Raw genomic sequence first — 57,671 nt, 5'->3', positions numbered from 1 at the left:
CATGCAGATATTCCGGAACAGGTAAGGAATGAACTGGGGGTATGTAACCGCCTCCTCCGCTTTTCAGTCGGAATCGAGTCGGCTGAAGATTTAATCGGGGATTTAGACCAGGCCTTTAAAGCTGTTCGATCAAAGGAGGACTGTTGATGCTAACAGAAAAAGAGGAACTGAGTTTACAGACAAGACTGCTCCACCACAAATATAAAAGTGATTCACAGACAGGTGCGGTAAGTGTTCCGATACAGCATGCCTCAACGTTTCATCAGGAAACCCTGGACTCGTTCGGAAAGTATGATTACGCACGGTCCGGCAATCCAACAAGAGAAGCCCTCGAGGAGATCATTGCAGGCCTTGAAAACGGTACGAAAGGATTTGCCTTTGCTTCAGGAATGGCTGCTATTTCAACCACGTTTATGCTTTTGTCTGCCGGGGATCATCTTGTGATCACAGAAGACGTGTATGGCGGCAGTTACAGAATGACAACAGAAGTGCTCACCCGCATGGGTATTGAACACACTTTTGTTGATATGACGAATGTAGAAAGTGTGGAAAGAGCGATTCGTCCAAATACCCGGATGATATACATGGAAACACCATCAAACCCGACGATGAAAATAACACCGGTAAAAGAGATTACCGGTCTTGCCAGGAAAAATGACTGTATCAGTGTTGTTGACAATACGTTTTTAACCCCTGTCCTTCAGCGCCCTCTTGACCTCGGGGCAGATATTGTCGTCCATAGTGCGACTAAATTTATCGGGGGCCACAGCGATGTAGTGGCGGGGCTTGCTGTAGTAAAGGGCCCGGTCATTGCCGAAAAGATCGGATTTTTACAAAACAGCTTTGGGGCCATTCTCGGCCCTCAGGATGCATGGCTGATTATGCGGGGCATTAAAACGATGCATACAAGAATGGAAGCGTCGGAAAAGTCTGCTTTGAAAATCGCCCGCAGGCTCAGTGAACATCCGGCCGTCAACCGTGTTTATTACCCGGGCCTTGAAACTCACTCGGGCTATGACCAGAATAAGCTGCAGTCAGAAGGTTCCGGTGCTGTTTTATCTTTTGAGTTAAGAGATAGAAGTCACGTAAAAAAAGTAGTGGAATCTGTACAGCTGCCTGTATTTGCCGTGAGTCTCGGGGCTGTTGAATCCATTCTTTCCTATCCGGCGCAGATGTCCCATGCGGCAATGCCCCAGGCAGAAAGGGAGAAGAGAGGGATCACCGACGGCCTTCTCAGATTATCCGTCGGTCTGGAAAAAGCAGAAGACATCATAACAGATTTAGAACGAGCATTATAGCCGGAAAGGAGCATGAGAGTGAATTTCAATGAACGTATAAAAGAAGGATTATTAGTAGGAGACGGAGCGATGGGGACGCTGCTTTACCAGGAAGGGTATGACGGCTGTTTTGAGAAATTAAACGTCACCTCCCCTGAAAAGGTCCGTGCAATCCATCAGCAATACCTTGAAGCCGGTGCCGACGTGATTCAGACGAATACGTATGCGGCAAACAGTTTGAAGCTTTCCCGGTATAATCTTGAAAACCGGGTTGATGATATAAATGAAAAGGCGGTTTTGATCGCAAAGGAAGCTGCGAATGGTGAAGCCTATGTGTTTGGCACTATTGGAGGAATCGGCTATATTCACCCTCAGGAATACGATACCGAAGACATTACTAAAAGTCTGGAAGAGCAGGCACTGGTACTTCTTCAAAGCGAAGTTGATGGTTTTTTACTGGAAACCTTTTATCACTTTGAAGAGCTGCGCTCATTAGTCAGGTTTATCCGAAAGCGAACAGACAGGCCCATCGTTGCGCAGGTGACACTTGGTGATATTGGTGTGCTGCAGGGAGGGATCCCATTAAGAGAGGCTCTCGTTCAGCTTGAGAATGAAGGAGTGGATGTAGCAGGCCTGAATTGCAGGATGGGCCCTTATCATATGCTCAGGTCGCTGGAAGAAGTTCCGGTTCCTGAAAAAGCTGCTCTATGTGCCTACCCGAATGCCAGCCTGCCGAATGTTCGTGATGGAAAGTATTTTTATCAGTCCAATCCATCCTATTTCGGCGACATGACAGAAACACTCATCGAACAAGGGGTCCGGCTGATCGGAGGCTGCTGCGGTACGACACCCGATCATGTGAGACAAATACGACAGGCCATTGATGAAAAACAGCTCAGACCTGTTACGGAAAAATTCGTAAAGGGGAGGGAAGCGTCCATCGTTTCTGTTGTCTCTCCATCAGCGGAGGAAAGCCTGCCGGATCTATCGAAGAAAAGAAAAAGCATCATCGTTGAGCTGGATCCGCCAAAAGCCTTGTCTCAGGCTGATGAGTTCATGAAAGGGGCAACAGCTTTAACAGAAGCAGGGGTCGATGCAGTAACACTGGCAGACAATTCTCTTGCTTCGTCCCGTATCGATAACCTTGCATTAGGCTCTCTCATTAAGCAGAAAACGAAAGGAAACCCTTTGCTTCATGTTGCCTGCCGCGACAGAAACATGATCGGTTTGCAATCTCATTTACTCGGACTTCATACTTTGGGTATCAATGACGTTCTGGCCATTACGGGGGATCCCGCAAAAGTCGGTGACTTTCCAGGGGCAACATCCGTCTATGATATGGCTTCAATGGACCTGATCAGGCTGATGAAACAATTAAACGAAGGTATCTCTTTTTCAGGTAAAGATCTTGGTGCCAAAACATCGTTTACGGTAGCAGCTGCTTTTAATGCAAACGCGAGACATCTGGACCGGGAAGTGAAACGGCTGGAGAAGAAGATTGAAGCAGGTGCAGATTACTTCATGAGTCAGCCCGTATACAGTATTGAGCAGTTTGAGCAGGTTTATGAAGCTACGAAACATTTACCTGTTCCGGTCTATATCGGGATCATGCCTCTGGTGAGCAGCAGAAACGCTGAATTTTTGCACCACGAAGTTCCGGGGATCACTCTCTCGGATGAAGTACGGAGCCATATGGCGAAGTTCTCCTCCGATCCGGAAGCGAGTCAGAAGGAAGGGCTCCGGATTGCCGAGTCGTTAATTGATGCAGCAACCGAATACTTCTCCGGTATTTACCTCATTACACCGTTTTTACGGTACAATATGACCGTTCAGCTTACAAAACACATTAAAGAGAAAGAAGCACTCACATTGGAGTCTCTCCGGTAACATTGACTGAAAGGACGATCTACTATGACTAAGACGACATTTGAACAGGCACTGGAAAACCGCATTCTCGTCCTCGATGGTGCTATGGGAACCATGCTTCAGAATGCCGCACTGACGGCAGATGACTTTGGCGGCGAACCGTACGATGGGTGCAATGAGTATTTAAACATTACTGCGCCTGACGTCATTCGAACCATTTACCGCACTTACCTTGAAGCCGGTGCGGATATTATAGAAACGAACACATTTGGAGCCACTGATCTTGTTCTGGCCGATTATGACCTGGGCCACCTTGCCTATGAAGTCAATAAACAGGCAGCGATTCTGGCAAAGGAAGAAGCACGGACTTTTTCCACTCCCGAAGAAGAACGGTTTGTTGCAGGGGCAATGGGTCCGACAACCAAATCTCTTTCCGTTACCGGGGGAACGACTTTTGAAGAACTCATTGAATCATACAAAGAGCAAGTGGAAGGTCTCCTCGATGGCGGCGTTGATCTCCTGCTCCTGGAAACGAGCCAGGATATGAGGAATGTAAAGGCAGCATATCTTGCAATTGAAAAAGTATTTTCAGAGAGAGAAACAAAAATCCCCCTGATGGTTTCCGGAACGATAGAACCGATGGGAACCACCCTTGCCGGGCAGAATATTGAGGCTTTCTACATTTCTCTTGAACATATGAATCCTACGGTTGTTGGATTAAACTGCGCGACAGGGCCTGAATTTATGCAGGACCACCTTCGTTCATTATCAGATCTGGCCACATCCTACGTGCACTGTTACCCGAACGCAGGGCTTCCGGATGAAGAGGGCCATTATCATGAATCACCTCAGTCTCTGGCTAAAAAGCTGGAAGGATTTGCGGAAAAAGGCTGGCTGAACATTGCCGGGGGCTGCTGCGGAACAACCCCAGAACATATCACCGCGATCAAGGAAGCTGTTTCATCCTACAAACCGCGGAAACGGACCGAATCCCATCCCCATGTGGTTTCGGGGATTGAGCCTCTCGTCTACGACGATTCCATGCGCCCTCTTATGGTAGGAGAGCGGACGAATGTGATCGGGTCAAAGAAATTCAAATCTCTTATTTCCGAAGGGAAATACGAAGAAGCTTCTGAAGTTGCCCGGGCTCAAGTAAAGAGGGGAGCTCATGTGATTGATGTCTGTCTGGCTGATCCTGACCGGGATGAGCTTGAAGATATGAAGAAGTTCCTGGAGCACGTGATCAATAAAGTAAAGGTTCCGCTAATGATTGACTCTACTGACGAAAAAGTCATTGAAAAAGCGCTCACCTACTCCCAGGGTAAAGCGATTATTAACTCGATTAATCTGGAAGACGGGGAAGAGCGTTTTGAAGCGGTGGCTCCCCTGGTGAAACGTTTTGGCGCTGCAGTCGTTGTAGGAACGATTGACGAAGAGGGGATGGGAGTCTCAGCTGAAAGAAAGCTGGAAATTGCAAGACGATCCTACGACCTCCTCGTCCATAAATACAATATTCCGCCTCAGGACCTTATTTTTGACCCCCTTGTATTTCCCGTCGGAACAGGGGATGAGCAGTATATCGGCTCTGCAGCAGCAACGGTCGAAGGGATAAAGCTGATCAAGGAAGAATTTCCTGAGTGTTTAACCATCCTCGGTGTGAGTAATGTGTCGTTCGGCCTTCCGCCTTTAGGCCGGGAAGTATTAAATGCGGCTTATGTATATCACTGTACAAAAGCCGGGCTTGATTATGCGATTGTAAATACAGAAAAACTCGAACGCTACGCTTCAATTTCCAAAGAGGAAAAACAGCTTGCAGACGAACTGTTATTTAATACAAATGACGAAACGCTGGCGACATTTACGGCATTCTACCGGAAAAAAAAGGTGGAAAAGAAAGTTGAGGTTTCAACATTAACACTGGAAGAGCGGCTTGCAAGCTATATTGTGGAAGGAACGAAGGAAGGCTTGTTTAAAGACCTGGACGAGGCACTTGCCAAATATGACACCCCTCTTGATATCATAAATGGTCCATTGATGAATGGTATGGATGAAGTCGGACGTCTCTTTAACGATAATGAACTGATTGTTGCAGAAGTTCTCCAATCAGCTGAAGCCATGAAGGCTGCGGTTGCCCACCTTGAGCCGTTTATGGAGAAAAAGAAAGATGACCGCGGAAAAGGGAAGATTCTCCTTGCTACAGTAAAGGGTGACGTTCACGACATCGGCAAGAACCTTGTTGAAATTATCCTGAAAAATAATGGATTCCAGATTGTAAACCTCGGCATTAAGGTAACAGCGAACGAATTGATTGAGGCTGTTGAGCGGGAGGATCCTGATGCGATCGGGCTGTCAGGCCTTCTTGTTAAATCAACACAGCAGATGGTTCTCACAGCCAATGACCTTAGGGAAAGAGGAATTTCCATTCCTATTCTCGTAGGGGGAGCTGCTCTTACACGCCGTTTTACAGAGAACAAGATTTCCAAAGAGTACGAGGGTCTCGTGTTATATGCGAAAGACGCAATGAACGGTCTGGATCTTGCAAATAAGCTTGCCAAGCCCGACGAGAGGGAGTATTTACTCATTTCTCACAGGGAGAAACAGGCCCGTATTGCAGAAGCTGAAAATGAGAGTGACAAGACGCAGCAGACAGCAACAGCCACCCTTGAGCGTCCCGTATCCGAGGTATCTAAAACTGCTCCTTTATACAAACCTGAAGACTATAAAAAGCATATTTTAAGAGATTACAGCTTATCTCATCTGTATCCTTATATAAATATGCAGACATTAATCGGACATCATCTTGGTGTAAAAGGAAAAATCGAACGAAACCTTGAACGGGGCGATAAAAAAACAGAACAACTTCTGGAGAGAGTTCACGAGTTGCTTGCGAAAGCAAACGATGACGGAAGTCTCAACGTCAACGGAATGTATCAGTTTTTCCCGGCTCAGTCCGATGGAAACGACGTCATTGTCTACGACCCTGAGGATCACAGCCGTGTTCTTGAACGGTTTTCGTTTCCACGTCAAAAGAAGAAGCCTTACCTTTGTCTGGCCGACTTCCTGCGTTCCGTTGAAAGTGGTGAAATGGATCATGTGGGGTTTTTAACCGTCACTGCCGGCCGTGGTGTAAGAAAGCTCGCAGAAGAAGCGAAGGAGGCGGGGGATTACCTGGAAAGCCACTTGATTCAGGCGACTGCTTTGGAGCTTGCAGAGGGCTTTGCAGAAAGGATTCACCAGCTCATGCGGGATAAATGGGGCTTCCCTGACAGTGTGGACTTCACGATGAAGGACCGTTTTGCCGCTAAATACCAGGGTGTGAGAGTATCGTTCGGTTATCCTGCCTGTCCGAATCTCGATGACCAGGGGAAGCTGTTTAAATTGTTAAACCCTGAGCAAATCGGCGTGCAGTTAACAGATGAGTTCATGATGGAGCCGGAAGCGAGTGTATCCGCTATGGTTTTCGCTCACCCGGAAGGCAGATATTTCGCTGTGTAAATAAAAGTGATGGATCAGGCTTCGGGCCTTTTCCATCACTTTTTTTGAGACCAGCGTCGGCAATTGTCAGTAAAGGAACAAGGGCCCGGTGTAATGTGTGTCCAAAAGGATATACCCCAAAATCACAAGCAGGATAAAAAGAACCAAAATCAGGATTAACTGTTCACTCTTCATCGTGGGATCCCTCCGCGTTCTTATAATTACAGCCTATGTTTTCAGGAAGGGGATGTGCCCAACTTTTTTTATTGAGTGTTTTAAAAAAGTAGAATGAGTTCATAAGTCCTGAAAGGACGGGGAAGCAAATGAAGGTTGTCGGAGTTGATTTAGCGGGACCCAGTAATCATAGAGACACTGTAATGGCGGTTTTTCAGCACACAGGCGGAAAATTGGAACTGAGGAATCTTGAAAGCGGTGTGAGTGACTTATCCTTCTTAAACGCAGTAGAAGAATTGTCCGAGTCTGATCACGTTGTCATCGGTATTGATGCGCCGTTATCCTATGCTGATGGGGGAGGAGACCGGGCTGGGGATAAGGAATTGCGAAAGTACATTGTGTCTCTTGGAATGCGATCAGGATCTATTATGTCACCTACCTATTCAAGAATGGCGTATTTAACATTGCGGGGGATCAGGCTCACAAGGGAGCTCGAGCGCCTGCCTCATGCTGACCGTATTTCAATTGTGGAAGTACATCCTGGAGCAGCCATTAGTTCCAGGATAGACGCCGGTAAGTTTTTTCATGTATTGGAGTATAAAAAAGGGCGATCTTCAAGGGAATTTATGCTCGGGTGGTTTAAAGAACAGCAATTGAAGGGGATACCGGAGGGTTGTAAAGAAGAAAGTCACCTGATTGACGCATGTGCAGCAGCTTTAAGTGCCTGGCACTGGGCAGATCCAGAGTTAAAGTCGAGATGGCTTTATCCTGCTGATCCTCCCCTGAATCCTTATGATTATTGTTGCTGATATAAGCCGAAGTGCTATTATTAGCGATTGCGAACGTATGTTTGCATAATGGATTTAGAGCATTTTTCATAACGTCAGTCATCCACTTCCAGGGTAAGGGGTTGGATTTGGTGAGCGTAAAAAGATGTAAGCTGAGTGATCATGAAATCGTGAAGATGTATGAAGAAGGGATGAGGACGGTGGATATCGCTGTCCTCGCAGGTGTGTCTCAGAAAACCGTTAATGTTGTTTTGAGACGAAATGATGTGAAAAGGCGGGCGAGAGGGAGCTGGAAACGAAAATATCAGGTGAACGAGGATTATTTTAAAACGTGGTCACCGACTATGGCCTATGTTCTTGGGTTTTTCGCAGCAGACGGTTGTATTTCCGGGCAGACACAGACAGTTTCGTTTGCACAAAATGAGATTGAAATTCTGGAGGATATCCGGGATGAACTGGGTTCAAATCATCGTATTGTAAAGAACGATGAAACCGGTGTGTACATTCTGAATATACACAGTAAAATCATGAAGGATGATTTAATGAATATTCACGGGATGTTTCCGGCTAAATCAAATACATTTAACTTTCCAGACGTGCCAGATGAGTATTTGAGTCATTTTATAAGAGGCTATTATGATGGGGATGGTTCACTGTATAAAAAAACGTTTTATATTGTGTTTGTAGGTGGTTCAGAAGTATTTATGGATAGGCTGAGACAAATAATTAACAGTCATATTGGTGACTGCAGGTTTATGAGTGACAAAACCAATTACAGAATCCATATAAGCGGGAAAAAAACAATCAAATCCTTTCTGGATTGGATTTATAAGAATAAAAACATATTCCTTAAGAGAAAGTTTGAACGATTCATAGATCTATACAAAAATTTACCTGAAGAAAGCTTGGAAAACAGAAAATTAAAGCGAACAAATGATTCAGTAATTTATAGAAAAGAGGTTTTTCTTCGCAAGTACAGGCACTGCTTTGATATACAGAAATCCTGTAATGAAGCAAAAATTAATTATTCAACCTACGTAACCTGGGTTAAAAATGATTTGGATTTCAAAGCTGAGATCGAAACAATTAATTCAAAATAATTACTAAAGAAGGGCTTCCAAGAGAGGAGGCTCTTAATTATGATTTTTCACAGTAGACATAATATCTATTATCGTACTCAATGTAGAAATCAAAAGATGGTGTATCATATCCTAAGTAAACTCAATGTTTTGAGACAAAACAAAAAAACAGCAATTATTAATGTCATAAATCATCGGATTTAATTACGGTTTGATTTAATCGATTATTTTATTATTTGATTTAAAGTTCATTTAAACTAAATCAATTCCTTGGATATGTATCTTAAGAAAACTATTGTGTTTTATTTAATAATTATATTGGAATGTTCTTCTTTGCTTACTTAGTATGCGGCAGTCTTCCAGCTTAACGTATATGAATTATTTTTTGTTTACATAATCATATTATGGTTAATTCTATCGTGTATAAAAAAATTCCCGACTGTTTTGAGTCAGGAATTAATATCTTTTCTTATTCATTACGAAGATCTTTTACAAAATACATAAGCAGCTGATCATCTACCGTCACCTTTGTGCCGGGTTCAACAGGCTCATTATCATACGTTATACCTTGCAGATCCGGCAGGTACCCCCGTTTCAGATAAATGTGCATTGCCGTACTGTAATCCTTGTATAAACCGACGCCCAGCCCTACATTGTTATGATGCTTTAATGCTATTCGTTCAAGTTCATCCATCATTACCGTTGCAATGCCACTACGCCGGAATTCCGGAAATACAATCAAATCACCGATCTCAGGAATATGCTTTTCTTTAAAATAGGAATATTCCGAATGACATTTCATCTGGCAGCAGCCCGCAAGAGTATTATTATAAAAAGCCAGCAGGGTAATTCTTTCATTATACTTGTTTTCTTCAAGGCAGCGTTCAAAATATTCTTTATCACGATCAAGACCGCGTGTAATAAACGCTGCTTTGAGCATCGATAAATCTTCTGGTTCGATGGTACGAATAATTGTCCGGTGCATATTACCCCTCAAATTCTTCCGAATAATTGTTTTCTTACACAAATGTACCATATCTTAAACCTTAAGTATTAGTTGTCATCACTCTGTAATTAAGTTGTAAACAATCAGTTACTTTGTTAGTAGATGAAGAACAAAAGTTTCACTTCATTTGTACCTAAAGTACTAATGATTCAATAATTATCATGGTTATTTTGACAGTCGTTGTGACAAGACAGCTGTTAATATTTATTGTATTTATCCTTAATGATTCTCTCTGCGAAGGTACGGTTTCAATATTATATGGAGAAAGTATTAGTTTACATAACTAAGATACGATTAGAGGTGTTACTTACTCTTTTATACTCATCAGAATGATTAATTACAAATCAAACACAACCAAAAAAAAAATAACCGACTGGATCTCAGACGGTTATTTTTTTTTGGTTACGCCTCGCGTCTTAACGCAGATAATACGTTAACGCGTGTTGCTTTTGCTGCAGGTCTGAACCCTGACAGCATAGCAACAGCCACACTGATTCCAGTTGCTATCATTACCAGCTGGAATGGAATATAAGAAAAGGTAATGTCAATCCCCTCTGCCCCTGTAGTTGCCTCAAGGATCATTGGGATAAATAGATTAGCCCCCACACTGACAACATAAGCGATTCCGACACCAAACAAAGAACCAAGAAGGCCGATTGAAGCACTCTCCATTAGAAACATTCGTTTTATTGCTGAAGGGTTTGCTCCCAGCGCTTTCATCACTCCAATTTCATGTGTACGTTCCGTTACAGCCATCGTCATCGTATTAAATATGCCAATCGAAGCGATAAGGACCGCTATTGTTCCAATAAATATCAATCCAGCCTTAAAAGCCGTAAAAAAAATATTCATTCCTTTCAATTCTTCTGAAATGGAATAAACCATGAACCCCTGTTCTTTCAGACCATTTGTGGCATCTTCGACCTGGTCTACACCTGCTACATGGGCTGTTACACTGTTGTACATGCCTTCCTGCCCCGTTAACGCTAATATTTCTTCACGCTTACTGTCTCCTAAATATAAGCTCCAATCCTGCAGCCAGTCTCTTGAAGGTTCATCTACTATGCCAACAATCGTAAACTCTTCAGAGTACGCAGTATTTTCATTCTCACCGGCAATAGTAAATAAAACAGTTTCCCCGATTAAGCTATCGTTAAAAGCAGTAAGTTCTGTGCTCTCGTCATCAGGATACTCCCCTGTTTCCGCATTAAATTCATATAAAATTTCATGAACATGATATCCGGCAATTATTTCGTTATCATTATCCGGAAAACGTCCTTCTGATAGTCTCAGATTACTCTCTTTTTCCGCCTCGAAGTCTGTAATAATACCATCTACGTTTCCTCTATACTTGTTATCCAGGGTTATTTCTGTAAATGAATCTATTCTGGATTGAGGAACGACCGACTGGATGCCTTCGGTGCTTTTAACATCATCAAGCCATTCTTCTGACATAGGGTGATATTCATCATCGATCATTTTTCCGTTTACATCAATTTGAGTCAGTGGCTGGTGACTCGAAGCTTCTTCCATCAGACTGTTTTGCAACCCGAATCCGATTGAGGCCAACACGATAAGAAAAGAGCATCCCATTGTCGTGGCCAGTATGGTCATAAAGATTCGAAGCTTGTTTTTCTTCATGTTTCTTGAAACAAATTGAATTTGATCAGTTAGCTTCAAAGTACACGCCGCCTTCCTGCTTCATCATTCCATCATGGATTTTAAGGGTGCGATTTCCAATGTTTGCAACTTCATGATCGTGAGTAATAATCAGAAAAGTGATCTGCTGGTCCTTGTTTAACTGTTTAATCAGGCTGAGCACTTCTGCCTCTGTTTCTGAATCGAGACTTCCTGTAGGCTCATCTGCCAGAATCATCATCGGTTCTGTAATAAGAGCTCTTGCAATGGATACCCGTTGCTGCTGCCCGCCTGAAAGTTCGTTTGGATAGTGCCCCTTATGTTCGGATAACCCCACTTTTTGAAGCATTTCATGGGCTTTCCCTTCTCTTGTCTTTCTGTCAATTCCTTTTAATGTGAGGGGCAGTTCCACATTTTCAAAAGCTGTAAGCCCGGGAATCAATTCATAATTTTGAAAGATGAATCCGAAATGATCCAGCCGGAACTTTGCCCATTGTTTTTCGTTTAAGTCAGTAACATCTGTACTGTTAATCGTAAGCTTTCCGGAATCTGCTTTTATGTAGCCGGACAGTAAATTAAGTACCGTCGACTTCCCGGAACCGCTCCTGCCTATGATCGAAACAATTTCTCCTTTATTTATTTCAAAGCATACATCCTTTAATACAGGTACAGACGATTGCTTTCCTTTCTTCCCGATCACATAAGAATAATGCAGATGCTCCACCTTTATCATCTTTCACTCTTCCTCCCTGGAATCTTTATAAATAGTTTCAAATACAAAGTGTCTCTTGTGTCTTAAGTGTATTACAATTATTAATACACTAAGATCATATATTGGAAACGAATGGATGTCAACCCTTTTCTGGAAATTGTATGGGGACAGACCCCATAGCCATCAAGTTAAGCGATTTAAGAATTTGAAGCAGAAGAAGTCAGGATGTAGCCGGAATGCCCTTCGCTTTCCGCGGGGGCGCCGGCAGAGGAAGCACCACTGCTTCTTCCTCTGCCAGTTATGCTTCGCAGCTTTCTGCGTCGAAGCAACTCGTAGCTTATTCGTGATGTAAACGCTCGTTGCTCCCGCAGGAGTCTCGAACATTCCGGCTACATCCTCTTTTACATTCTTATTTGAGTGCTTTTAAACATGAAGCAGCTTACAGGTTTCTAAATGCAGAAAATGTAAAAAGAAGAAACGGGACACACCGTGTAAGGTCTTAAAAGACACGATAAATAATGGTGAGGGAACAGAACTATTAAGGGTTTAAGAAAGGTGTTGTTTTGTAAGGATCAGTTTTATCAAAAAAGGAAGTGGAGCGAAAGGTGGCGACTCCTGTGGGATTAGCATCAACTGAAGACCCCGCAGGGCGGTCTTTCCCAAGGAGGCTGAAGTGATGCCCACGGAAAGCGTCCGCCTGTAGCGGAATTTGTTTAAGTTCAAAAAAATCTTCCAAAAGGAAGCTTCTTTGTCATGTCTAAATTACCAGAGGAAAGTAAGTTTAGGAAAGAAAACGAAAGAAACCGTCAAGTTCTGCTTAACTTGACGGCTACAGACCCCGCACAATTTTGGGATGCAGAAAGCCCGCCTTTCCAAACCGGAAAGGCGGGCTTTCATATGAGTGATTTAATTGTCTCAGAATAGAGTTGGATCGTTGTCAGGGTTTACAGTTACTTTTTCAGGAGTAGTGTTTGACGGTAGCAGCCAGGCGTCTTTCACTTCGCCTGTCTGAGTGACGTCAAAGATAAAGGATCCGTTTGTGTAACGGTCGCTTGCTCGTACTTTTTTAGTATCAACCGTTTCTACAGAGCCGTCTGCTGCCTGAATATGAACAGTAACTGCTCCTTCTGTTGCAAAGAATTTCGTAACACGGTGTGGCTGTCGCTTGAGCTCTTTTAACATAACAACGCCCCGTTTTGCCCGCGACGTCTTTTCGAAGACGGATAGAGACATTCGTTTGTATGCTCCCCGCTGGGTAATTAAGAAGAGTGATGGTGAGGCGTCCTTTGAAAATGCCTGGCCGCTGACCACCACATCATCATCTTTAAGATTAATGGCTTTTACACCAGCAGTCCTCTGTCCGGTTACGCTCACTTCTTCTTCATCATACCAAAGACCAAACCCTAGTCGAGTGGCGAAGAAAAGCTGTGCATTTCCGTCTGTAACATGGACATCAATCAAATCATCGTCTTTTTTCAGTTTAACTGCCATTAAGGCTCTTGAGTAACGCTGGGCTTTATAATCTGCCAGTGGTGTACGTTTCACCATGCCGTTTCTCGTAACAAAAAGAAGGTACTCCGCTTCATTGAACTCCGAAATCGGAATGGCTTTTAATACTACATCATCGCTGGCCATCTGTACGATGTTCGCTACATGCTGTCCGTTATCTTTCCATCTGATATCCGGGAGCTGATGAACAGGTAAGAACAAATAGGAACCTTTCTTTGTGAACAGAAGAAGTGTTTCCGTAGTATTCATCTCAAATTCGCCAATGAGCCTGTCATTTTCTTTCATGCCAGGCGGTTCTCCCTTGGACGACGCATGGGAACGAAGACTGGACCGTTTAACATAGCCTTCTTTTGTTACAGCAACGATGACATCTTCTGAAGGCACCACAACTTCGAGGTTAATTTTAAGATCCTCGATTTTTTCTTCTACCAGGGAACGGCGGTCTTCTGCATATTCTTTGCGAATGGCACGGAGCTCCCGCTTAATCTCACCGATAAGCTTTTTCTCGCTGCCAAGAATCTCTGAAAGCTTTTCGATCTGTTTACGAAGCTCATCAAATTCATTTTGAAGCGTTGTAATATCGGTATTGGTAAGTCGGTACAGCTGTAAGGTTACAATGGCTTCTGCCTGTGGTTCTGTAAAACCATACGCGTCCTGAAGGGCACGTTTTGCATCAGCTTTATCCTTGCTTGCCCGGATCGTTGCGATCACTTCATCAAGAATACTAACGGCTTTAATAAGTCCCTCGACAATATGCTGACGGTCCCTGGCTTTTTTCAAGTCAAATTCTGTACGGCGGGTCACAACTTCCTTCTGGTGCTGTATGTAGGCATCAAGAAGCTTTTTAAGACCAAGCTGCTGTGGCGTTTTCTTGTAGATAGCAACCATATTAAAGTTGTAGGAAATCTGCAGGTCTGTGTTCTTAAACAGGAAGTTTAGGATTCCCTGTGCATCTGCATCTTTTCGCAACTCAATGACAATGCGCAGTCCTGTGCGGTCCGTATCATCCCGCACTTCTGCAATCCCGTCAACCTTCTTATCCAAACGGAGCTCATCCATTTTCTTAACAAGATTGGCTTTGTTAATTTCATAAGGAATCTCATGAATTGTAATCTGCTCACGGCCCCCGCGCATCGTTTCAATCTCTGTTTTTCCACGGAGAACAATTTTTCCCTTGCCGGTCTCATACGCTTTCTTCAGTCCTTCAACCCCTTGAATAATACCGCCTGTAGGGAAATCAGGACCTTTAATATGCTCCATTAAATCATCGATCGTACAATCCGGTTTTTCCATCTGCATGATGGCTGCATCAATGACTTCTCCCAGGTTATGGGGAGGGAGGTCTGTGGCATACCCACTTGAAATTCCTGTCGACCCGTTTACAAGGAGGTTCGGAAACCGAGATGGGAGCACAACAGGCTCTGAATCAGAGTCGTCAAAGTTCGGCATAAATTCCACCGTATCTTTTTCGATATCCTTAAGCATCTCGGAAGATATTTTCGACAGCCTTGCCTCTGTATAACGCATGGCTGCAGGTGGATCTCCATCAATCGATCCGTTGTTTCCGTGCATCTCCACAAGGAGGTGACGCATTTTCCAGTCCTGACTCAGCCGGATCATGGCATCGTATACGGATGTATCTCCGTGAGGGTGATAGTTACCGATAACGTTACCAACTGTTTTGGCCGATTTACGGAACGGTTTGTCTGCCGTGTTTCTGTCATGGTGCATGGCATATAAAATACGCCGCTGAACGGGTTTAAGCCCGTCCCTGGCGTCAGGTAATGCCCGGTCCTGAATAATGTATTTGCTGTATCTCCCGAACCTGTCTCCGATCACATCTTCAAGAGGCAAGTCCAGGTAACGGTCTTTTTCTTGTTCCACTTGACTATTCCTCCTCTGTGACCATTAAGTTTTCACTGTCCAGAATATTCGTTTCCTCTTCGAGACTGAAGGCCACATTTTTCTCTATCCATTTACGCCTTGGCTCGACTTTGTCACCCATTAATGTTGAGATGCGTCTTTCCGCACGGGCAATGTCGTCAATGCGCACTCGTACAAGAGTACGGGATTCAGGGTTCATTGTTGTTTCCCAAAGCTGTGTCGCATCCATCTCACCAAGACCTTTATACCGCTGAATGGTATAGCCCTTACCGATTTTTTTCATAGCTTTTTTCATTCCGTCTTCGTCCCAGGCATATTCGACCTTCTCTTTTTTCCCGCTTCCTTTACTTACTTTGTAAAGGGGCGGAAGAGCGATATAGATCTTGCCTGCTTCAATAAGCGGCCTCATATACCTGTAAAAGAACGTAAGAAGAAGCACTTGGATATGGGCCCCGTCTGTATCTGCATCGGTCATGATAATTATTTTATCGTAATTGATGTTCTCAATATCAAAGTCCGGTCCAACATCTCCTCCGATAGCATAGATAATGGTGCGGATCTCTTCGTTTTTCATAATATCGGCAAGCTTGGCTTTCTCTGTGTTGATAACCTTACCACGGAGTGGAAGTACCGCCTGAAACTTGCGGTCTCGTCCCTGCTTTGCAGAACCTCCTGCAGAGTCGCCCTCTACCAGGTAAAGTTCATTTTTCTCCCGGTTTTTTGACTGGGCAGGTGTTAACTTCCCGCTAAGCATGGCGTCTTTACGCTTATTCTTCCTCCCGTTACGGGCATCCTCACGGGCTTTACGTGCAGCTTCACGTGCCTGGGCTGCTTTAATCGATTTTCTGATCAGCGTGTTGCTGACCTCTGGGTTTTCTTCAAGGAAGAAGCTGAGCTTTTCACTGACGATGGAATCCACAGCTGAACGTGCCTCTGTTGTTCCAAGCTTTCCTTTTGTCTGACCTTCAAACTGCAGTTTATCCTCCGGCACGCGTATAGAAACGATAGCCGTGAACCCTTCGCGGATGTCATTTCCATCAAGATTTTTATCTTTCTCTTTCAGTAGCTGAAGCTTTCTTGCATGTTCATTGATGATTCGTGTTACTCCAGCCTTAGCCCCGAGTTCATGGGTGCCTCCATCTTTCGTCCGTACGTTATTAACAAATGACAGCATGTTTTCGGTATAGGCATCACTGTATTGAAAGGCAAAATCCACTTCAATTCCCTGCTGTTCTCCCTGAAAAGAAACAACGGGGTGCAGCGTTTCCTTTTCTTCATTCAGGTAATCAACAAATGCTTCAATGCCAGTATCGAATTGGAAAACATCACGGACAACTTCCCCTTTAGGGCGTTCGTCAACGAGTTCAATCCGCATGCCCTTAATTAAAAATGCTGCTTCACGGAGACGTTCCGACAACGTTTCATAGTTGTAGTGCACTGTACTGAAGATAGATGGATCAGGTTTAAAATGAACGACAGTACCGTTTTTACGGGTAGTGCCCTTCCTTTCTAGGGTTGTAACGGGCTTCCCCCCGTTTTCAAACCGCTGCTGATGCACCTGGCCATCCCGGTAAATGGTCACTTCCAGAAACTCGGAAAGTGCGTTTACAACAGAGGATCCGACACCGTGAAGACCACCGCTGGTTTTATAGCCCCCCTGGCCAAACTTACCTCCGGCATGAAGCACGGTAAATATAACTTCAGGGGTCGGCTTCCCGGTAGCATGCATTCCTGTAGGCATACCCCGTCCTTCGTCTTTTACACTGATACTTTCATCTTTATGTATAGTTACTTTTATATCATTACCGAAACCGGCCAATGCTTCGTCGACAGCATTATCGACGATTTCGAATACGAGGTGATGCAGACCCCGGTGGTCTGTACTGCCGATATACATACCAGGACGTTTCCTGACAGCATCCAGACCTTCTAACACTTGAATTGCATCATCGTTGTAAGTAAAATTCTGCTGCAATCTTGTTACTCCTTTCTATCTGTTCAAGCCCGCTTTCCAATTTTAAAAATGAATCTAATAAAGAATAGAATATTATTAACGGTTATACTATCATATCACACGAACGGACGTTCCTGTCAGTGAGATGATAAAATCATGGTATTTAGTGGAAAGCGCCTTTAGCACTATGTTTAATGTAGCGATTAACGTTTCATTTTTCAAGGAGTTTCCGCAATAATTGTTGAAATAACAGGATTTATTCTTCTATTATTACCCCGAAAACAAGAAAAGTCCTACTGTCCGTCAAAACCTTTCACTCTATTTTTGTTGTCCCCATCCTTTCCATTCTCTAAACGAAAATCGCGGATAAGGAGATAAAACAGAAAAATGCCCCCTCACCTGACTGGGAGAAGGGGCGTCTGTCATTATTTTGTTAACGCGTGCTCTACTTTTATACACCGGTCCATAATCACAGTCATTCCGGCTTCTCTGGCTATTCTGTAAGCTTCTTCACATTCAAGTCCCAACTGGGCCCAGAAGACATCAGCTTTCACTTTAGACGCTTCTTCTGCCACACCTGCAAGGTACTCGCTTCTCCTGAAGACATTAATAATATCCACTGGTCCTTCCAGTTCACTTAGTGAACCCAATGCTTTTTCCCCAAGAACTTCTGAACAGTTGGGGTTAACCGGTATGATTTTGTATCCGGCATTCTGCATGGCTTCAGACACCTGATAGGATGTTCGTCCTGGGTTGTCTGAGAGACCGACGACCGCGATTGTTTTTGCAGAATTAAGAATATCTTTAATTTCGTCTCTCAATGGGTTGTTCATAAGTACAATCACTCCTCTTAAACAGACTACTTATTATCATACCTCTAATGTCCTGCTGCCAAACAACGGGTCATTTAACGATCATTACCGGGCATTTGACCCGCTTTGCAACCTTATGGCTCACGCTGCCAAGGACCATTTGCTGAAATTGATTTAACCCTCGGGAGCCAATGATGACAAGATCGTAATCACCTTCATTGGCTGCTTTTACTATTGAGGGCCCGGGGTCACCAAAAAATGCCTTTGTCTGAAATTGCACACCGCTCTCATTCAATTTATCAATGATCGGTGCCAGTTTCTCCACCCTTTCCTCGGGGATTGTTCTTATAGGGTATGCCTGGCTGAGAACATCAGACCTGACCGGTGTTTCATCAACCACATGAACGAGGTCAATCCGGGTGCCATTCTTTTTTTGAGCAATATATACAGCATTTTCAGTGGCACGCACGGCATGTTCGGAACCATCAGCTGCCAACAGGATTTTCTTGTACATCTGCATCCCCCTTCCGTATGTAATCGTTTACTTTTTAATTCTACAAGGAATGTCAATTTCCTTTATTAATAAGAAAAGTGCCCCCATTACATTGGAGGCACCTAAAAGAATTTATTCAGCCAGTAACCCTTCAGACACTAAAAATTCCCTTGCGACATCAGAAGCATTTTCATCTCCGACTTCAACCCTGTGATTCATCTCCTGCATCTGTTCATCACTGATCCTTCCGCCTAGCTGGTTAAGTACGTTTTCAATTTCCGGATACTGTTCCAGAATATCTCTTCGTACTAGTGGAGCTCCCTGATATGGCGGGAAGAGCGTTTCATCATCCTCAAGTACGGTCATGTCATACTCTACAATGTACCAGTCTGTTGCGTAGGCATCCATTAAATCAATATCTCCAGACTGTAACGCGTGAGGTCTGAGCCCGGCTTCCATCGTTACAACGTCAAAATTAACATCATAGACCTCCTGAATACCTAAATACCCGTCCTGACGATCTGCAAATTCGTGAGTAAATCCTGCCGTAAGTTCGTTGTTATAATTTCTAAGATCACTGATGGTTTCCACGCCAAGTTCATCTGCTGTTTCTGTCATCATCGCAATGGCATACGTATTATTGAATTCCATCGGATCAAGAAAAACGAGACCGTATTCTTCATCCATGCCTTCCTTTGCCATTTCAAATACTTCCTCTTCATCATTCGTTTCCAGTTCTTCATCGAGGAAAGTCATAATTGCAGTTCCTGCAAATTCGAGATAAATATCAATATTGCCGGACTGTATGGCATTAAAGACAAAGTCGGTTTGACCAAGGTTTGGCTCCAAGTCAACAACGAGGTCCGTTGAATCTTCGATCAGCAATTTATGCATGTTAATGATAATCTCCGGTTCTGACCCTAATTTCCCCCCGATCGTAATGTCTGCCTGCTGGGGTCTGATGACTAATGGCGCTGAGACAATTAATAAAGCCACAACAACCACAGATACAATCGGCATGATCGAACTGCCTCCTGACCGCTTTTCTGTCACTCTCAGGACGGCATCGAAAAATAAAGCCAGCAGAGCCGCAGGTATTGCACCGAGTAGAATATATTCATTATTTGATCTTGCAATACCGAGCATGATTAAATCACCCAGCCCGCCCGCACCAATTAACGCAGCAAGTGTGGCTGTCCCAACGATTAAAACCATGGAAGTTCGTATCCCAGCCATGATTACAGGCATTGCGATTGGAAGCTCAACTTTATGAAGCCTTTTAATTGAGCTCATCCCCATCCCTCTGGCCGCCTCGACCAGAGAAGGATCCACTTCTCTTATACCTGTATACGTATTACGAAGGATCGGGAGCAGAGCGTATGCGGTTAAAGCAACAATAGCAGGGGTGGTACCAATACCGATTAACGGTATCATAAAACCAAGTAAAGCAAGACTCGGAATGGTCTGAAGCACAGCGGATGCACCTATTACGGGCTCAGCTATTCTCCTGTTCCTTGTAAGGATGATTCCAAGTGGCAAAGCAATAAATACACTTAATAAAAGAGAGATAATCGACAGCTGCAAGTGTTCCCATGTAGCTGCCCACAGCATGTCCTGTCTCGCCTGAAACAACTGTATAAAATTCTGAAACAATAAGATCATCGGGAACGCCTCCCCTGCTCACGGGAGTCATTTAAATAAAACATCACGTCTCTTATTGTAACGACACCAACAAGATGTCCTTCGTGATCTACAACCGGCAGTACATCCTGGCCTGTATGTTTAAATGTTGCTACCGTATCTTCAATTGAGGATTCAGGATGAATTGTGTCATGAAAAGCGTGAATCTCACCATCCTGCGCGATTCTTCCCAGAAACAGTTCCTGATCGTTTGAACAGACGAAGGGACCCGCATGAGTTTTCCCGGCCGGGTTTTCGAGATCATTCTGATTAATTATGTAGCTGGATTGTTTTAAAACGAGGTGATTCACTTCCTCTGACCATGCATTTTTACGGTCTCCGAGAAACTCTTTCACAAAATCGTCTGCAGGTTTTTTCAGTATGTTTTCAGGCGTGTCGATCTGGACAGCAGCCCCTTCTTTCATTACGCAGATCCGATCACCGAGCTGAAGAGCTTCGTCCATGTCATGGGTGACAAAAACAATCGTCTTTTGAATTTCTTTCTGCAGTTTTCCAATATCCTTTTGAAGCTGGTCGCGGCTCAGAGGATCGAGCGCACTGAAAGGCTCGTCCATTAAGATAATATCCGGGTCTCCTGCCAGTGCCCTGATAACCCCGATTCGCTGCTGCTGACCACCGGACAGTTCTTTGGGTTTTCTGTCCCGGTACGTGGCCGGATCAAGACCGACCATAGATAACAGGTCATCAATCCGTTTCGTAATCTCAGTCTTTTTCCATTTTTTTAATTCCGGGACAATAGCAATATTCTCAGCAATAGTCATGTGAGGAAAAAGGGCAATCTGCTGGAGAACATAGCCTATATTCCACCGGAGCTCTTTTATGTCTTCGTCCTGAATATCTTTACCGTTAATTTTTAGTATGCCTTCTGTAGGGTCAATAAGGCGGTTGATCATTTTCATCGTTGTTGTTTTTCCGCATCCGCTGGGACCTATCAATACAAAGAATTCTCCGCGGTTGATGCAAAAGTTAAGGGAATCTACGGCTTTTGTACCGTCATCAAACACTTTTGATACTGATGAAAATTCAATCATCTATCACACTTCCTTCTTTATTTAATACTTCATTTAAGCTGTAATTTGTGTCTGATTTAAGTGCATACTTTCATTAATATTCCGTTAATTTTGTGTTTTGAAACCTTCTTTTTTATACGTAATTACGGTACGTGAAATATTCAATCAGACACGAAAACACCGTGGACCACGATGGTACACAGTGTTTTTCAAGTCTTATTCAGATCCGATTTCCAATTCATTCATCCACTGGCTTACATGTTCGTATGCGGAATCAAAATGATTTTCCCAATCAACCAGAATTTCATTATTCATTTCTGAAGGCGGAAGGACAGTAAAGTTTCTCCCTCCTTCGCTCCGGTCTGTGTATACAGGAATAAAGCGTGGGTTATCAATGATCGTAAATGTGGCAGGACCTGCAATGACTTCTTTGACTGTTACCTGGGCCAGTCCTCCGATACGTCTTTTTAGTTCTTCCTGCCCGGAAATGAGGTTTCCGAGTGAGTAAGCGACAAAGACTTCTCTGCCGTCACTTGTTTTCAGCCATTCAAAAGGCTGAAGAACCTGGGGATGATGCCCAAAGATGATATCAGCTCCGGCTTCGGCTGCAACCGAGGAAAAATACGTCTGGTACTCGTTCGGGTAATCTGTATATTTTTCCCCATAGTGAAGGTTAAGGACAACCACATCAGACATTTCCTTTGCTTCTCTGATTTCACTTTCCAAGGTACTTTCTTCAATCAAAGAGATAAGATGATCTTTACCCTCAGGTACAGGCATGCCATTTGTGCCTTGGGAGTAGGATAAAAAGGCAAAAGAAATATTATTGATCTCTATGATTCTTACATTCTCTTTATCTTCCTGTGATTCATATGCCCCTGTATACGGGAGGCCACTGTCATTGAGATGTTTAATCGTCTCTAGTACACCCTCTTCCCCGTTTTCCAGTGTATGGCTATTGGCAAGAGTGAGCATATTAAAGCCGCTTCCTTTGAGTGCATCCGAAACTTCTGCTGAAGCGGGATACTGACTTCCACGCATCGTTTCCAGGTTAATGATTGAAAAATCAGCCTCGTTTATGTACGGAGTGATCTTTTCGAACATGGGAATAAAGTCAAAACCTTCTTCATTCCGTGCATCATCAAAGACACTGTTGGAAATGAGGACATCTCCTCCGCCGATAATTGTTGCTTCATTCTTTATTTGCATTTCTCTATGTAATTGAATTTCTTCACGAATAACCTTATTTTCATTTAAAGTAACCGGTGCCTGGCTGCTTGCTTGTTCTACAAACTTAAAACCAAAAAGTGTGCTGACCATCACAACCCCTGCCAGAACAACAGAAATAGTTGTTTTCATCGTAAAACCCTCTCATTTTTGAGCATTCTCATCTATCATAACAAAAACATGTCTTTTATGTAACGATTTATGACAATCAGATTACATTTTCGGTTATATTTTTCTTCTCTATAGTAGTGTTTAAGTCCCGCTTCGCTTTCAATGCAATGCCTTTTTACACTTACAAGAAGCATTTCTGCGTTTTGATGATATTATTTTAGGTTTACAATGACCTTTTCTACAGATGGCCGCCTTTATTTTACTTTTAGTGTCCACCCATCCCCCAGTAAATAAAAAAGCTGCCCCTGCCGGTCACAGACGACCGCGCGGGACAGCTTATCAGCACTTGAGCCATTACAGCCGGCTTAACAAGTACCTTTATTTCGCTTGCTGAATATTCAGCTTGTAAACATCTGAATACTTACTTTTCAGATAGTCGATAAGATATTGAGCGTTGATTTCTTCCCCTGTTGTTTCTTTCAGAATTTCAAGAGGGAGCTTACTTTTTCCGTACTGATGAACATGACGGGTCATCCATTCTTTAACGGGACCAAGGTCTCCATTTCTTAACAGCGACTCAAAGCCTTCGTTCATGTCTTTTCTCAGTACATTCATAAGTTGGGCCGCATAAACGTAACCTAGTGCGTAGGATGGGAAGTAACCGAAAGCGCCTCCGGACCAGTGAACATCCTGAAGAACCCCCTCCCCGTCATGGGAAGGTCGCACGCCGAGATACTCTTCCATTTTATCATTCCACGCTTTTGGAAGGTCCTTTACTTCTAGGTCACCATTAATCAGGGCTTTTTCCAGCTCGTAACGTACGATAATGTGAAGAGCGTACGTCATTTCGTCTGCCTCAATACGGATTAGGGACGGGCCGGCAACATTAATGCCTTTGTAGAACGTATCCAGGTCCACATTGTCAAACTGTCCTGAAGACTGTTCCTTCAGAAGATCATAATTCTTTTCCCAGAATGCCCGGTTGCGGCCGACAAAATTCTCCCAGAATAATGACTGGGACTCATGAATGCCCATAGAAGTTCCGGAGCAAAGAGGAGTACCGATGTATTTTTCACTGATGTTCTGCTCATAAAGGGCATGTCCACCTTCATGAATTGTTCCGAAAACCGCTGTTCTGAAATCGTCTTCATCATACTTTGTCGTCACCCGCACATCATTCGGGTTCAGGCCGATCGCAAATGGATGAACGGTTGTATCAAGACGTCCTGCCTCAAAATCATAATTCATCTGTTCTAAAATAATCTTGCTGAATGCTTCTTGTCTGTCTGCTGGAAAGTGCTTAAACAGGAAATCAGTTTCCGGCTGGTCAGAACTTTCTGTAACAGCTTTTACAAGAGGGACAAGCTGATCTCTTAAGTCTCCGAAAACCCGATCGAGGGTTTCTACAGTCAATCCCGGCTCGTAGTCATCAAGAAGGGCATTATATTTGTTTCCCTCATACCCTACCCACTCCACATAGCTGCGGTTAAATTCCACGATTTTTTCAAGATAAGGCCGAAACGTATCAAAATCAGCTTTTTCCTTTGCTTCCGGCCAGATGGATTCCGCATTGGATGTAAGAACGACATATTCCTGGAATTCTTTTTCCGGGATGTTTTTTTGTTTATTGTAAGCTTTTTTACATTCTGCTACAGAATCTCTTGTTACTTCATCAATTTCGTCTGTACCTGATAAATTATCAATGAAAGATGCCATTTCATCGGAAACAGACATCTGAAATACCTGGGCTGATAACGTCCCGATTACCTCAGCACGCTGGGAAGCACCTTTTTTAGGGGCACCCGTTCTCAGATCCCAGGCCATTAACCCGTGGGCTTCCTTAAAATTGCTCATTTTTTTAACATAGTACAGGAATTCTTTTTCCGTTTGTTTTACTGATTTAGTCAAGATGACTCAACTCCTCATAAATATCAATCCTTATAGTCTTCTTTGAAAAAACGTTATTTCCTGCCCGTCTTGGAAAAAAGTATGAAACAAACTCGTATCCTGTAACGATTCAGGGTCTGTGTGATAAAATGAACGAACAGACAAGGAGGCTTTTCAGATGGATTTAACGATAACCGATAATGCAGCAGGTTTATATAAAAAAGAAATGAATTTAACCGATGGGGACGCCCTGAGACTTTACGTCCGCGTTGGAGGAATCGGGTCAGGAGGATTCTCTGCCGGCATCACAAAAGAGCTCCCCGAAGGTACCTATATGACGAAAGAATCTGGCGGGATTACCTTTTGTATATCGGAAGATGATGAATGGTATTTTGACGGAATGACGATAGACTTCAATCAGGATCTTGGAGAAGTACAGTTTACGAACCCGAAAATTGAGGATGTAACAAACCCCCGCGGTCAATAGCACTTTTTTGACCGATTACTAAATGACTGCAAAGCAAAAGGCTCAGGAAGAGCAATACCTTCCTGAGCCTTTTTTATTCTTCATCCTTTGCTTTTTCAAGCTGACTTTCGAGTTTTTCAATTAAGTCATGTGAATATGCGCCAAGTTCTCCACTCATCTCATACTTTGTGGCTTCATGCAATTGATTTTTTGCATCATTCAGTGCATTCGTTGCCGTTTCAAGCTGTTCAGGGTTCATGCTCATGGTTGCCTGGCCGACCATTTTCTGAGCAGCTTTAATGGCCATTTCAACCTGCTGGATATCGTTAAACGGTTGTGACATATCAAACACATCCTTTTTTAGGTTCTGTTAAGCTCTGATGTTGATCTACGCTTCATTGCACTTTCCTCGGGCGTCGGGAGCCTCCTCGACATGCTGCTTCTTCCTCTGCCAGCCAGGCTCCGAAGCAGATGCGTCGAGGCAACTCGAAGCTTATACATGAAGCAGCACTCGCTTCTCCCGCAGGAATGTAGCGCATTCGCTGCAATGAACTTTTTTAAAATAATCAACAATGATTTTTAACTTATAATACTTTAACCCCTTTACCCGGGACGGTGTAAAGGCTGGTTGCTTACACATTTTTCTTTGTAACACGGCAAAGCATAATTATTATTGCCCTGTCATTTCCCGCACACGGTCTTCATTTTCATCCACCCATTGGCGTGCAAGATCTTCTTCATCTCCGCCGTCTTCTATTTCTGCTATCATTTCTTCTACCTCATCCACTTCAATACTCCAGTTAGAAAAAAACTCATAGGCTTCAGGGGCTTTTTCTGCAAGGTCTTTATTTGCCACCACATGAACTTCTGAAGTAGCAAAATAATCCTCATCTCCCTCCAGCACAGTTAAATCATATTCAACAAACATAGGGTGTGGGCGCCACCCGAGAAAGAGAATCGGTTCTTCTGAAGAAACGTGACGCTGGACTTCTGACAACATCCCGGATTCACTGGAAGCTACGTAATCAAGATCGAGATCAAAGGATTGAATCATCTCTCTTGATGTTTCAGTCATTCCTGCTCCTTCTTCAATGCCATAGATACGGTTATCAAAAAGGTCTTCCTGGCCTTTCAGATCTTCAATGGTTTCAACACCTTCTACATAATCAGGAATGACCCAGCCCAATTCTCCCTCTTCATAACTCACAGATACACTCTCAATCGTATCTTCATACTGATTCATGTAATTTTCGTGCATATCGGGAAGCCAGGCATCCATAAAGACATCAAGATCGCCTCTGGAAAGGCCGGTATAAACAGCCCCTGCATCTGCTTCCTGAAGCTCTACTGTATACCCCATGTCTTCAAGAATTTCCTTTGCAATATAAGTAGGGGGTATCGTTGACGTCCAGTTTGTCACGCCAAACCGGATTGTTTCATCCCGGTCTTCTTCCGTTCCTTCCTCTTCTTCTGCAGGTGCGGCCTCGTCTGTTTCATCCGTTTCCTCATCGATCCCGCAACCTGCCATGGCAACTGCCATAATCCCCAGCAGGGCGATCACAGCTATAAGAATAATCCAACGTTTTTCCATCTTTTTCACTCCTTGTATTTTTCTATCGTTCAGGCTTCAGCCCTTGTGTAATCCGGTCAAGAATGATGGCCAGTACAACAATCCCCAAGCCGCCTACAAGACCAAGACCGACGTTAACGCTCGAGATTCCGGACAGTACGATAGAGCCGAGGCCCGGAGCTCCGATCATGGCTGCAATAACGGCCATGGAAAGGGCGAGCATAATCGTCTGATTTACCCCGGCCATAATAGTGGGGAGAGCAAGGGGCAGCTGAACTTTTACAAGCATCTGCCCCGACGTGGAACCAAACGCCCTTGCAGCTTCGACAACATCACCCGGAACCTGCCTGATCCCAAGGTTTGTCAGGCGTACACAAGGGGGTGTGGCGAACACAAAAGTTGAGATAACTGCAGGTACTCCTCCAAGCCCAAACAGTAAAATCGCCGGAATCAAGTAAACAAAGCTCGGGAGGGTCTGCATAAAGTCCAGGACTGGACGTACAATTCGCTGAACCCCTTCAGATTTTGCACTCCAAATCCCGATTGGAATGCCGATTACAATGGACAAAAAGGTGGAGACAAAGATGATCGCAAGGGTCTGCATCCCTTCTCCCCATAAATCAACGCTTCCAAGATACAAAAGTCCGATCAGGCTGAATATAGCGACTCCTTTTCCTGCGAGATACCAGGCCAGGGCAACAACAATGATAGTCAGTATTTCTGCAGGAATCGCATTTAACATCCAGTTTATCCATTCAAGAAGCGAACCAATCATTCCGCCTATTGCATCAAAAAAAGGACCGAGTGTCGGTATGAGCCAGTCATTGACAAAATCATTTGTCCATTCTTCCAGAGGTAAGTAAAAATAGTTCATCGCTCATCCCCCTCAATATTAAGCTCCGTATGTGCCACTGGTGTCTCGTGAACCTGCAGAGCGCTATAATCCGTTCCTTTACCCATACCAAGTCCGGAAAGAATAGACACCCGGACAATGATGCCCCTGAGCCTGTCATTTTCAACAACGGCAATAGGATAGTTTGTTTCCGCAGCGGCAGGGATCAGATCTTCAAGGGGGGTATCTTTTTCCGCTGTTTTATAATCGTGTCTTAAGTACCCATCCAGTGGTTCCTCTGTATCAATCGCTTTTACTGCATCTTCAATGGTCAGAAGACCTTTTAACACGTTGCCTCTGTCCACGACAAAAATACTTGAAATGCCTTTCTCCTTCATGCGCCTCACCGCCACACGGGGACCATCCTTGGAAGACGTCACCACATCTGGTTTTTTCATCACATTCTCAGCAACCAGTACTTTCGAGCGGTCAACGTCCTGAACAAAGTTCGCCACATAATCATTCGCCGGCTCACGCATGATTTCTTCAGATGTGCCGATCTGAACGATAGAGCCGTCCTTCATAATCGCGATGCGGTCACCAAGCTTTAATGCTTCATCCAGATCGTGGGTAATAAATAAAATCGTTTTGTTTAATTTATCCTGAAGCTCAAGAAGTTCATCCTGCATGTCTTTTCGGATTAGCGGATCCAATGCACTGAACGCTTCATCCATCAGCAGAATATCGGAGTCAGTTGCCAGTGCCCTCGCCAGTCCCACACGCTGCTGCATCCCTCCGCTTAATTCATCAGGGTAGCTGTTTTCATAGCCGGAGAGTCCTACAGCGTGAATCGCCTCAACGGCTTTTTCTTCCCGATTTTTTGTATCCATCCCCTGAATTTCCAGTCCGTACTCCACATTCTTCTGAATCGTCCGGTGAGGGAGGAGGGCAAAACGTTGAAAAACCATCCCCAGTTTCGACCTTCTCGTATCGATAAGAGACTTCATGTTCATTTTCGTAATATCTTCCCCGTCAATGAGTACAGAACCGGAAGTGGGATCGATAAGCCGGTTTACGAGTCTGATTAAGGTGGACTTTCCGCTGCCGGACAGCCCCATAATGACAAAGAACTCTCCTTCATTTACGTCAAAGCTGGCCTGGTTTACTCCGACGGTATTTCCTGACTCTTTTAATATTTCATCTTTTGATTTGCCTTCTTTAAGCAGTGACACCCCTTTTTTCGGGTTCGGTCCGAATACTTTTGTTAAATTACGTACCTCAATTTTTTTCATAGACGTACTCCTTTACAAAATTCCAATTCACCTTCCTTTACTGTTTACATTTTTGTCATTTTCATGCACAAAAAAAGAAGCAGTCCGAAAAGGCATCATGCCTTTCAGACTGCTTCTGACGTAATATTAATCCCGGTCGAATCGCCGTTATTTTTTCGGCGGACGCGGACCCCAGAACTGATAAAAGTCGGTTTTGATATTTCCGTTGTATAGCTTTCGCTTTTTGGTTGCTTTCTTTCCGTAAAAAAGTTCAAATTTTTCATGGGACGTAATGATATAAACAGACCATGTCGGAAGGTACGTCCGATACACTTCCCCAATGTCTTTATAGAGCTTTTCAACTTCGGCTTTTTCATTCATACGTTCTCCGTATGGCGGGTTGCCTAAAATGACCCCGTATTCCTGTTTGGAACGGAGATCTTTTGCCTGCATCTGTTTAAAGGCAATCTGGTCAGGAAATCCTGCTTCCATTGCGTTGTTTGTGGCGAGGTCCACCATTTTGTGGTCTATATCTGTACCGAATATTTGAAGAGGCTGGTCATAGTTGGCCATATCCTCTGCTTCTTCATGAGCCTCATCAATCCACTTTTGTTTGTACCAGTCCCACCCCTCAAAGGCGAACTCACGGTTGACCCCGGGAGCAATGTTCTGTCCGATCATCGCAGCTTCTATGGGAAGGGTCCCAGATCCGCAGAAAGGATCCACAAAGGGCTTTTCCGGTGTCCAGTTTGTGAGGTAGATCATAGCTGCAGCCATTGTTTCCTTCAGCGGGGCCTCATTGTGGAGGTATCTGTATCCGCGTTTATGAAGTCCGGTTCCGCTCGTATCAATTGTCAGAGTAGCAATGTCCTTTAACAATGCCACTTCAATACGGTAAAAGCCCCCTGTTTCATCAAACCAGTCTTTCCGGTAGGCTGCCTTCATTTTTTCCACTACTGCTTTTTTTACAATGGCCTGGCAGTCCGGAACACTGTATAAACCGGATTTAACAGAACGTCCGATTACCGGAAATTCAGCATTCACCGGGAGAAATTCAGACCAGGGAAGTGCTTTTGTTTTCTCGAAGAGCTCTTCAAAGCTCGTTGCTTTAAATTCTCCTACTTTTATTTTTACACGGTCTGCCGTCCGGAGCCACAAATTGGCGCGGGCGACACCTTTCATATCTGAAGTAAAGATGACTTTACCATTTTCAACGCTTACATCTTCAAAGCCGAGGTCGCGGACTTCCTTTGCCACGATTGCTTCAAGGCCCATGGCAGCTGTAGCAATAAGGGTTAATTTTCCGTTCATGCCGATCATCCTTCCTTTTCTTCCGCAGTATTTATTCTTTATAAATTTTAACATTATCGTCTTCTATATATATCAGGCAGATTACAGCCAGCATAATGTGCTCTTTCCACAGTAGTACCGGAAAGAGACCTCGAGTGAAACGCCTTGTTTCTTTCTCAGCGTTTAAGCGTATGCCTCGAAGCAGACTGGGGCTTTCTTGCTTTATCACTTTAAGAATCAGGAAGAGTGTTATAACCCTTCAGTGAAATCCAACTTCGTTGAACGGAATACGCTCCCTCCGCGGAGTCGTGCCGATCCTCCTCAGGGCTTCGCCACTGCGGGGTCTCACCTGATTCGCACTTCCGCAGGAGTCTCTCGTATTCCGTTCAACTACGTAAAATGCGTTGTGAAAATATAAAATGAAAATGATAACTAAGTCAAAGAAAGACCCACTGCCTGGTAATATACGTTATTGAGTTATTAATTAGGATGGATATTTGTTTTCGTGAAAATAATTGCTTTTGCTGAAAAAGGTAATGAAGCTGAAGTGCCTGAGTCACCTGTGGGAGAGACGAGCGTTTGCATCAAGAATTAGCTTCGAGTTTTTTCGATGCAGATAGCTGCAAAGCGTTGCTGGCAGAGGAAGATGCAAGCTTAATTCTCCATGCTTGCCGGCACCACCACGGATGTAAATACTCGTCGCTTTTTGCTCCATTTATTATGTTAAAAATCAATTTATCCATTACAGCTTATTTATAACAACTTCCTTAAAATTGTATGTAAAAAACTCCACGAACACAAGGATCGAGGAGTTATCAGTTCAAAACGATGCGCCCAATGCGCTCTGTAAGCCATGTTCTGTTCCTTTGTACTGCCAGCGGGCGTGAGCCCTCGTACTCCGGTGGTAACCATCTGTCTCCAGACGAGAAAAACTCATCTGCCCCCTTCTCCGTTCAATTCCTTCGAAGGGATGCCCCTACCATATTTTGGGTTTCTCGCTCGTGGGGTTTACCGCGTTCCACTCTGATCATTTCTGAATCAGACTTCGTCACTGTGGCACTTTCAAGGGTACTGCACCATATCCAAAAAGGACTTAGGTGGTTTCCCTGCCGTCAGCCAGAAGGCTGCCTTGACTTATGAATTCGTCAAGCACGATCACTACAGTCATCGCAGACTGTGCGAGCATGGACTTTCCTCTGCACGCTAAAGCGCACAGCGATTACCCGAGCGTATTAAACACATCGTTTTGTTACAATTAAATTAGCGACAAAAATAAGTATAGCACAGTTTCACAGCCGCAAGCAAGACCTGGTTATAATTCCCTTACTTGTTCATCTGGACCGCTCGTTTCGACAGGAAGTCGGCTTCCTTATTCTGCTTTCCCGGTATCCACTTTATAAAACAATAATCAAAATGGTCATCCATAAGTGTAAGTGACTCATTCAGATACTTCTGGAACTCTTCTCTCTTTACGTATCTTTTCTCCACGGCGTCAGCTACAATCTGTGAATCTGTACGTAAAGAAATAATGGAGAATCCGTGACCGGCACAAATCTTTAAGGCTTCAATCAGTGCGGAGAACTCGGCATGATGATTGGTCATGGTTCCAAGGGGGATGGATTCTTTTATAACATAGCCTTCACCTTTAATAAAAATGCCTGCCCCGGAAGGACCGGGATTTCCGGCACTGGCTCCATCGATATATACTTCAACCAAAACACACTCTCCTTCAGTCCGCTTTATTCTTCATTCAGCTTACTGCCAAAAACATGCTTCTCCAGGTTGGAAAGGCGTCGTAAAATATCATAGTTGGTATTACCGCCATTGGTGTGCTGCTGTGGCTGCGGCTGGGGAGCTGTAAGCGGCTTATGACGTTTCGTCTGCTCACTGACTGACGACGCTTCTTTTTGCATCTTTTCAGCTTCTTTTTCCAGGACCTGAATACGTTTTTCAAATGCATCGTAATCTTTTATGATCTGATCCAGAAACTGATCAACTTCATCCTGACTGTATCCGCGGATACTTGTTTTAAAATCTTTTTCCAGAATTTCCTTTGGTGTTAAACGGGCAACCTTCTTTTGCATTGCGTTCACCTCATATTTACTGTACAAATAATGTACTTATTTTTACAAAAAGTTGTCTTCTTGTCAATTCCAATCTTCCTGCCGGGCTCTGATGGACTCTTCAATATCCTCCGGAGTGAGGTAGAAGACAGGGTAATCCGAAGCTTCATGCTTCTTTTTTGCATAGGTCAGGTAATAATCAGGAGACCCTGGAGTAAACTCGTCATACAGTACAAGAAAGGCGTGGCTCTTTTCTATTATAAACTGATTTTTCATTCTGAGCTGGGCCGGGTTTTCGTATGGCCGCTTTGTAATATAGTCAGTAAAATCACTATTTGACCAGATCATTTCGTAGGTTGCTTTCCATACTTCTTTCCAGCGTTCCTCCTGCTCATAAAACGGGGCCAGTGTTGCCAGCTGCAGATCAGGGTAATCATTTTTAAGAGCCAGCAGTGCTTCTGCAGCCCATTGTTCAACTCCAGGCTGTCCGCTTGTAATAAGCCATTTAAAATCTATCTCTTCTTTAAGAGCGCGGAGTTTTTCTTTTATGGCGTCTTTAAGAAAAGGAAGATGAGGATGCTTTTCGTCAAAGATCCCAAGCTCATTGGGTTTATATCCTGTTACGGCAAGGGCTTCATACATATATGTACACGTTCCTTTCACCCTCTAGTCTACCATAGCTTGGACAAAGGAAAAACGTGAAATTGTAAAAAAAAGAAGCGAAACCATTCAATATGGTCCGCTCCTACAGCAGCAGCCTATCTGCCGCATTTTCCGCCTTTGCCATACCCGTTAAACTGAGCTCCTGCCACCTGGCCAGGGAACCCCATGTTTGGCTGGGCCTGAGCTCCTGCCACCTGGCCAGGGAATCCCATGTTTGGCTTTGCCTGGGCTCCTGCCACCTGGCCAGGGAATCCCATGTTCGGCTGAGCCTGGGCTCCTGCCACCTGGCCAGGGAATCCCATGTTCGGCTGAGCCTGGGCTCCTGCCACCTGACCCGGGAATCCCATGTTTGGCTGAGCCTGAGCTCCTGCCACCTGGCCAGGGAATCCCATATTTGGTCCCATTTGAGCTCCTGCTACCTGCTGCCCGGGGCCACCTTGGAAATGCTGGTGAGAAACCTGGTCCACCTGAGAAAACGTCTGCGGATACGTGTGAACGTGCTTATATAAGTGATGAGCGACGTTTGTCGTATGAGTCGGATGCACCTCAGGTACAATGTACTCACAACACTGATGCGTCATTTGCTGTTTAGTCGGGTGAACTTGCGCTGGCATAACCTGACAATGACGACGTGGTCGTTGTTGCTTAAACATAAGTTGTATTCCTCCTTTTAGATTCGGTACACTATCAACCTATGTCAAACGGGGTGTACATGTACTAGTTATAAAACCTATTTTTGGTACTTTTATGTAAGACAAAGTAAAGATTTACCGTAGAAAAAAGTTCTTTATAAGACTTACTTGTGGTCTGTAAGCTGTCTATAATTCATTGTTTAATAAGTGAATAAAGTTTCATAATTCTTTCTTTAATGAAACTCGCACCTGCAGTATTCATACCCTTCGCTTTCCGCAGCGGTGGCGCTGAGCCTCCTCAGGCTTTCGCCCTGCGGGATCTCACCATGCCCCCAACTACCGCAGGAGTCTTCGGGCATTCCGGAGCCTGTAAAAACCAAAACAAAAAGGCTTGGACAATTCCAAGCCTCAGAGTGTAAAAAACGGAAACTGTACTGCTCCGTCTTTAGCTTCAGACATAAACCAGACCGTCATTCCAATTACAGCGAAAAACATAAGTAAAATCATTGTACGCATTACGTTATTAACTCCCCCACATTTAAAACTTACACAATTATTATTGTAAAAATTTTCTCCGTGATTTTCAACAGTTAATTTGCAGAAAATTGTTTTATTCGTCCGTTTTCGTCAAATTTTACACACTTTCTTATAATTCGACCCAATTATTATCGAAAAAAAGGATTTTATGCGCTCGCCCGGGAAATAATCTAGTAGGTTTATTTCCCATATCTTCAGGGAAATGATAATAAAACAACACGGTAAAACAAGGGGGATTGGTTTATGCCAAAAGTAGAAGTACCGGGATTTGAACCTTTCGAAACTACGGAAGGCACTAAGCTCGTTTTAGCACTCGAAGATAATGGAATCGATATCCTTCACCGATGCGGAGGGAAGGCAAAGTGCACAACCTGTAGGGTAGAAGTACACCAAGGCGACTTTGAGCCTCCGGGTGAAAAAGAACTTGCAAAATCACTTGAAGAAGGGTGCCGGCTGTCTTGTCAGATCAGAGTCACTTCAGACGTAAAAGTTACCCCTAAAATGACAGTTTCATCTACAGGAATGGACCCGGGACCACGACCGGAAAAGTAAGATCAAGACCGCAGAACCGGGTTTCTGCGGTCTTTTCCTATTTTGTTGTTGAGTTCACCGTACGTTGTTATTCCGCGCTTTTTCAGTTCTTCTACAAAGTGTAGAAATAAATCAGCTGTCATATGAGCATCATTTAAAGCGTGATGCCGCTCCCTTTCTTCCACCCCGACTCGTTTGATTACGCGGTCGAGATTGTTCTTTTCATCAGGATAGAGAAAGTTGGCTATTTCATAAGCATCAATATAATATGGGGCAAACGTTTTGATTCCCCACCTTTTTGAAAGTTCCTTTAGAAATACGATATCAAAACTGGCAGGGTAAGCGACCAGAACAGTGTTTGACATGAACTGAACAAACCGGAAGAAAGCAATCAGGAACGATTCCCCTCCTTTAATCTCTTTATTTGTAAGTCCCGTAAGTTTCATTACATCTTCTGAAACAGGCTTAAATGGACGTACCACCTCGTAAAAGTGTTCCGGAAACCGGATATGATTAACGTTTACCTTCATCGCCCCAATCGAAATCACTTCATCACCCATTCGGGGAAAAAAGCCTGTCGTCTCCAGGTCAAATACGGTATAGGTCAGATCATCAAGGGCAACATCGTCGATATTTCCTTCGGGCTCAATATCGTTCAACTCATGAATCAAGGCATTATACAAAGGACGGTTCTTAAAAATCCAGCCCCGTTTCATGGACTGAAACAGATGGATATCCAACATAATGTAGCGTAAATAATGAAGGACAGATACCTGCATATTATAATCCTCTGTTTCTGGCAAAGCTTAACTCACTCATCTGCTGCATCCGCTTAGCAACGAGCAGTGCTTCCTTGAGCTGCCTTCTCTGGTCCTTGGTCAGAATATGAGGGGACAGTTCGTTTGTCAGGGGAGTGTCCTGCCTTAACTGCTTCAAATTTTCCTGTATTCTGAGCTGATAAAGGTAATCAAGGGCAAGCTTTGCGTTCTTAGCATCCCGCGGATGAAAAACCTCTTCCTTGCTTAACACATGAAGACGTTTCAGCGTGCTTACTTCCTCAACTCCATACCGGATTGAAAAAATTCGAATGCCGTTTACAATCTGCATAATGGCAGCCTTCTTTAGATCGATAGTACGGTTCTTGCCTTTCGTACTGATTCTGCCGAACGCCTGAATCGGGACTCTGAAACGGATCGTATCTTTCATCAGCATTGCATGAAGAATTCTAGCCTTCTGAATCGGATTCGTAATCCGTTCACGCAGGTTCTCCGCAAGTGTAAAGTCTCCAAATAAAGGACGATAGTCAATAAAAATAGTAAAGTCCCGCACTTCCTGGCCGTCCGTTTCCCGAAGCCACCGGAAGACTTCTCTTTCCCAATGATCTATGGACCGGCGCCACTTCGATTCCTTTGCCATGATTCCGCCTGTGCACTCGGGAAACCCGCACTCGACAAGGCCGGCATTGATTTTTTCTGCAAAGCAGCGGAAGTACTCATCCACCTGTTTGCGGTTGTCCAGATGTTCATAATTGTCCAGAATAAAACCATTATCCTGATCCGTACTGAATGCCTGCTCTCCTCTCCCCTGACTTCCCATCACAATAAAGCAGTAATTAACCGGCGGGGAACCGTATCCTTCCAGCTTCATTTCCTTTAAGGCAGCCCGGATAACCTGAATATGAATTTGATCGTTGTACTTGGAGATAAATTCACTCATTTCCGTACCGTAGGTTTGTTCACTGAGCAGTTCCTCAGTAAATGAGAGGAAAGATTCATTTGATTTGGGAGAAAGCGCTGAAAGTTCACTCAGGCTTTTGGCATGATTGACGTTATAGTACAGATTTAAATATTCTGATTCATGAAGTCTTAAAAATGACTCTGCCGTCAGGATTCCCACTACTTTCTCTCCGTTGAGAACAGGAACAAGGTTAATCCTGTCATCTTTGAAGTATGTAAGCACCTCATAGCTGAAAGCGTCCGCCTGAGTGGATACGGGGCTGGTAATCATCCATTTTTCCACCTGGTCCTCCGGCACCCCGTGACTCAGACCCTTAAGCAGTTCAGTCTGTGTAATGGTTCCTTTCAGATGGTGGTCATGATCAACAACTGTAAGCCCCTGGCCTCCCCAGTCCCCTAGAGTCTTTGCTGCCTGCAGAATAGACTGATCCTTATAAATAAATCTCGGCTTATCCATAATGGTGTGTACCCGTGTTTTATAAAGAGCAATATTCTCGGTACTTGTGGACGTATTTCCTTTTTTCATTTCATCGTAAAGAGACTTCATCCGCTGCCCGATGCCACTCAGGATCGTGTCCGAGAATGCATTGTTTTCAGTCATAACCTTTAACAGGGCACTTTTTTTCAGTTTTACGGATTCGCAGCTTTCAAGGGCCTGTACAGAAAAATTCATTTCCCCTCCCGATAGAAGAATCATCAGCCCGATCAAATCCCCCGGGTAGTAGAATCGAACGGAAAACTGCTTTCCGTCTTCCCTGTGAAGCACATTTTTAGCGAGTCCTTTTAATAAAAAGTAAACTTCTACTTCTTCCTCGTCTTCATGGAAAATAAATTCGTTCTCCTGAAACGACTGACGAGTGGAGTCACGCACTACCGTTTCGAATTGCTCATCAGTTAACAATTGAAAGGGAAATGCTTTTCTCATTACATCAATATACGTATCTTCCTCAGTCACTGCGAGTCACCCCATTTCTCAATTTTAATTTCAAGACGTGTTTTTCGTTTAAGAAGACCTTCTGTTTTAGGTTTATGTGAACGCAGAAGGCGCGAGATCTTTTTCTCTGCTTCAATAGCCAGGTTCGTGTATGCCAGTGCTTTTTCATAATCTTTGTCCTGGTGTTCAATCAGTTTTGCAAGTTCTTCATACGCTTCCCTGGCTGCTTTTGATTCCCCGGTGCCAGTCAGGCTTTTTTCAAAAAACTCCCTCGCTTTTTCAGGATTTTTTTGTTTTTTATAAATATGACCGAGCTTGACATACGCTTCCTGGCGGATCCCTCCGTCGTACTCAAGAGCTTTTACATAGTGTGCCTCTGCCTGTTGTGAATTCTTCGCCTGTTCAAACCATTTCCCCATTTCAAGATGCTCTCTTCCGGTCGTTTGCACATGAGGCATATGGAGGAGTCGCTGGGATATCCGGGAAAACAGAACAATCAGGCTGAGAACATCCCATTCATGGTGTTTAAAAATTCCAAGCAGTTCTTCAGGATCCTCGTGATTCAAGTATTCGAAATAAAGAATCGGAGCAAGACTCCCCGGTGTTTCATTTACCCGCTTCACGTTCAGCTTTTCTTCTTCAACGATGGAAAGCCTGCACGAAGGAAGTTCGGCTTTCCAGAGCCTTCTCGCAGCATGGAGCAAATCGTAATGACCGAACAATGGCAGTTTTGGGACTTCGTTTCTGACAAATGCGTGCCGGGATTTTAAATGAGGCCAGTCGAATGCTTTTCCGTTATAACTCACAAGCTGATTAGTATCACTGAAATCCGTTAGAAAACCATGAAAAAATGCCGCTTCGCTCGCAGGGCCTGGCATAAAATGCTGAACGATTTCTACCTGATCTCCTTTGATCCGGGAATACCCCATCAAAAAGATCGTTGTCCCTGCCCCGCTTGAAAGGCCTGTTGTTTCTGTATCAAAAAACAACAGATCTTCTAAATCGACCCCTTTCAGAGACAGAGGATGACCTTCCTCTTCCTCCTGCCACTGCTTATGAACATGAAACAGGTCAGAAAACGCACTGCTCCCGTGAAAGGAAGAGACAGGGTATGTTTTTCTCCTGATAAGGGAGTATTCTCCTTCGTAAAAATGAAGTTCAAATCCAAAATCATACCATTTCTTTTCATATGAAAATGGAAACGATGATGTCTTTTCCTGTTCAGGATCAGGTCCATCCTTAGGAATTCTTTGTACAGAGTCAGTTTCTGTATTTATGTATCCCTTAAGCCGCTGCAATTTTCCTCTCACCATGTTCACGCTCCCCACTTGCTTCTGATCTTATTGTAAATCAAATCACATGAATAGAAAACCACTCTCACTTTTCATACTAAGAGGAGACACAGGGACCGGAGAGAGGGACTTTTTTATGACAGAAAAACAGAAGTCTGACCAGAAGACATTTAACGAAGTCCTCAGCGAATGCAGGAAGTCGGATGATTTTGTGAGTGACACCGTTCACAGTAACAAATATCATCTGTATTATCTTCATTTTTACAATTCCCTTGTTGATACTGCTCCGTTAAATGAACTAATCATTAAACCACTCCAGAAGCATCCTGTCTTTTCATTTGAGGACCTGAAAGGCAAAATCCCCGTTAAAGAACTGAACGTAGCTGCAACCGGGCGGGATCTGGAGGAAGGGCTTCACCGGGGTCACGTGCTCATCCAGTTTGACCCGAATGAACCTTACGGCCTTCTTGTTTCGGTAAACAGGTCCGAAAACCGTGAAGTGAATATCCCTGAAGTAGAATACAGCGTTATCGGTCCGAAAGAAGGGTTAGTAGAGGACTTAAATATCAACCTCAATTTAATCCGCAAACGTCTTCCGGTTTCAACACTTTGTATAAAAAAAATAAAAGTCGGATCCATTTCCCATACCGAAGTAGCCGTTCTTTACCTGTCTGATATTGCTAACGATGACAACGTACAAACGATGATTCAGCGCATTGAAGACATTGATTACGATGAAATCAGTGACAGTTCATATATTAACCAGTTTATTGAAGACAACAGCAACTCTCCATTCCCTCAGCTGATTGATACGGAGCGTCCGGACAGAGTGGCAGCCCAGCTTACAGAAGGGAAAGTAGCTGTTATGGTAGCTGGCTCTCCTTCAGCCATTACAGCACCAACAACAATCATAGAGTTCTTCTCGGCATTTGAAGATTATTTTATACCATGGCACCTTGCCTCGGTTTTTCGGATGATCCGGCTGTTTGCTGTTATGTTTTCCGTCTTCTCCACACCGCTCTATGTGGCGGTGATCACTTATCATACTGAACTGATACCCCAGGATCTCCTTGCTACATTAATTTTGTCCCGGAGTATTATCCCGTTTCCGCCGATCATCGAAGCCATATTTCTTGAGTTAACGATTGAGCTGTTACGAGAGGCAGGGGCAAGGCTTCCTACGAAAGTCGGCCAGACGATCGGTATCGTAGGCGGGATTGTAATCGGGACCGCAGCTGTTGAGGCCGGACTTACAAGTAATGTACTCCTTATTATCGTGGCCCTTGCTGCACTCGCATCCTTTACAACGCCAATTTACCGGATTGGTAATACGATTCGTCTGATCCGCTTTCCATTTCTGCTGATGGCCCAGCTGTGGGGCCTTCTTGGTATTTCTCTTTTGGCAACGTTTTTTCTCGTGCACCTTATTACACTTAAATCGCTGGGGAGGCCTTATTTCGAACCGATTTACCCATTTCGCTTTAAAGACCTGAGAGATTCTTTTTTCAGACTTCCGTTTAAGTATCAATATGACAGACCTGAAGTGATGCAAGTGAAAAGGAGTAAGCGTTTTTCGAGACAGGAAAGCAGAAAATCATCTGATATTGACGAGCACATCCAGTAGCAGTTCAGACGTAAGGGAGGTATAAAGTATGGCAGGCCAAAAACAGCAGAGTTTAACCCATATCACTCCCTTTCTCGTCTTTTTCCTTGTCCACTCCATGCAGATTGGAGTCGGTGTTTTCGGTTTTCAGCGTTATATTGCTATGGACGCAGAATATAATGCATGGATTGCTGTCATCATGGTGGGAGCCCTTCTTCACATCCCTATCTGGATGATTTATAAGATGATGCTCAGAGATGATGGTGTAAGGGACGTGGTAGACGTTCACAGGCATTACTTCGGGAGGTGGATCGGAGGACTCCTTAGTTACGCCTTTCTTGTTTATTTCTTGTTTATGGGCATTACCGTGCTCAGAACGTATGTTGAAGTTGTTCAAATATGGATGTTTCCGACCCTTATGACGTGGCCGGTCACCTTGATCATCATTCTCATCATTGTGTACGGAATCTATCACGGTTTCAGGGTGGTTGCAGGGATAGCTTTTTTAGGTGTAGTCCTGCCCTTTGCCCTTATTCTCACTGCCATTTCGCCACTTGAATTTGCAAATTTTCATCGTCTTCTGCCTATAGAGTTTCACCTCGGAGACCAGCTGGCTGCTATGAAGACGATGACGCTCAGCTATATTGGATTTGAAGCTCTTGCTTTTTATTTTCCCTTTATTCAAGATCCGAAAAAAAGCATGAAGTGGGCCCACCTTGGCAATGTACTTACCATTTTCATTTACTTTCTCGTTACGATAGTCACGTTTCTTTTTTACAGCCGGCAGCACCTGGAGCGTGTTGTCTATCCTACGCTCAGTTCATGGAAAGTTCTTGAACTTCCTTTTATCGAGCGCTTTGAGTATATCGGCATTGCCATCTGGCTTTTGGTAATAACCCCTAACGTCATGATCAGTTTATGGACCGTAAGCAGAGGCATGAAAAAACTGCTCCACACAAAACAAAAATATACTCTCTTTTTCGCTGCAGGAGCCCTGTTTCTTTTCTCCATCTCCTTTCAGACACGGGAATCCATTGACAGGTTGAATTCGTATGTATCTGAAGCCGGGTTTTATATTATCTTCTGCTACATCCCGGTGTTGTTTATCGTCACGAGTATGATAAGGAGGTTCAGAAAAAATGACCGGTCAAAAAGCGGCCAGAGCGCAAACCTGTAGGATGGCTTTTTTCTGCACGTTCCTTCTACTCCTTACCGGCTGCGTTGAACCATATATCCTGGATGAAGTGCAGATCATTCATGCAATCGGCTACGACTACATTGATGATCACCATATTGAAGGAACGATCAGTATACCTGTTTACGGAGGTTCCGAAGACATAAGAAGCGAAACAATCAGTGCTGTCTCCCGCACGACGAAGGACATCCGGCTCTATTTGGATGCCCAGTCTTCCAAGCCTCTTCAAACCGGAAAAGTAAGTTCGGTATTATTTGACAGACAGCTTTCAGAGCTGGGATTGATGAGAATCATTGATACATATGTAAGGGATCCCAGAATCGGCATGAGGATTCAGCTGGCGGTCGTAGAAGAGATGTCTACGAAAAAACTTCTGGAAACAACTTATCCAATGGAAGTAGATGTGGCTTTATATGTATCTGATCTGATCGAGCAGAATATCAATCAGCAAAACCTTCCGAGAATGAACTTCCACATTTTCCTGACAAATTTTTACGGACAGGGAAGAGACCCGTTTCTGCCTATACTGCGAAGCGAGGGAAATGCCATTAAAGTCGCGGGGCTTGCACTGTTAAAAGGCGACCGGTACGTCGGGCAGTTAAACTTGAAAGATTGTTTCCTGCTGAAGGTCTTAATAGAAGATTTCGGAGACGGTTCCTACGAAGTGATTCTGGGTCCGGACGAAAACGAATATGCCATGCTTCGAAATATTGATTCAAGTACTTCATATGAAATAACAGAAGCAACGACAAACAATCCGAAGATTCATGCCACTGTCTCATTATCCGGAAAAATAAGTGAATATTCCGGGAGCAAGCTTAACCAGGAAAAAGTGGATGAAATCCACAAAAAAGCAAAAAAACAACTGGAACAAAGAATTAAAAAAATGCTTAACAGAATGCAGGAATTAAATGTGGACCCAATGGGGATCGGGGACCAGGTCCGCCGGTACAATCCGGACTTCTCAGATGACCGCTGGGAGGAACAGTTCCCCAATGCAGCCATCGACGTGGATGTAAACATAACAATTAAAGAAACAGGTGTCGAAGAATAAGTGACCTCATTCAAAAAGATCGAAGTGAAAAGAGGGCGATTCATAAGGATTTAAGCCACCTTATGAGTCACCCTTCTCTCCTGATGCGTTTATGCCGATCTGGTATGAAACTGCCTGACCACACCCATTTGCTAATGATTAGGCAGTCTCATTTTTTGTCATTACGTTTATTTGTGACCAAGCAGTTTTAACACGAGTGTTTTCGCATCTGCTGTTCCTGCATCGCCAAGATGGGCTCCCGCTGAACCGATGCACGATGGACATCCTTCTTCACACGGGCACGCCTTTACAAATGAAGCCGCTTCTTTCAATGTTTCGTTCAATTGTTTATACACCTGCTCTGAGAGTCCTATTCCTCCAGGATACCGGTCGTACAAAAAGACCGTAGGCTTCTCAGAATGAATTGCCTTCACCTGAGGTACGGCATGAAGGTCATTCCTGTCACACATGACTTTCACGCATGAAACATGCTGCCACACATGAGCAAGCCCCCCCAGAGCTTCCTCCAATGTCTTCTCGCCCCACTCCTTAACGAGAGACTCAGGAAACGACAAGGCGACAGCCTGGGTATGAAGCTCCTGCTCCGGCAGATGGATCGGTCCTGATCCGATATTTTCAAAAGTCTCAAGCTTGATTTTCTTAAAAATCGTTGCCATCGCCGTTACCATCACGTCACCGAATTCCACATGACCGAATTCGGACTTTTTCTCTTCATCCACCTCAAGCACCTTTAAATTCACAGCCAAGTTGGCATCGGTGAAATATTCTACATCCACTTCCCTTACAAAAGCTTTTTTCTCATCCCAGTCCAGGTATTCGACCTGATATTGTGTTCCTTCGTGAAGGTAAATGGCCTCATCATGCAAAAGAGTGAGCGCACTGAACGTATCCATCTCCCCGATAACCCTGTGATTGGCCACATCACTCTGGTCGATAATGACGACATTTTCCTGGGCTGCGGACCGTAAGCTGATGTTATGTGCAGGGAAAGCGTCATTCATCCAGTAGAATTTATTCCGCTGGGTATGGAGGACACGTTCATCCACAAGGAAATCCAGCATTTCTTCTACATCGAGGCCGTCAAATGTACTGCCTCTTTCAAAAGGCAGTTCGTATGCTGCACATTTCAGGTGATCGATTAAGATAATCAGGTTGTCCTTATTAATTCTCGCAGTCTCTGGTGACCCCCCGAAAAAGAAATCAGGATTTGAAAAAATGTACTGGTCTATCGGTGTAGATGAAGCAACCATGATCACGACAGATTCATCCTGCCGTCGTCCTGCCCGCCCCGCCTGCTGCCAGCTCGATGCCACTGACCCCGGATACCCGGTCATGATACACACCTGAAGCTGGCCGATATCCACCCCGAGCTCCAGAGCGTTGGTGCTCACGACACCAATGGTATCCCCTTTTCTCAGGCTTCTCTCAATCTCACGGCGCTGGTTTGGCAGGTATCCGCCTCGGTACCCGCGAATTTTGTTTCTATCGATGTCGTACTTTACAAGTTCCTGGAGGTGGCTTAATATGATCTCCACCCTTACGCGGCTTCTGGCAAAAACGATCGTCTGAATGTTTTCCTTCAGAAACCGCGCTCCGAGCTCATTGACCATTTTTGTTGCCCCTGCCCGGATATTCAGCTGTTTGTTTACAATCGGAGGGTTATAAAAAACAAAATGCTTCTTTCCTCTTGGTGCCCCGTTATTATCAATCAGGGTCACTTTTTCACCGATCAGTTCCTCACATAACTCCTCCGGGTTTGCAATCGTGGCTGACGTACAGATAAACGTCGGATTGCTTCCGTAGTAGGCACAGATTCTCTTCAAACGGCGGATAACGTTGGCCACGTGGGAACCAAACACCCCTCTGTACGTATGAAGTTCATCAATGACAATGGTCTCCAGGTTTTCAAAAAGAGAAATCCATTTCGTGTGATGTGGGAGAATTGCTGCGTGAAGCATGTCGGGATTGGTGATCACGATATGGCCGGCTTTTCTGACCACCTGCCGGATGTTGGCCGGCGTATCCCCGTCATACGTATAGCTGTTCACATTTACATCTATATCATCAATCAGTTCATTGATTTCACTCTTCTGATCCTGAGCGAGGGCCTTGGTCGGAAATAAGTACAGCGCCCGGCTGTCGGGGTTATCAAGCTGTTTTTGCAACACAGGGAGGTTGTAGCATAACGTCTTTCCTGATGCTGTCGGGGTTACTGCAACCACGTTTTCTTTTTTGTTAACAGCTTCGAATGCACTAGCCTGATGAGTATAAAGTTCCTTGATTCCCTTTCTCCCGAGGCCATCTTTTAAACGTCTGTCTATTGAGTCAGGATACGGCACGGTCCGGGCCGCTTTTTCATCTATTTCATGCCAGTGAGTGACATTTTCATCTTGTCTTAATTCTTTTAGTATCGTATGTAAATCTTTTTTTCCAAACATGGGTCGTCCCCCTCCTAACACCCATTATAGCGAATGTACGTTTGCGTGGTAAAGAAAGAGATTGGTTTCATAGGCAAAATGGGTGGGAGTTCCTTGCGCGCAGAAATCAGATTCTGTTATCTGCTGCCTCGCTGTTACATAAATTTTGTTTCAAACTTAATAAAAATGTCCCGTCCTATTACAAGACGGGAACTCCTCTCTTTACCCTCCAAGATAATGATTCATACACTGGTTGATACTGCCGGTCATTGGAAGAATATCGCCGGCAGTTGTTTATGTATTGCTGGTACAGGCTGTGCTGATTTATCCGCTGTGCGGGGCCAAGTCCACTCGGTCCTGCACAAGGCTGTTGCTGCTGGGGCCAGTTATAAATTGGAGTAATTGGAAATCCCTACTGCTGTCCGGACGGCTGGACCCAAGGCGTCATTCCTCCCATGCGACCCCACTGCTGTGGTACTCCCGGCATGTAGATACTTGCGCCACCAATGCTCCCCATCTCCCCAAACCCTCCTGATGGAAATATTCTGTACGGTCTTGTATACATTCATCTATTGTCACTTCTGTTTTATCTTTGTATCAGGATACTGGTCTATAGAGTTAGCGGTGCACTTCTACACTACATTTGGAATAAATTGAGGTCCGATAGTCCAAAACCTGTGCAATTGAACGGTAAATACCTTACAGTAAGAATCATTATTCTCTCACTGCGGGAATGTTCAGCAGTTCCGAGACCGTCACAAATTCGTAGCCTTGGGCAAGCAGCTCAGGAATAATGATTCTTAAGGAATCCACTGTTTCTGTCCGGTCTGCTCCAGGACCTCCTCCGTCGTGCATAAGAATGATTGAACCTGGTTCAACCTGGCTGAGTACGTTTTCTGCAATTTCTTCTTCTGTGATCTTCTGCCAGTCGAGTGAATCCACGTCCCACGCGATGACCGAATAATTCAGGTCAACCAGCTCTTCAACAAGTTCACGGTATAAAAAGCCGTAAGGAGCACGGAACAGTGAAGTACGGAACCCTAAAATATCTTCCAGCACATCCTCTGTCCGGTTAACTTCGTCCACAAGGATATCCACATCCGCCTCTTCCACCAGATCAGGATGCCAGTATGTGTGGTTTCCTATCTCGTGCCCTTCTTCAGCCATTCTTCTCACAAGGTCCGGATAGACACCTGATCTTACTCCCATCAAAAAGAACGTAGCAGGAACATTGTATTCCTTTAACACATCCAGAACAAGCGGGGAGAAATCAGGGTCTGGACCGTCATCAAATGTCAGGGCCACCCGGTTGGCTGTGTCAGGTCCTTTTACAAATACGAAATCGGGATATTCCTGCTGAAGTACCACATTGGATACAGGGTTCAGTTCCCTGACTTCTTCTTCAGGTCCTCCTTTAAGGGGAGGAAGCTCTTCCTTTTCCTTCGTCCACCACCACACAGGTGATGAATCTCCCGGGTTTTCAGCCTGGGTCTTTATAAACCCTGCCGTCTGGAGAACAAACAGGGCAGCGAAACTTAATAAAATCCTTCTAATAATCTTTTTCTTCACAGTGTCAGCTCCTTCATGCATTGATACCGTTAGTTTCCAAAAAACGGATGATTCTATACAAGAATACTCTGAGGCATGAGCCTCAGAGTACGCAATTCAGTTTAAGCAATTAGCAAACAATAAAAAAAGCCGCAATTGCAGCTTCCCGGATCTTCAACTATTGCTACCCGTTAGCTGAAGATAGTCATCTATTATATTTAAGTAATGAATACACATATGTATCATATGCATCTCTGTTTTGATACATATAATTCCTTAGAACACCTTCTTTTAGAAATCCGACTTTAGTTAGCAGCTTATTAGAAGCTTCATTATCTGTAAAGACAACTGCACCTATCCTAGTCAGGCCGAATTCACTAAATCCGTATTCAATTACTTTAGATACCGCTTCGAAGGTATATCCCTGTCTCCATTGATTAGGATGTATCTCATAACCAATCTCTGCTCGTTTATGTTTAGGGGACCAAGCATTAAAACCAATAGTCCCTATTATTCCTTTAGTTCCTTTTATTTCAATGCCCCAACGTATTCCTCTTTTCTCTTTGAAACTATTAGCAAAGAAATCAACAAATGCTTTTGCTTGTTCCATATTTTCTAAAGTATCTTGCCCATAATACTGTGTTACATTTTCATTTGAAAAACAAGCAAATATCCCTTCTGCGTCATCCCGTGATATTTCTCTGAGTATCAATCTTTCTGTCTCTAATGTTGGAAACATTCTTTCCCCTCTCCTTCTCAACCCTTTTTATGGAACACAACTTCTTCAATAATCCTGCTCGTTAGTTCAATTAAAAATTGCATATCCTTATTGAAGGAATCCCCCTTTTCATCTTAACATTATTTCCCATTAATCATTCATAAAAAAAGTTGCATTTGCAGATTCCGGAATCTTCAACTCTCGCACACGTTACTTCAATAAAAGATTATAATTTCTTTTCAAAAAGAGTTATGGATAATTGTTCATTCACAATGACTTCTCTAATATTTTGAAATCAATTCTTTTTATAAAAACTAACAGCTGGGGTGCATTTTTAGAGCCTGTTGATACTTTTATCGTTTCAACCTTGAACTTACTTTCCAGGAAATTTAATAGCAACTGTGCCATTCCTTTTCTAAAATGGTTTGGATGTACCATTAGCCTATGAATATCAACTTCATCGTCAACTACTTTTATGTTTTAAAAGTTCAAATATAAAAGAGCCTGCCTCGTTGAGAATGTATAAGGAATCAAAAAGCCCTTAGAGACAGTTGATCTCCAAGGGTTTAATTTTTTATTATTTGGCTTTTCACTGGTTTTGTAATTCTGCTTCAAAGCCTAAGATTTTTTAGAGTTTTTTTCCTTGTCCTTCGCTTTCTTCTTAGGTTTTAACTTTTGCTTGAAAGTTGATTTTTTCTTTTTAGAACCAGACTCTACTTTCTTTCCCTTGTTATCATCTTTATCGTCTTTTTTCTTTTTCTTGTCTTTTTTCTTTTCATCCTTTGAATCTTCTTCTGACTCTTCAGTTTCTTCCTCTACCGGTTCTCCATCCGCTGATTCTTCTGACTCTTCTTCCTCTTGCTCTGGTTCTTCTTCAGATTCCTCAGCGTCTTCCTGTTCTTCGGTTTCTTCTTCAGATTCCTCCGTGTCTTCTGGTTCTACTGGTTCTCTTCAGGTTCCTCAGCGTCTTCCTGTTCTTCGGTTTCTTCTGCCGAATCATCCTCAATTGAGGCAGCAGCCTCTTGTCCACCTTTATCATTTTCTGGTGATTCTGAATCATCTTCGTCTATAAACTCAATGCTCGTGACTAAGTTTAAATTGACAGCTTCTTTTGTTTTTCCATGAATCAGCCATTTCTCCTGTGTGGTAGTTATTTGAGAAACAATATCCTTTTTTGATTCTCCATCAATTTTCATTGTTTCGTAATGATCATTACCAAAGTGGAACCTCACGTTATAAATCGCCATCTGACAAACCTCCTAGTTATTTTTATCTCTATCCATTTGAGGAGCTACCTTTTTTTTAAAAAAAGATAAACAGAATGAACAAAAAAAGGGCTTTAGGATTACAGGCTCATTTTTAGATTTCAATATATCTCCAAATTCAAGAAGGTAAATACCTAATTCTTGGTTAAAGAGATAAGCCAGTGGTATGAGTTCAAGTCTGATTGCCTTACCGAAAACCTATGTATACCCCTCCTGCAATAACTACCGCATCCAGAATACTTACAATCGTCCATTTCACCTGCTCTTCCCCTCATTTTGTTCTTTCATCAATAACCTTCAAAAGAACTCTGGTAAATGATGTTGATTTACGCTTATCGCACTCCCTCTCCGCATTGAGCCGGTGAGCCTCCTTCTCCCCCGTGAGTTACGTGCCTTCGCTGCAATTAACATATAAAAAACCGACAAAGATCTTAACAAAGCCTTTTTAAACAAGCGACTCCACTTTCATGGCCGGGATCCCTCTAACTATCAGAAGTAACAATGGAAATGGATGCGGAAATAACAGAAAAAAAGAGAGTGACTTAAAAGGTGGCATTATACCTTCTAAGTCACTCTCTTAAGCAATGATCTGCTGTTCTTTTGAAAGCCCTTTATGAATGGTTCCTCGTGTTGGGCCAGCAGCGGGCGGAGCCATTTCCAGTCTGAACAGACAGCCTCATTTCGTCTATACGCCCCGCTGATCAGGATGCCATATGATTTTATGGAGCTGCAAACTTACTTTAACATTGGATAATTTGTGATAGAGGACTTTTTCTACGAGACGTTTTGGGGGCATGGACTCCCAGACTGGACTGAATAATACCTGACCGTCTTTATGATACATTTCGATGACATCTTTCGCCTCAGTAAAATCCGTATCATTTGCAATGACAAACTTGATTTCATCCTGCTTTTTTAAAAGGTCAAAGTTTGACTCGATCATACGTTCCTTTTCACCGGATGCCGTCAATTTATAGTCCATCACGTAGCGTGCTTTTTCATTTACAAGCGGATCAGACTTTCTGATTTCTTCAAAAGGAGCAAGATCGATTCCCCCATTCGTTTCAATGTGGATGTCTTTTATATGATCAAGCTCTGCCATTGCGGTCAACAGGGCTGCTGATTTTTTTCCGTGAATGAGCGGCTCCCCGCCGGTAAAACAGATATAACGGCTTTCAAATTCCTTTATCCGTTCAATAATTTCACCGATCGTCGCTTCGAATTCAGGTTTTGCCGGAGCGTAACTGTATGGTGTATCGCACCAGTGACAGCGAAGGTTGCAATGAAAAACCCTGACAAATACCGTTGGAAATCCTGCCGCTGATCCTTCACCTTCCACAGTTTCAAAAATCTCCACCATTGGAAGGCGCCATTCCATAAACTCTTTTTTTGAGGGCAGTTTAAACTTACTCATGATCTTCCATCCATTCCCGCTTTAGGGACGCGCAGCTTGTCGGCGTTTCATAAAGAATCAACTCTTCAAGTCTCTGTCCTTCGGCTTTCAACCCTTCTTTTTCAAGAGACTGATCAAGCTGTTCCCAAATCCAGACGATCATATTTTCAGCAGTGGTATTCATATTCGGAAGAACCTCATTTAAATATCTGTGATCCAGTTTATCCTTGATTGTATATTCGTAAATGCGTTTTACATCACCGAAATCCACACTGATGCCGACTTCATTTACATATCCGCTTACGGTAATTACCAGTTTATAAGTGTGACCGTGGAGGTTTTTACACTTTCCTTCATAACAATGAAGGTGATGGGCAGCATCAAAGGTGAATTCTTTAGTAATTCCGACACGCCTATGATGATACTTCAATTCATTTCGGTGGATATCTTCTCCAAACTTTTCCACCTTTTTTGGTATTTTAAATTCCATATTACACACGCTCCCTAGTTTTTTTGTCCAAAGAGGGGTGGGAATTGCGAACCCTCTTCTCAACTCGTATCATTTTAACACGAATCCGTGAATGGGCAAGTCAGGTTTTGTTTTCACAAAATTTTGTTCTGTGGTAAGATTGCCGCTCGCGATTTTTTACATCTCTATTGATCTCCGGCTCTGATAACCATTTTTCAAAAGCTGAGGGCGGCGTTCTCGTTCAGGAAAAAAGCCGGCCTGAAGCATTATCACAGCCTGTTTTTGTATAGTTTGTAAGAATTCCAACAAATACTATTCTGTATAAGCAATCAGAGGAGGACTTTATTTGAAATTAAAACAGTCTTTTGACTGGCCGGTTACACTAATCAGTGGTGGCCTGCTGTTATTATTTGTCATTTCAGCCTTGGTTGATGTGGACTTTGTTTCCGGTCTGGTAGATGCCGGTTTTGGATTTTCAGCTGATTATTTCGGGGCTTTCTGGCAGCTGCTGATGCTGTCGGTATTTATCATCGCTCTCGTACTTGCTTTCAGCTCCCATGGCAGGATCCGCTTAGGTAAACGGGAAGACCCGGAGATGAGCACGTTTAAATGGATATCCATTATTATGTGTACCTTGCTTGCAGGCGGTGGTGTGTTCTGGGCTGCAGCAGAGCCTATGTACCACTTTATTGATGTACCTCCCATGTTTCCCGGGATAGATCCGGGTACCCCGGAAGCCGTCATACCTGCATTGAGCTTGTCATTTCTGGACTGGGGATTCCTTGCATGGGCAATCCTTGGTACTCTCGGTGCGATCGTATTGATGTACGGCCATTACCATAAAGGAATGCCTTTGAAACCGAGAACACTTCTTTATCCTGTATTTGGGGAAAAAATTATGAAAAACAGCCCTCTCGGTACGATGGTTGACGCTTTCTCCATTATTGCCGTTGCAGCAGGTACCATAGGGCCCATCGGATTTTTGGGGCTTCAAGTCGCGTACGGGCTTAATGCCTTGTTTGGCATACCGAATGTGTTTTTTACCCAGCTTCTGATCGTGATCGGACTTGTGGGTATCGCAGCGGTTTCTGCTGTCACCGGGATTCATAAAGGAATCCAGATTCTAAGCCGGTTCAACGTTATCTTTACTTTCATTCTGATTATTGCTGTCCTCATTTTAGGACCGGGCGGATTTGTAATTGATCAGTTTATCGGAACGTACGGCGTATATTTGCGGGAGTTTTTACCGATGAGCCTCTACCGTGACGACCCTGCATGGCTTGCTTTCTGGACAGTGTTCTTCTGGGGATGGTTTATCGGATATGGTCCGATGATGGCTATTTTTATCAGCCGTATCTCCCGGGGGCGTACGATACGGGAACTTGTTGTTGCAGTTGCTGTTATCGCGCCTGTCGTCACAAACTTCTGGTTTACAGTAGTCGGGGGGACAGGTATACACTTGGAACTGATGAACCCCGGTTCCGTGTCTGATGCTCTCAACGAAGGGGGACTTCCTGCATCGATGATTGCAATCGTCACACAGCTTCCGCTGGGGTGGCTGTTAGCAGCAGCGTTCCTTCTTGTTACCATTGTTTTCGTGGCGACAACGAGTGACTCCATGAGCTATACCATGTCTATGGCAGTAACAGGCAGCGGAGATCCATCAAGCGTATTGCGGGTATTCTGGGCCTCTATTATGGGGGCTGTGGCATCGGTATTGTTATATATCGGCGAAGGAAGTGTGGACGCTCTTCAATCTTTCATCGTTATTACTGCCGTACCCGTTTCCTTTATCCTGTTCCCGTTAGTATGGACTGCTCCTAAAGTAGCTTCGGAGCTTGCCGTAGAACAGGGAATAAAAGAACCACGTCGTAAACGTTCTTCAGAACAGTAGGGGAAGAGATGTATATATAGCTCAAGAGAGGTTGGGACATTAGGGAAGTGTTTAACTGAGAATCTGAACAATGCGTACCATAGCGGATGAAATATACGCAGACTCCTGTGGGATGAAAAGCGAAGGCATTGAAGAAGTACAAAACAACTTTTTCAATGCCTTTTATTTGAGTGGCAATGGCTTCAGCGGTTGCACGAGAAATTCACTCATACCAGGCTTTTAAAAATGGCAACCGTTACGCTCATCGCTTAGAAGACACTGGAAAAGTTAAGGTGAGACCCCGCAATGACGAGCGTTTACTTCATGAAAATGCGACGAGTTGCTTCGACACAGACAGCTGCAAAGGTTTGCTGGCAGAGGAAGAAGCCGGGAAGCTGGAGGAGGGTAACCCGCTTCTCGCGAAAAGCGGAGTATATTTCAGGAGCTGTTTATTTACACCTCATAGGATTTGTTCGGATTCTCGTTGACTAAAACACTTCTGTCCCAGCCTCTCTCTTTTAGTCTTCAATCTCTCCCGAGCACATTAAGAAGAAGGTCGGGTCTGTCTGTTATAATTCCGTCAGCGCCGAGAGCAATCAGCTTCCGCATAGTCTCTTCATCGTTTATCGTCCAGTAATGAACAGCTATCCCCCGCCTGTGGGCTCCTCTGATTAACCCCTGGTCTGCCAGGTTAAAAATACTTTCCTCTACCGGGATTTGCACAGCATCCACAGAAGGAGAATATAGCCCCCTTAACAGAAACTTGTGAAGCACGACGAAGTTTGTAACCTCCTGCCGGCCGCCGCTTACAGCTGTACGTCCTTCTGAAACCTCCTGAAAATGATCGATAATGTTCTGATCAAAACTTGCTATAAGGACGAGCTCTTCCATATTGAACTCCTGGATAAGTGACCACATCTTTTCCACCATTTCTTCGTGACGATCATCATCGTTCGTAGCTTTTAACTCAATGTTCAGCCTTATATCCCCAAATGATTCGAAAATCTCACGCACCGACGGAATGGTAATCCCCTGTTCCCTGAAACTGTATCCCCCTTCTAAATCCTGGAAATAATGAGCCGCATCCAGAGTCTGAATTTCCTCTAAAGTGAGGTCATTCACCTTCCCGGCACCATCTGTTGTTCTGTCAACCGTTGAATCATGAATTGCCACAAGGTGTCCGTCTTTTGTAATATGTACATCAAATTCGATCACATCAACACCTAACTCCCTTGCTGTTTCAAAAGCCACGAGCGTATTTGATGGTGCCAGGTGCTCTCCGCCCTGATGGGCTATGACGAGTACATCAGTGTCATTGCTGAAAAATGATTGATACGGGCGCTCACTTACAGGGAAAAAATAAACCATGATCCAGATAATAAGGATCACACTTAAAATACGGACAATGACCGGGTTTCCTGGTTTTTTTGGACTTGTTTTTTCTACAGTTTCCACATACCCCTCCATCTCTCTGAAACTGCAAAGACCACTCCGTCATGAAGAGTGGTCTTTGAGGTCAGGATTCAATTAAGAAGCGTCGAATCGCTTCTTTGGCAGATTGAATATATGTCATATTCAGTTCTTCTTTAAATGATTTCATCTGTTGGGCGTGCTGAGGCTGTATCCCGATAATAATCACCTGTACGCCCATATATTCGAGGGCAAGAAAAATCTCCCTGATCCCTTGAAGCCCTTCCTTCTTTACAATCCCCACACCGGTAAAATCAATTAGTACATTATCAAATTCCCCGCCGTAAACGGCATCGTAGATATTTTTTCTGACGGCCTGGAGTTTCTCTTCGAACAAATCTCCAAAAATGGGAACAAGGGCAACTTCATCGCTTAAGGTAATAAAAGGACCCGAGAGACGGTTGGTCCGGGCAATGGATTCTTCCAGTTCCTCATTTTTTTCATAAAGCTCGAAATTGGTGTTCCTCAGTCTTTTTTGAAGGGTCATCAGCTGTCCTTCCACTTTTTGAAGTCTTGTATCCTTTGAAACGACAATAATATTGGCTTCTTCATCGGCTGTCCATTTCCCATAAACGTCGAATAAGGCAAGAGGATGCTCTTTTGTCAGCAGATTCAACTCCAGGTTAAATGTACGGTGAGCAGGGCTGATTAATTTTTTCGCTTTTTCCCTGCTGTCCCTGTCTATAAGATCCAGAAACGACTTTACACTTGGAAACTCGTTCCTGGCCCGTTCCGAAGTATCCACCACTTCGTAGTTTGATTTAATCCTAATGAATGGAAGAGGTATTTGATTGAGCATCGAATCCATCCCGCCTGTTCCGTTTAGTCATTTCCAGCCAGTCATCCAACTGATATAAGTCTTTAATTACTTTTGTGTTGGGAGTGACAGCTTCAGTAAAGTCATACGATGACATAATTCTTCCACCAATCAAAATCTTCGGTTTCGACGGGAGCTTCGCAAAGGCTTCCAGGTAATCCGGTAAATCGGTAAGCCGGTGTGCAAGTGCGAGACTCATCCCAACAACTTCCGGCTTCCATACCTTCGCATTGTTGATGGCGTGATCGAGCGGGAGGTTCGCGTTTAAATAACGGACGTTCCAGCCTTTTTCCTTAAACAGGATGGATACCATTTTTATGCCCAGCTGATGCCATTCATCCTGTACAGAAAAGAACATTGCTTTAGGCAGTGCATCATTATGCTGTGTATGAACAAGATCATATTCGGTCTGGGAAAGAACGAAATCACACACACCTGTAGCCAAGTGTTCGTCTGCAACACTTATTTCATTCTCTTCCCAGAGCCGTCCTACCTCATACATGGCTGGTGTAATGACATTCATATATAATTCAAGTCTCGAATGTTTTTTTCGTAATGATTTTATGGTATGAAGGGCTTTTCCCTGATCACCTGCCAGAATTGCTTTTACAAAAGTCTCCCGTTCTATTAACAAGTTATCACCTACTGATTTCGCATTGTTTAAAGGCTATTATTCTATAATTCCTTCAGACAAAATCCAATAAAAAACCTGAAGGCTTTCTTATTTTACCATATATAGCGTTTTAATGCCTTAAAGAAGGCACCACGACTGTTTGACAGTGGTACCTTTCATTCAGTCTTCATTTTCCGGTTCTTTTTCGAGAGTGGACTGCCAGGCACTCCTGCCATGGATAAAAGAAGACATTCGTTCAAATGCAAGCTCACGAATCGCTTCCTTTTCATTTAACAGCTGGTGGCCTGCTCCTTCAAAAAGGGCAACTTGAAGATCCTTGCACTTGTCATTAAAAAACTCCACATTTTCCTGCCACTGCACCGTTGTATCCTTTGTTCCCTGAAGCAGATAGACCGGAACTTCCACTTTTGAACAGGCAAGAATATCCTTTTGCCATTCGGTCAGTGCCATGAGCCACGATGTAGGCAGTTCGCGGACCTGGAGAGGATCATGTTTTAAGAAAAGGTGATACCTCTCATCTTTTGAGTTCTGTTTAAAACGCCTTTTCTTTTTAGTTACCCATTTACTTGCTACAGGCAGCAAAAGACGGACCCATTTCCATTGGTAGGGATGGTACAGAGGACCTGCCATCATTAATGCTTTTAAGGGAAGCACTCCTTCTGAAACCCCGTGAAACAAAACGGCTCCGCCGGTACTGTGCCCAAGGCCGTAGACGGGACCTGCACAACGGTATTTGTCCAGCTGCTCCCATCCGGCTTTTACTGCATCTACATAATGAGAGAAGTCCCTGATGGCGCCCCTGTCCCCGCTGGACAGACCATGCCCGGGGAGATCGATTGCAGCCACTTCATACGATTCCTTCAAAAAGGCATTCACACAGGCACTGAGTCCTCCCGTATGATCCATATAACCGTGAACAAGGAGAATAGTCCCTTTGGGATTTTCAGGTGTAAAAAGCTGTACGTGTACATCAGCCCTCATCGTATTTACAAGTTCGCACCGGTAACCAGCGAGTGTCTTGAGATTATAATGATAAAATTGAAGATAGTCCATCACAGGAGTGTGGCTTTCCTGAGGGTTCAGCTGCGATAAATCCATGGCGTCTACCGGAAGTAGTTCCGTCCAGGTAATATCTCGTTCCCACGACATATTGTGAGCTCCTTTCCGTGAGCAATGCTATAAATTATGTAAAGAAAGGAGCAGTGCTCCTTTTTGGCCCTTATTTGCTGTTCTCAGCCAAAGCATCGGCAAATGCTTTTGCATAGGCAGGCAGATCCGGGGGTCTCCGACTGGATATTAAATGTCCGTCAGTAATGACAGCTTCATTAAGCCATTCCGCCCCTGCGTTCATCATGTCATGTTTAATGCCCGGTGTACTTGTCACTTTTCTCCCCCGGAGAATATCGGCTGAGATAAGAACCCAGCCGGCATGACAGATCTGTCCAATCGGCCGTTGTTTTTCGTCCATGAATTTTACCATATCAAGAACCTCATCGTAGCGTCTCAGTTTATCCGGTGCCCAGCCGCCAGGAACGAGAATGCCATCATATTCTTCAATCTGAATAGTATCAAAGCTGTAATCACTTTTGACAGGAACACCGTATTTACCTGTGTACGTATGTTCGCCTACTTTTCCGGCGATGTGCACAATTGCTCCTTCTTCCTGGAGTCTGTAAATGGGATACCACAGTTCCAAATCTTCAAATTCGTGATCAACAACCGTGAGCACTTTTTTATCTTTAAGTCTCATTTTGCAACACCTCTTTTAAATTGTGTCCTGCTGTCCAACGTTAATATGAAGCATTTTCGCCTTAAGTATGTATGTGCCCTTTTCACCAGCTTTATAAACATGAGTATCAGGCTACTTCCGACCGTCCCATTCATCAAAAAACTCTCCGAGAAACGATTCCAGGAAACGGTGCCTCTCCTTTGCAAGATTCCTTCCAGTGTTCGTATTCATTTTACAGCTTAACTTTAACAGCTTTTCGTAAAAGTGGTTTACAGCCGTCGACTTCCCGGTTCGGTATTCTTTTTTTGACATTTCACTTCGTACTTTAATGTCAGGGTCATACATGGGATCACCGGCTGCTCCGGCATACATAAAACAGCGGGCAATGCCGATGGCCCCGATGGCCTCAAGGCGGTCCGCGTCCTGTACGATTTTCCCCTCAAGGGTTTCAGGCGTCTCTCCACTGCTGAAGCTGACGGATGCGATATTGCTTAAAATGATCTCTTTCTGTTGCACCTTTTGTTCATGCAGCCATCTTCTTACGACCCTTTCCCCTTCTTTTTCACTGGAGTAAAATTTATCATCTGCAATATCGTGAAGTAAAGCGGTCATCTCTGTTACATACAGGTCGGCCCCCTCCTCCCCCGCAATAGTCAGAGCCATTTTTCTTACCCTGTCAGTATGAAACCAGTCGTGCCCTGTTGAATCTGTATCAAAAAAAGACCTGGCCCATGCCTCCGCTTTTTTTATCATATCAGTCATTTTTTATCCTCCCTCAGTAAACGTAACATCATGATACAGAAAAGGAGTCTCCCTGTATATCCTGTTCGGATCATTTTCCTGAAACGTCACTTTTTCGATGTATTTGAAAGGAACTGTAATGGTCAGACGGGTCCCCGAAAACGGAAAAGGAGAGACCAATACTTCTGTTTTTGATTTCCACCGGGCCTTCACGCGCTCGTTATGGAAAACACCGAACCTTTGGGGAAACCCTTCACTAAACCAAGGGACCTCCCTTTCTTTTTCGGCCCCCCATTCATTCATGCAAACATAAAGGGACAAATTAT

The 57,671-nt window shown here is 44.0% G+C and carries 48 protein-coding genes and 1 other RNA gene (2 of these 49 running past the window's edge); 12 read left to right on the top strand and 37 right to left on the bottom strand.

Annotated features, from left to right (window positions below):
* The 6 genes from JSY36_RS01370 to JSY36_RS01345 form a co-directional block, all read left to right on the top strand.
* A protein-coding gene (locus tag JSY36_RS01370) for a methionine biosynthesis PLP-dependent protein (RefSeq protein ID WP_205164939.1) crosses the window boundary here: on the top strand, positions 1-147 show its final stretch. 972 nt of this gene lie to the left of the window's left edge; 147 of the gene's 1,119 nt are visible here — the last part of the coding sequence; its start codon lies beyond the left edge, outside the window; it ends in the stop codon at positions 145-147.
* The gene (metC, locus tag JSY36_RS01365) at positions 147-1,298 is read left to right on the top strand and encodes a cystathionine beta-lyase (protein WP_205164938.1); all 1,152 of its coding nucleotides are present in this window, start codon (positions 147-149) and stop codon (positions 1,296-1,298) included. Before JSY36_RS01370 ends, metC begins: the two co-directional genes overlap by 1 nt.
* A gap of 18 nt (positions 1,299-1,316) precedes the next feature.
* Entirely contained in the window at positions 1,317-3,164 is a 1,848-nt protein-coding gene (locus JSY36_RS01360; RefSeq protein WP_205164937.1) for a bifunctional homocysteine S-methyltransferase/methylenetetrahydrofolate reductase, read from the top strand.
* A gap of 24 nt (positions 3,165-3,188) precedes the next feature.
* The gene (gene metH / locus JSY36_RS01355; RefSeq protein ID WP_205164936.1) at positions 3,189-6,638 is read left to right on the top strand and encodes a methionine synthase; all 3,450 of its coding nucleotides are present in this window, start codon (positions 3,189-3,191) and stop codon (positions 6,636-6,638) included.
* Between the two features lie 302 nt (positions 6,639-6,940).
* A complete protein-coding gene (locus JSY36_RS01350; RefSeq protein ID WP_205164935.1) occupies positions 6,941-7,600 on the top strand; it encodes a DUF429 domain-containing protein in 660 nt (219 codons plus the stop codon).
* A 41-nt stretch (positions 7,601-7,641) separates the two neighbouring features.
* Positions 7,642-8,679, top strand: coding sequence for an LAGLIDADG family homing endonuclease (locus tag JSY36_RS01345; protein ID WP_236784369.1), 1,038 nt, complete (start codon positions 7,642-7,644; stop codon positions 8,677-8,679).
* Positions 8,680-9,127: 448 nt separating this feature from the next.
* Here the strand turns inward: JSY36_RS01345 and JSY36_RS01340 are convergent, their stop codons facing one another.
* From JSY36_RS01340 to JSY36_RS01290, 11 genes are all read right to left on the bottom strand, one after another.
* The gene (locus JSY36_RS01340; RefSeq protein ID WP_205164934.1) at positions 9,128-9,643 is read right to left on the bottom strand and encodes a GNAT family N-acetyltransferase; all 516 of its coding nucleotides are present in this window, start codon (positions 9,641-9,643) and stop codon (positions 9,128-9,130) included.
* Positions 9,644-10,066: 423 nt separating this feature from the next.
* Positions 10,067-11,344: an ABC transporter permease gene (locus JSY36_RS01335; RefSeq protein ID WP_205164933.1), complete on the bottom strand. Its 1,278-nt coding sequence runs from the start codon at positions 11,342-11,344 to the stop codon at positions 10,067-10,069.
* Positions 11,331-12,035: an ABC transporter ATP-binding protein gene (locus JSY36_RS01330; RefSeq protein ID WP_205164932.1), complete on the bottom strand. Its 705-nt coding sequence runs from the start codon at positions 12,033-12,035 to the stop codon at positions 11,331-11,333. The genes JSY36_RS01335 and JSY36_RS01330 overlap by 14 nt, the downstream gene beginning before the upstream one ends.
* An 894-nt stretch (positions 12,036-12,929) precedes the next feature.
* On the bottom strand, positions 12,930-15,407 hold the full coding sequence (gene parC / locus JSY36_RS01325; RefSeq protein WP_205164930.1) for a DNA topoisomerase IV subunit A: 2,478 nt from the start codon (positions 15,405-15,407) through the stop codon (positions 12,930-12,932).
* A 4-nt stretch (positions 15,408-15,411) separates the two neighbouring features.
* Positions 15,412-17,382, bottom strand: a complete 1,971-nt coding sequence (parE, locus tag JSY36_RS01320) for a DNA topoisomerase IV subunit B (RefSeq protein WP_205164928.1) — start codon at positions 17,380-17,382, stop codon at positions 15,412-15,414.
* A 404-nt stretch (positions 17,383-17,786) separates the two neighbouring features.
* Positions 17,787-18,194, bottom strand: a complete 408-nt coding sequence (locus JSY36_RS01315; RefSeq protein WP_205164927.1) for a CoA-binding protein — start codon at positions 18,192-18,194, stop codon at positions 17,787-17,789.
* Between the two features lie 70 nt (positions 18,195-18,264).
* Positions 18,265-18,687: a universal stress protein gene (locus tag JSY36_RS01310; RefSeq protein WP_205164926.1), complete on the bottom strand. Its 423-nt coding sequence runs from the start codon at positions 18,685-18,687 to the stop codon at positions 18,265-18,267.
* A gap of 111 nt (positions 18,688-18,798) precedes the next feature.
* Complete coding sequence (locus JSY36_RS01305; RefSeq protein WP_205164924.1) at positions 18,799-20,328, bottom strand: ABC transporter permease/substrate-binding protein; 1,530 nt, start codon at positions 20,326-20,328, stop codon at positions 18,799-18,801.
* Entirely contained in the window at positions 20,325-21,398 is a 1,074-nt protein-coding gene (locus JSY36_RS01300; protein ID WP_205164922.1) for an ABC transporter ATP-binding protein, read from the bottom strand. Before JSY36_RS01300 ends, JSY36_RS01305 begins: the two co-directional genes overlap by 4 nt.
* A gap of 195 nt (positions 21,399-21,593) precedes the next feature.
* Complete coding sequence (locus tag JSY36_RS01295) at positions 21,594-22,736, bottom strand: CapA family protein (protein WP_205164921.1); 1,143 nt, start codon at positions 22,734-22,736, stop codon at positions 21,594-21,596.
* A gap of 357 nt (positions 22,737-23,093) precedes the next feature.
* Positions 23,094-24,623 carry a carboxypeptidase M32 gene (locus tag JSY36_RS01290; protein WP_205164920.1) on the bottom strand — a complete coding sequence of 510 codons (1,530 nt, stop codon included), beginning with the start codon at positions 24,621-24,623 and terminating at the stop codon, positions 23,094-23,096.
* Positions 24,624-24,780: 157 nt separating this feature from the next.
* On the opposite strand from JSY36_RS01290, the gene JSY36_RS01285 reads away from it, so the two are divergent.
* Positions 24,781-25,089 carry a HesB/YadR/YfhF family protein gene (locus JSY36_RS01285; RefSeq protein WP_205164919.1) on the top strand — a complete coding sequence of 103 codons (309 nt, stop codon included), beginning with the start codon at positions 24,781-24,783 and terminating at the stop codon, positions 25,087-25,089.
* Between the two features lie 73 nt (positions 25,090-25,162).
* Here JSY36_RS01285 and JSY36_RS01280 read toward each other — a convergent pair whose 3' ends face one another.
* From JSY36_RS01280 to JSY36_RS01235, 10 genes are all read right to left on the bottom strand, one after another.
* Complete coding sequence (locus JSY36_RS01280; protein ID WP_122896920.1) at positions 25,163-25,411, bottom strand: DUF2564 family protein; 249 nt, start codon at positions 25,409-25,411, stop codon at positions 25,163-25,165.
* 327 nt (positions 25,412-25,738) lie between these two features.
* Entirely contained in the window at positions 25,739-26,659 is a 921-nt protein-coding gene (locus tag JSY36_RS01275) for a glycine betaine ABC transporter substrate-binding protein (RefSeq protein WP_236784367.1), read from the bottom strand.
* Positions 26,660-26,681: 22 nt separating this feature from the next.
* Entirely contained in the window at positions 26,682-27,512 is an 831-nt protein-coding gene (locus JSY36_RS01270) for an ABC transporter permease (RefSeq protein ID WP_205164918.1), read from the bottom strand.
* A complete protein-coding gene (locus JSY36_RS01265) occupies positions 27,509-28,762 on the bottom strand; it encodes a quaternary amine ABC transporter ATP-binding protein (protein ID WP_205164916.1) in 1,254 nt (417 codons plus the stop codon). The genes JSY36_RS01270 and JSY36_RS01265 overlap by 4 nt, the downstream gene beginning before the upstream one ends.
* Before the next feature lie 147 nt (positions 28,763-28,909).
* Entirely contained in the window at positions 28,910-30,052 is a 1,143-nt protein-coding gene (locus JSY36_RS01260; RefSeq protein WP_205164915.1) for a THUMP domain-containing class I SAM-dependent RNA methyltransferase, read from the bottom strand.
* An 821-nt stretch (positions 30,053-30,873) separates the two neighbouring features.
* Positions 30,874-31,262: RNase P RNA component class B (rnpB, locus tag JSY36_RS01255), an RNA gene on the bottom strand.
* 92 nt (positions 31,263-31,354) lie between these two features.
* The gene (locus tag JSY36_RS01250; protein ID WP_205164914.1) at positions 31,355-31,747 is read right to left on the bottom strand and encodes a reverse transcriptase-like protein; all 393 of its coding nucleotides are present in this window, start codon (positions 31,745-31,747) and stop codon (positions 31,355-31,357) included.
* Positions 31,748-31,770: 23 nt separating this feature from the next.
* Positions 31,771-32,115 (bottom strand): cell division regulator GpsB, encoded by a 345-nt coding sequence (gene gpsB, locus JSY36_RS01245; protein WP_122896924.1) that lies wholly within the window; start codon positions 32,113-32,115, stop codon positions 31,771-31,773.
* Between the two features lie 63 nt (positions 32,116-32,178).
* Complete coding sequence (locus JSY36_RS01240) at positions 32,179-32,757, bottom strand: SLOG family protein (protein ID WP_249414017.1); 579 nt, start codon at positions 32,755-32,757, stop codon at positions 32,179-32,181.
* Between the two features lie 95 nt (positions 32,758-32,852).
* Positions 32,853-33,410 (bottom strand): spore coat protein, encoded by a 558-nt coding sequence (locus JSY36_RS01235; protein ID WP_205164912.1) that lies wholly within the window; start codon positions 33,408-33,410, stop codon positions 32,853-32,855.
* 759 nt (positions 33,411-34,169) lie between these two features.
* On the opposite strand from JSY36_RS01235, the gene JSY36_RS01230 reads away from it, so the two are divergent.
* On the top strand, positions 34,170-34,478 hold the full coding sequence (locus JSY36_RS01230) for a 2Fe-2S iron-sulfur cluster-binding protein (RefSeq protein ID WP_122896927.1): 309 nt from the start codon (positions 34,170-34,172) through the stop codon (positions 34,476-34,478).
* A gap of 2 nt (positions 34,479-34,480) precedes the next feature.
* Here the strand turns inward: JSY36_RS01230 and JSY36_RS01225 are convergent, their stop codons facing one another.
* Genes JSY36_RS01225 through JSY36_RS01215 form a run of 3 tightly spaced genes read right to left on the bottom strand, consistent with a single transcriptional unit; the run spans position 34,481 to position 38,440 of the window.
* The gene (locus JSY36_RS01225; RefSeq protein ID WP_205164910.1) at positions 34,481-35,260 is read right to left on the bottom strand and encodes a 3'-5' exonuclease; all 780 of its coding nucleotides are present in this window, start codon (positions 35,258-35,260) and stop codon (positions 34,481-34,483) included.
* Positions 35,238-37,148: a DUF294 nucleotidyltransferase-like domain-containing protein gene (locus JSY36_RS01220; RefSeq protein ID WP_205164908.1), complete on the bottom strand. Its 1,911-nt coding sequence runs from the start codon at positions 37,146-37,148 to the stop codon at positions 35,238-35,240. The genes JSY36_RS01225 and JSY36_RS01220 overlap by 23 nt, the downstream gene beginning before the upstream one ends.
* Entirely contained in the window at positions 37,145-38,440 is a 1,296-nt protein-coding gene (locus JSY36_RS01215) for a ribonuclease H-like domain-containing protein (protein ID WP_205164907.1), read from the bottom strand. Before JSY36_RS01215 ends, JSY36_RS01220 begins: the two co-directional genes overlap by 4 nt.
* Positions 38,441-38,555: 115 nt before the next feature.
* Between JSY36_RS01215 and JSY36_RS01210 the strand changes: the two genes are divergently transcribed.
* Genes JSY36_RS01210 through JSY36_RS01200 form a run of 3 tightly spaced genes read left to right on the top strand, consistent with a single transcriptional unit; the run spans position 38,556 to position 42,271 of the window.
* On the top strand, positions 38,556-40,043 hold the full coding sequence (locus JSY36_RS01210; protein WP_205164906.1) for a spore germination protein: 1,488 nt from the start codon (positions 38,556-38,558) through the stop codon (positions 40,041-40,043).
* 28 nt (positions 40,044-40,071) lie between these two features.
* On the top strand, positions 40,072-41,199 hold the full coding sequence (locus tag JSY36_RS01205) for a GerAB/ArcD/ProY family transporter (RefSeq protein ID WP_205164905.1): 1,128 nt from the start codon (positions 40,072-40,074) through the stop codon (positions 41,197-41,199).
* Positions 41,162-42,271 (top strand): Ger(x)C family spore germination protein, encoded by a 1,110-nt coding sequence (locus JSY36_RS01200; protein WP_205164904.1) that lies wholly within the window; start codon positions 41,162-41,164, stop codon positions 42,269-42,271. Before JSY36_RS01205 ends, JSY36_RS01200 begins: the two co-directional genes overlap by 38 nt.
* Before the next feature lie 167 nt (positions 42,272-42,438).
* Here the strand turns inward: JSY36_RS01200 and JSY36_RS01195 are convergent, their stop codons facing one another.
* The 6 genes from JSY36_RS01195 to queD all read right to left on the bottom strand — a co-directional run bounded on the left by JSY36_RS01195 (position 42,439) and on the right by queD (position 50,102).
* Positions 42,439-44,709, bottom strand: coding sequence for a DEAD/DEAH box helicase (locus JSY36_RS01195; RefSeq protein ID WP_205164903.1), 2,271 nt, complete (start codon positions 44,707-44,709; stop codon positions 42,439-42,441).
* A gap of 693 nt (positions 44,710-45,402) precedes the next feature.
* Complete coding sequence (locus JSY36_RS01190) at positions 45,403-46,257, bottom strand: polysaccharide deacetylase family protein (RefSeq protein WP_336511418.1); 855 nt, start codon at positions 46,255-46,257, stop codon at positions 45,403-45,405.
* Between the two features lie 184 nt (positions 46,258-46,441).
* The gene (locus JSY36_RS01185; protein ID WP_205164899.1) at positions 46,442-46,975 is read right to left on the bottom strand and encodes a GNAT family N-acetyltransferase; all 534 of its coding nucleotides are present in this window, start codon (positions 46,973-46,975) and stop codon (positions 46,442-46,444) included.
* A 917-nt stretch (positions 46,976-47,892) separates the two neighbouring features.
* On the bottom strand, positions 47,893-48,201 hold the full coding sequence (locus JSY36_RS01175) for a hypothetical protein (protein WP_205164898.1): 309 nt from the start codon (positions 48,199-48,201) through the stop codon (positions 47,893-47,895).
* Positions 48,202-48,904: 703 nt separating this feature from the next.
* Positions 48,905-49,633 carry a 7-carboxy-7-deazaguanine synthase QueE gene (locus JSY36_RS01170; protein WP_205164897.1) on the bottom strand — a complete coding sequence of 243 codons (729 nt, stop codon included), beginning with the start codon at positions 49,631-49,633 and terminating at the stop codon, positions 48,905-48,907.
* Complete coding sequence (gene queD / locus JSY36_RS01165; protein ID WP_122896939.1) at positions 49,626-50,102, bottom strand: 6-carboxytetrahydropterin synthase QueD; 477 nt, start codon at positions 50,100-50,102, stop codon at positions 49,626-49,628. Before queD ends, JSY36_RS01170 begins: the two co-directional genes overlap by 8 nt.
* 325 nt (positions 50,103-50,427) lie before the next feature.
* Between queD and JSY36_RS01160 the strand changes: the two genes are divergently transcribed.
* Positions 50,428-51,975, top strand: coding sequence for a BCCT family transporter (locus JSY36_RS01160; RefSeq protein WP_205164896.1), 1,548 nt, complete (start codon positions 50,428-50,430; stop codon positions 51,973-51,975).
* A 504-nt stretch (positions 51,976-52,479) separates the two neighbouring features.
* On the opposite strand, the gene JSY36_RS01155 is transcribed toward JSY36_RS01160, so the two are convergent.
* The 7 genes from JSY36_RS01155 to JSY36_RS01125 all read right to left on the bottom strand — a co-directional run.
* Positions 52,480-53,409 carry a glycerophosphodiester phosphodiesterase family protein gene (locus tag JSY36_RS01155; RefSeq protein WP_336511417.1) on the bottom strand — a complete coding sequence of 310 codons (930 nt, stop codon included), beginning with the start codon at positions 53,407-53,409 and terminating at the stop codon, positions 52,480-52,482.
* A 61-nt stretch (positions 53,410-53,470) separates the two neighbouring features.
* A complete protein-coding gene (locus tag JSY36_RS01150; RefSeq protein ID WP_205164894.1) occupies positions 53,471-54,223 on the bottom strand; it encodes an STAS domain-containing protein in 753 nt (250 codons plus the stop codon).
* The gene (locus JSY36_RS01145; protein WP_205164893.1) at positions 54,192-54,875 is read right to left on the bottom strand and encodes a cobalamin B12-binding domain-containing protein; all 684 of its coding nucleotides are present in this window, start codon (positions 54,873-54,875) and stop codon (positions 54,192-54,194) included. Before JSY36_RS01145 ends, JSY36_RS01150 begins: the two co-directional genes overlap by 32 nt.
* A gap of 159 nt (positions 54,876-55,034) precedes the next feature.
* Entirely contained in the window at positions 55,035-56,024 is a 990-nt protein-coding gene (locus JSY36_RS01140) for an alpha/beta hydrolase (RefSeq protein ID WP_205164892.1), read from the bottom strand.
* A gap of 70 nt (positions 56,025-56,094) precedes the next feature.
* Entirely contained in the window at positions 56,095-56,625 is a 531-nt protein-coding gene (locus JSY36_RS01135; RefSeq protein WP_205164891.1) for a type 1 glutamine amidotransferase domain-containing protein, read from the bottom strand.
* Positions 56,626-56,736: 111 nt separating this feature from the next.
* Positions 56,737-57,366 (bottom strand): HD domain-containing protein, encoded by a 630-nt coding sequence (locus JSY36_RS01130; RefSeq protein ID WP_205164890.1) that lies wholly within the window; start codon positions 57,364-57,366, stop codon positions 56,737-56,739.
* Between the two features lie 3 nt (positions 57,367-57,369).
* Positions 57,370-57,671 carry the 3' portion of a DUF3891 family protein gene (locus JSY36_RS01125; RefSeq protein WP_205164889.1) on the bottom strand. 472 nt of this gene lie beyond the right edge of the window, so 302 of the gene's 774 nt are visible here — the last part of the coding sequence; the start codon falls outside the window, past its right edge; the stop codon is at positions 57,370-57,372.

The sequence above is a fragment of the Alteribacter salitolerans genome, assembly GCF_016901055.1.
GTDB classification, from domain to species: Bacteria; Bacillota; Bacilli; order Bacillales; family Salisediminibacteriaceae; genus Alteribacter; species Alteribacter keqinensis.
The sequence above is the reverse complement of the archived record's forward strand: the minus strand, read 5'-3'. Positions and strand labels throughout refer to the sequence as shown.

Excerpts from the sequence above, each read along its gene's own strand:
- JSY36_RS01175 (WP_205164898.1), bottom strand. The coding sequence starts at position 48,201 with ATGGCGATTTATAACGTGAGGTTCCACTTTGGTAATGATCATTACGAA.
- JSY36_RS01350 (WP_205164935.1), top strand. The coding sequence starts at position 6,941 with ATGAAGGTTGTCGGAGTTGATTTAGCGGGACCCAGTAATCATAGAGAC.
- metC (WP_205164938.1), top strand. The coding sequence starts at position 147 with ATGCTAACAGAAAAAGAGGAACTGAGTTTACAGACAAGACTGCTCCAC.
- JSY36_RS01305 (WP_205164924.1), bottom strand. The coding sequence starts at position 20,328 with ATGATCTTATTGTTTCAGAATTTTATACAGTTGTTTCAGGCGAGACAG.
- JSY36_RS01140 (WP_205164892.1), bottom strand. The coding sequence starts at position 56,024 with ATGTCGTGGGAACGAGATATTACCTGGACGGAACTACTTCCGGTAGAC.
- JSY36_RS01195 (WP_205164903.1), bottom strand. The coding sequence starts at position 44,709 with ATGTTTGGAAAAAAAGATTTACATACGATACTAAAAGAATTAAGACAA.
- JSY36_RS01130 (WP_205164890.1), bottom strand. The coding sequence starts at position 57,366 with ATGACTGATATGATAAAAAAAGCGGAGGCATGGGCCAGGTCTTTTTTT.
- JSY36_RS01215 (WP_205164907.1), bottom strand. The coding sequence starts at position 38,440 with ATGGTGAGAGGAAAATTGCAGCGGCTTAAGGGATACATAAATACAGAA.
- gpsB (WP_122896924.1), bottom strand. The coding sequence starts at position 32,115 with ATGCAAAAGAAGGTTGCCCGTTTAACACCAAAGGAAATTCTGGAAAAA.
- JSY36_RS01330 (WP_205164932.1), bottom strand. The coding sequence starts at position 12,035 with ATGATAAAGGTGGAGCATCTGCATTATTCTTATGTGATCGGGAAGAAA.
- JSY36_RS01300 (WP_205164922.1), bottom strand. The coding sequence starts at position 21,398 with ATGATTGAATTTTCATCAGTATCAAAAGTGTTTGATGACGGTACAAAA.
- JSY36_RS01295 (WP_205164921.1), bottom strand. The coding sequence starts at position 22,736 with ATGAAAACAACTATTTCTGTTGTTCTGGCAGGGGTTGTGATGGTCAGC.
- JSY36_RS01280 (WP_122896920.1), bottom strand. The coding sequence starts at position 25,411 with ATGTCACAACCGTTTAACGATATCCAGCAGGTTGAAATGGCCATTAAA.
- JSY36_RS01200 (WP_205164904.1), top strand. The coding sequence starts at position 41,162 with ATGACCGGTCAAAAAGCGGCCAGAGCGCAAACCTGTAGGATGGCTTTT.
- JSY36_RS01275 (WP_236784367.1), bottom strand. The coding sequence starts at position 26,659 with ATGGAAAAACGTTGGATTATTCTTATAGCTGTGATCGCCCTGCTGGGG.
- JSY36_RS01315 (WP_205164927.1), bottom strand. The coding sequence starts at position 18,194 with ATGAACAACCCATTGAGAGACGAAATTAAAGATATTCTTAATTCTGCA.
- JSY36_RS01230 (WP_122896927.1), top strand. The coding sequence starts at position 34,170 with ATGCCAAAAGTAGAAGTACCGGGATTTGAACCTTTCGAAACTACGGAA.
- JSY36_RS01235 (WP_205164912.1), bottom strand. The coding sequence starts at position 33,410 with ATGTTTAAGCAACAACGACCACGTCGTCATTGTCAGGTTATGCCAGCG.
- metH (WP_205164936.1), top strand. The coding sequence starts at position 3,189 with ATGACTAAGACGACATTTGAACAGGCACTGGAAAACCGCATTCTCGTC.
- JSY36_RS01310 (WP_205164926.1), bottom strand. The coding sequence starts at position 18,687 with ATGTACAAGAAAATCCTGTTGGCAGCTGATGGTTCCGAACATGCCGTG.
- queD (WP_122896939.1), bottom strand. The coding sequence starts at position 50,102 with ATGGAATTTAAAATACCAAAAAAGGTGGAAAAGTTTGGAGAAGATATC.
- JSY36_RS01150 (WP_205164894.1), bottom strand. The coding sequence starts at position 54,223 with ATGCTCAATCAAATACCTCTTCCATTCATTAGGATTAAATCAAACTAC.
- JSY36_RS01185 (WP_205164899.1), bottom strand. The coding sequence starts at position 46,975 with ATGTTTCCAACATTAGAGACAGAAAGATTGATACTCAGAGAAATATCA.
- JSY36_RS01340 (WP_205164934.1), bottom strand. The coding sequence starts at position 9,643 with ATGCACCGGACAATTATTCGTACCATCGAACCAGAAGATTTATCGATG.
- JSY36_RS01170 (WP_205164897.1), bottom strand. The coding sequence starts at position 49,633 with ATGAGTAAGTTTAAACTGCCCTCAAAAAAAGAGTTTATGGAATGGCGC.
- JSY36_RS01285 (WP_205164919.1), top strand. The coding sequence starts at position 24,781 with ATGGATTTAACGATAACCGATAATGCAGCAGGTTTATATAAAAAAGAA.
- JSY36_RS01205 (WP_205164905.1), top strand. The coding sequence starts at position 40,072 with ATGGCAGGCCAAAAACAGCAGAGTTTAACCCATATCACTCCCTTTCTC.
- JSY36_RS01270 (WP_205164918.1), bottom strand. The coding sequence starts at position 27,512 with ATGAACTATTTTTACTTACCTCTGGAAGAATGGACAAATGATTTTGTC.
- JSY36_RS01260 (WP_205164915.1), bottom strand. The coding sequence starts at position 30,052 with ATGAACGGAAAATTAACCCTTATTGCTACAGCTGCCATGGGCCTTGAA.
- JSY36_RS01135 (WP_205164891.1), bottom strand. The coding sequence starts at position 56,625 with ATGAGACTTAAAGATAAAAAAGTGCTCACGGTTGTTGATCACGAATTT.
- JSY36_RS01210 (WP_205164906.1), top strand. The coding sequence starts at position 38,556 with ATGACAGAAAAACAGAAGTCTGACCAGAAGACATTTAACGAAGTCCTC.
- JSY36_RS01265 (WP_205164916.1), bottom strand. The coding sequence starts at position 28,762 with ATGAAAAAAATTGAGGTACGTAATTTAACAAAAGTATTCGGACCGAAC.